Below are 57,671 nucleotides of genomic sequence, written 5' to 3'. Positions count from 1 at the left end.
GTGTTCGTGTTCGCGGTAGACCCAGTCGAACTGGTCGCGCCACATTTCTTCAAGGTGCCGTGGGTTGACGAAACCGTGGCTGTTGGGCGCCTTCTTGATAAACATCATGGGCGGCAGGTCGTCGAGGTACCAGTTGGCGGGGATCTCCACCAGGTCGGTTTCTTCGCCGCGCACCAGGGGTTTCATCCAGGTGTCGGGGTGCTGGCTGTAGTCGATCTTGGTCCAGCTGTCGCCCTTGCGTACGTAATAGGGGTGGAAGTCGTTGTGCATCAGGCTGTGGTCATACTTGATGCCCTTTTTCAGCAGCAGCTCGTTGGTCACCTTGCTAAATTCCCACCAGGGCGCGACGTAGCCGGTGGGGCGTTTGCCTGTGACCTGGGTGATCAGTTCGATGGACTTGTCGAGGACGATTTCTTCCTGCTCGGCCGTCATCGCGATGGGGTTTTCATGGCTGTAGCCATGCACGCCGATTTCGTGGCCGGCATCGGCCACGGCCTTCATCTGCTCGGGGAAGGTTTCCATCGAATGCCCGGGGATAAACCAGGTGGTGCGCAGGCCGTAGCGCTCGAACAACTTGAGCAGGCGTGGCGCGCCGATTTCACCGGCGAACAGGCCACGGGAAATGTCATCGGGTGAGTCTTCACCACCGTAGGAACCGAGCCAGCCGGCGACGGCGTCAACGTCGACGCCAAATGCACAGAGAATGTCTTTAGCCATGGTGTGTCTCCTTGAAGCGTGAGTGCTCGTCGCGGCCGCTGGCAAAATCCCCGGCCATTGCAGGGGCCTTTGACATCCAGCCCACCTAAAACGTACATATTAATAAAATGTACATTTTATAAAGGCAGGTTTCGTGCCAGCCGTTCAGCACACGGCAGCCTGGTCTCTGGCGATATCGCCAAGACCTACGGGCTAGGGGGGTGTCGAGTCCGAGAAAAAATCGTGCAAGGCTTCAGGGATGAGCCCTCAATGAAATAATGTATCTTTTATAAATAAATACATTTTAGTGCAGAAAAGTAACAGCCCTAGATTCCAGGCCCCAAAAAAGCGCCGCCGATGTGGCGCAGAGTGACAGGCGCATCTATGAGAGAATCCCCGGCCACCGTCCTACATGCCCCAGAGAAAGCAATGAAAGCAGTGTCCGCCTCGGCCTCCCGTTACGCGATGATTCACCAGTTGTTGCGGGATGCGATCGTCAGCGGCACCGCGCGCCACGGGTTGGTCCTGCTGGAGGCGCCGCTGGCCGAACTGTTCGGCACCAGCCGCGTGCCGGTGCGCAAGGCCCTGGACCTGCTGCATACAGAAGGCCTGATCTGCCGTTTCGATGGCCGGGGCTACCTGATCAACCCCGAAGGCCTGGCGCTGGAGCCGCTGCGCCTGCCCCTGAGCCCTGCACACCTGGGCCTGAACGGCGATGATGAGCTGGTAGACACCCGGCCCCTGGGCGAGCGGATCGTCGAGGAAATCGGCGCGGCGCTGTCCACTTGTGTCGCCTTCGGCCACTACCGCCTCGATGAGCAGGCCGCCGCCGATCACTATGGCGTCAGCCGCGCGGTGGTGCGTGAAGCCTTGATGCGCCTGCGCGACCGCGGCCTGGTGGAAAAGGAGCCGTACTCGCAATGGCTGGCCGGGCCGCTGACCGCCCGGGAAGTCACCGAAGACTACGAACTGCGCGCCTGCCTGGAGCCCGAAGCCCTGCGCCAGAGCGCCCCAGGCCTGGCGCGCGAGGTGCTCGAAGCCATGTTGCAACGGGTGATCGACGCTCAAGACCGCGCCCATTGCAGCCTGGAAGATATCGAACAGCTGGAAGCCGACCTGCACCAGCACTGCCTGGCAGGCCTGCAGAACCGCAAGATCGCCGCCCTGATCCGCCAAGGCCAGAGCCCGATGATCATCAGCCGGATTTTCTATCGCCTGCTGGGCATCGGCGCCGATCCTGCGATGCTCGCCGAACACCGGTTGATCCTGGAATTGCTGCTGCATGGGGCATTCGATGCGGCGGCGCTGAACCTGCGCGAGCATTTGCAGCGGGCACGGCAACGGATGTTGCAGCGCTTGAAGGTGTTGTCGGTATTACCGGAGCAGCCGTTGCCGGGCTACCTCAAGAAGCTCAGCTGACCTGCTCGTTCCCACGCTCCGCGTGGGAATGCCGCCTTGGACGCTCTGCGTCCGCTCTTGGGACGCGGAGCGTCCTGGGGATGCATTCCCACGCAGAGCGTGGGAACGAGCAGGCGAGCCGTTGGGGTTAATATCATGCAATTTGTTGCTAAGCACCCCGCGCCATTGAAACCACCGCCGACCCGCCCCATCTAACCTCCATACTTCCCTATGCAGGTGCCCCATGAGCGACCAGCAAGAATTCCCCGATATCGACCTCAACGACTACGCCGACCCCGAAAACGCCCAAACCCCGTCGTCCAACACCGGCCTGGCCCTGCCTGGGCAGAACCTGCCGGACAAGGTCTATATCATCCCGATCCACAACCGCCCGTTCTTCCCGGCGCAAGTGTTGCCGGTGATCGTCAATGAAGAGCCCTGGGCCGAGACCCTGGAGCTGGTGAGCAAATCCGACCATCACTCCCTGGCGCTGTTCTTCATGGACACCCCACCCGAAGACCCACGGCATTTCGATACCTCCGCCCTGCCGCTGTACGGCACCCTGGTCAAGGTGCATCACGCCAGCCGCGAAAACGGCAAGCTGCAATTCGTCGCCCAGGGCCTGACCCGCGTGCGCATCAAGACCTGGCTCAAGCACCATCGCCCACCGTACCTGGTGGAAGTCGAATACCCGCACCAGCCCAGCGAGCCGACCGATGAGGTCAAGGCCTACGGCATGGCGCTGATCAATGCGATCAAGGAGCTGCTGCCGCTCAACCCGCTGTACAGCGAAGAGTTGAAGAACTACCTCAACCGCTTCAGCCCCAACGACCCGTCGCCCCTGACCGACTTCGCCGCCGCGCTGACCTCGGCCACCGGTAACGAGTTGCAGGAAGTGCTGGACTGCGTGCCGATGCTCAAGCGCATGGAAAAAGTGTTGCCGATGCTGCGCAAAGAGGTGGAAGTTGCGCGCCTGCAAAAGGAAATCTCCGCCGAGGTGAACCGCAAGATCGGTGAGCACCAACGCGAATTCTTCCTCAAGGAACAGCTCAAGGTGATCCAGCAGGAGCTGGGGCTGACCAAGGACGACCGCAGCGCCGACGTCGAGCAGTTCGAGCAACGCCTGGAAGGCAAGGTGCTGCCGGCCCAGGCGCGCAAGCGCATCGATGAAGAACTCAACAAGCTGTCGATCCTGGAAACCGGCTCGCCGGAATACGCGGTGACACGCAACTACCTGGACTGGGCCACCTCGGTGCCGTGGGGCGTGTATGGCGAGGACAAGCTCGACCTCAAGCACGCGCGCAAAGTCCTGGATAAACACCATGCGGGGCTGGACGACATCAAGAGTCGCATCCTCGAGTTCCTGGCCGTGGGCGCCTATAAAGGCGAGGTCGCCGGTTCCATCGTGCTGCTGGTGGGCCCGCCGGGCGTGGGCAAGACCAGTGTCGGCAAATCGATTGCCGAGTCCCTGGGCCGGCCGTTCTACCGCTTCAGCGTCGGCGGCATGCGCGACGAGGCCGAGATCAAGGGCCATCGCCGTACCTACATCGGCGCCCTACCGGGCAAGCTGGTGCAGGCGCTCAAAGATGTGGAAGTGATGAACCCGGTGATCATGCTCGACGAGATCGACAAGATGGGCCAGAGCTTCCAGGGCGACCCGGCGTCGGCCCTGCTGGAAACCCTCGACCCGGAACAGAACGTCGAATTCCTCGACCACTACCTGGACCTGCGCCTGGACCTGTCCAAAGTGCTGTTCGTGTGCACCGCCAACACCCTGGACTCGATCCCCGGCCCGTTGCTGGACCGCATGGAAGTGATTCGCCTGTCGGGCTATATCACCGAAGAAAAAGTCGCCATCGCCAAGCGCCACCTGTGGCCCAAGCAGTTGGAAAAAGCCGGCGTGGCAAAAACCAGCCTGAGCATCACCGACGGCGCCCTGCGCGCCCTGATCGACGGCTATGCCCGCGAAGCCGGGGTGCGCCAGCTGGAGAAGCAACTGGGCAAGCTGGTGCGCAAGGCGGTGGTCAAGTTGCTGGACGAGCCGGACTCGGTGATCAAGATCGGCAACAAGGACCTGGAAAGCTCCCTGGGCATGCCGGTGTTCCGCAACGAGCAAGTGCTGTCGGGCACCGGGGTGATTACCGGCCTGGCCTGGACCAGCATGGGCGGCGCGACCTTGCCGATCGAGGCGACGCGCATCCACACGCTCAATCGCGGCTTCAAGCTCACCGGGCAGTTGGGTGACGTGATGAAGGAATCCGCCGAAATCGCCTACAGCTACATCAGCTCCAACCTGAAGTCGTTTGGCGGTGACCCGAAGTTCTTCGATGAAGCCTTCGTGCACCTGCATGTGCCGGAAGGCGCTACGCCCAAAGACGGCCCGAGTGCCGGGGTGACCATGGCCAGTGCGTTGCTGTCGCTGGCGCGCAACCAGCCGCCGAAAAAAGGCGTGGCCATGACCGGCGAACTGACCCTGACCGGGCATGTGCTGCCGATTGGCGGCGTGCGCGAGAAGGTGATTGCGGCGCGGCGCCAGAAGATCCATGAACTGATCCTGCCCGAGCCCAACCGGGGCAGCTTTGAAGAGTTGCCGGAATACCTCAAGGACGGCATGACAGTGCACTTTGCCAAGCGGTTTGCGGATGTGGCCAAGGTGTTGTTCTGATAGATCTGTAGCGTCGGCACTGGCCTCATCGCGGGCAAGCCCGCTCCCACATTTTGATGTGTGAACACATTCAAGTGTGGGAGCGGGCTTGCCCGCGATGAGGCCGGCACAGCCAACATAAATACCACCCTGTAACACCTTGTCTCATCTTCGGTTATGCTCGCCCTTCGTCGCCAATAAACGGAGCCTTCATGACCGCTGCCCGCCTGCTTCTTGCCCTAAGCCTCGCCCTGCTCGCGGCTTGCGCCAGTGCACCGAAGCAAAACGTCACCGTGGAAAAACAAAGCGCCTGCCCGCTCAAGCTCAAGGCCGGGCAAAACCTGACCCTGACCTTGCCGAGCAACCCCACCACCGGTTATCGCTGGGCGATCCAGGATTCGGCCGGCGGCGTGCTGCGCAGCCTCGGCCCCGAGGTCTACAGCAACCCCGAGGACGCCGGCGTGGTCGGTGCCGCCGGGCAATCCACCTGGCGCTTCCAGGCCTTTACCGCCGGTAGCGGCCGCCTGCGCCTGACCTCCCAACAACCCTGGGCCCCGGAAGTGAATCCGGTGGACACCTTTGACTGCGCCATTACGGTGAACTGATATGCCATGGATGATTCTTGCGTTGATGGGTGCGGCTACCTTTATCTACGGCCTGAGCACGCACGCCACCTTGCTTTGCCTGTTGGTCAAGCCGCTGCCGGTCTTGGCGCTGTTGGGTTGGCTGCATGATGCGCCGCCCAGCGACTATCGACGCTGGATCAGCCTGGGGCTGATTTTCTCCCTGGTGGGCGATGTGTTGCTGGCCTGGCCCGGCGACCTGTTTATCTTTGGCCTGGGCGCGTTCCTGATCGCGCACCTGGCGTACCTCAAGGCCTACTTCAGCGACTGCCGCCGTGCAGCGCTGCCTGCCTTGATACTGGCGCTGGTGGTTGGCGCAATCTTGCTGAGCATCCTGATTTCCCACGGTCTGGGCGACTTGCTGATTCCGGTGGTGGTGTATGCGCTGGTGATCAGCGCCATGCTCTGGCGTGCGTTGGCCCGGTTGGGCAGCGATGTGCCCAAGCGCTCGGCACAATTGGCGGCGGCCGGGGCGGCGTCGTTTGTGTTTTCCGACACGCTGATCGGCATCAACCGCTTTGTGGTGACCTTCGATGCCGCGCCGTATCTGTTGATCATTACCTATTGGTTGGGGCAATGGGGCATCACCGCATCGGCTTTCCATCAGACAACCCGCGCATCGCCTCGCCAACCTGGCTAAAATGCCGGCCTTTTCCACTTCGTCGCCGGAACAGCCGTGAGCAAAGAACCCGATCGCCTATTCGCCCAGCCCTTGCCCCAGGTGCCGGACTTCGCCTTTAACGAGGACGTGGTGCGGGTGTTCCCGGACATGATCAAGCGTTCGGTGCCCGGTTACCCGACCATTGTCGAGAACCTCGGCGTGCTGGCGGCGCAGTTCGCCCAGCCGGGCAGCGTGCTGTATGACCTGGGTTCGTCCCTGGGCGCGGTGACCCAGGCCCTGCGGCGCCATGTGCGCACCGACGGCTGCCGGGTGATCGCGGTGGATAACTCGGCGGCGATGGTCGAGCGCTGCCGCGAATACCTCAACGGCCAGGACTCGATGTTCCAGGAGCTGTTGCCGGTGCAGGTGATCGAAGGCGATATCCTCGCCCTGCAGTTTCAGCCGGCCTCGGTGGTGGCGCTGAACTTCACCCTGCAATTCATTGCCCCCGAGGAGCGCCTGGCGCTGCTTGGGCGGATTCGCCAGGCGCTGCTGCCCGGTGGCGCGCTGATTCTCTCGGAAAAACTGCGCTTCAATGATGCCGAGGAACACGCGCTGCTCACCGACCTGCATGTGGCGTTCAAGCGCGCCAACGGCTACAGCGAACTGGAAATCGCCCAGAAGCGCAGCGCCATCGAAAACGTCATGAAGCCCGACAGCCTCGAAGAACACCGCGAACGCCTGCTGGCGGCCGGGTTCTCGAAAGTCGTGCCGTGGTTCCAGTGTCTTAACTTTGCCTCGTTGATTGCCTTGCCATGATTGATCTGTCTCCCCTCGCCCGCCATCTGGTCGGCACTCCCCTGGCCGTATGGGCCCAGGGCCTGCAAGCACAACTCGATGCAAAAATGGAAAAGGGCCATGGCGACCTGGCGCGCTGGCAAAGTGCGCTGGACGCATTGCCCAAGATTCTGCCTAGCGAAGTCGACCTGCTGAACGGCCTGACCCTCGACACCGCTTGCGATGACGCCACCCGTGAGCAGATGCATGCCGCGCTGATGGGCCTGAGCCCGTGGCGCAAAGGCCCGTTCAACCTGTTCGGGGTGCATGTAGACACCGAATGGCGCTCGGACTGGAAATGGTCGCGGGTCGCACCGCACCTGAACCTTGCGGGCAAGCGCATCCTCGATGTGGGCTGTGGCAACGGCTATTACATGTGGCGCATGCTCGGCGCCGGCGCCGACAGCGTGATTGGCGTCGACCCCAACTGGCTGTTCTTTTGCCAGTTCCAGGCGGTGCAGCGCTACCTGTCGGCCCCTAACGCCTGGCACCTGCCGTTCCCGTTCGAGGACCTGCCGCCGAACATGGAAGGTTTCGACACGGTGTTCTCCATGGGCGTGTTCTACCACCGCCGCTCGCCCATCGAGCATTTGCTGGCGCTCAAGGACTGCCTGGTCAAGGGCGGCGAACTGGTGCTGGAGACCTTGGTGATCGAGGGTGATCAGCAGCAGGTGCTGGTGCCGGAAGACCGCTACGCGCAGATGCGTAATGTGTGGTTCCTGCCCTCGGTGCCGGCGCTGATGCTGTGGCTGCGGCGTGCCGGGTTCAGTGAGGTGCGTTGCGTGGATGTGAGCGTGACCACGCTCGAGGAACAGCGTGGCACCGAGTGGATGAAGTATCAGTCGCTGAGTGACTTCCTCGATCCTGAGGACCACAGCAAGACGATTGAAGGGCTGCCGGCGCCGATGCGGGCGGTGATTATCGCCAAGAAGTAACCCCCAATCTCCCTGAGAAAATGCAGATCAAAAATGTGGGAGCAGGCAAGCCAGCTCCCACATTGATTGGGTTTTCACCTTGAGATCAGGTGCTGGGCTTGGCCCTTCTGGCCTTGAAGAACTCACTCAACACCGCCCCGCACTCTTCAGCCAACACCCCACCTTCAAACAACACCCGGTGATTGAGAAAGCCCTGGGTAAAGAACTGCCCCTGGCTCTGCACAATCCCGGCCTTGGGCTCCAGCGCGCCGTATACCACACGGGCGATGCGCGAGTGGACGATCAGCCCGGCGCACATGCTGCACGGTTCCAGGGTCACATACAGGGTGCTGCCCGGCAGGCGGTAGTTGCTGACGGCCTGGGCCGCCGCGCGGATGGCGACCATCTCGGCGTGGGCGCTCGGGTCGCTGCCGCTGATCGGGCAATTGAAGCCGCGGCCGATAACTTCGCCGTCCTGCACCAGCACCGCGCCCACCGGTACTTCGCCGAGGGCCGCGCCCTGGGCGGCGAGGGCCAGGGCTTGGCGCATAAAGTCCTGGTCGCGGCTGCGGTCGATGATGGCCGTGGGGCGAACCTGGCGCATCACGCCACCTCGATGGCGGCCATCAGGCCGGTTTCCATATGGTCGATCACATGGCAATGGAACATCCACACCCCGGGGTTATCCGCCACCAACGCCACGCGGGCGCGCTCGTTCTTGCCCAGCAGGTAGGTGTCGGTGAAGTACGGCGTGACCTTGTGGCGGTTTGACGCGATGACCTTGAAGCTCATGCCATGCAAGTGGATCGGGTGCTGGTACTGGGTCATGTTCTTCAATTCAAAAATATAGCTCTTGCCCAATTGCAGCTTGGCAATCGGGCGGTCGGCGCAGGTCTTGTCGGTGATGTCCCAGGCCTGGCCGTTGATCTGCCACAGGCTCGGCGGTTTACCGTTCTCGACATTGACCGAAACCGAGCCGACCCATTCAAAATTGAAGTTGAGTTTCTCGGCATTGGCCAGGTCCGGCTCGGCAATCGGGTTGGCCGGCAACGCAGGTGGCCACTCGCCGGGCGCCTCGGTGTTGGCCACCGAGCGGAAGGTGCCCAGGCGTACCGGGCCATTGCGGATCGACAGTTCTTCGCCGGCCGGCGGGGCCTTGATCGCCAGGCAGATGCGCATGCCCGGGCCCAGCCAGTATTCCTTGCCCAGGGGCCGGGGCTCGATGGGGTTGCCGTCCAGGGCGTAGATCTGCGCCTCGGCGTTGGGGATATTCAGGCGATAGGTCAGGGTGTTGTCGAGGTTGAGCAGGCGCACCCGGGTGATTTGCCCGGCCGGCAGGTCGATGACCGCCTGCGGCACGCCATTGATGGTCGACAGGCGCCCGGCCGTACCGCCACGGGCGGCTTCGCGGGGGATGCTGAATTCGACAAATTCGCCCTGTTCGTCGATATGCCAGTTTTTCAGGCTCAGGGTGCGCTCATGCTGGAAGCCGGTGGGCTCGCGCTCTTCGACAATCAACGGCCCGACCAGGCCACGGCCCAGCTCTTCGCTGCTGCTGACATGGGGGTGATACCAATAGCTGCCGGCATCCGGCACGCGGAACTGGTAGTCGAAATACTCGCCGGGCAATACCGGCAGTTGCGAGACATAGGGCACGCCGTCCATTTCCAGGGGCAGGCGGATGCCGTGCCAGTGGATGGTGGTGGCGACCGGCAGGTGGTTGATAAAGCGCACCCGCAGCCATTCGCCCTGGCGTACGCGCAACTCGGTGCCCGGCGCCGAGGGGCCAAAGGCCCAGGCCTGGGTGGTGTGCCCCGGCACCAGTTCCACGTCCAGGGGCGCGGCGATCAGCTCGTAATCACGCCCGGCGCTGGCGTCCGCGACTTTCCCCAGCCAGTAGCGGTAGGCGCCACCGGCACCGACGCCCACCACTGCCAGGCCGGCGAGGCCACCAAGGATTTGTCGACGGGAAAAAGATCGGGACACAACAACCTCACGGATCTGCGCGGGCGCAAGGCCTGCAAAGGGCAAATACGATACACCCCTGCCGGCTAAACAGTAAGGCTTCGCATTGCCGCATGTGGGAGCAAGCGGGCTTGTGTGGGAGCCGGCTTACCCGCGATAGCGCTGGGTCAGTCAATAGAGGTATCGACTGAAACGGCCTCATCGCGGGCAAGCCCGCTCCCACACAAGCGCGCCCCACCCTGGATTTTCAGCGTTGGTCAGTGTTTGGCGGCAGCCAGGATCAGCGCTTTCATCTCGGCGACCGCGCCCTTGAAACCGACGAACAGCGCGTGCGCCACCAGCGCATGGCCGATGTTCAGTTCGTTGATGCCCTTGATCGCCGCCACGGCTTCGACGTTGTGGTAATGCAGGCCATGGCCGGCGTTGACGATCAGGCCCTCGCGCAGGCCGCAGGCCACGCCGTCGATGATGCGCTGCAGTTCGTCAGCGACTTCGCTCGGGGTGGTGGCATCGGCGTAGCGGCCGGTGTGCAACTCGATGGCCGGTGCGCCCACGCGGTGCGAGGCTTCGATCTGCCGTTCGTCGGCGTCGATAAACAGCGAGACCTCACTGCCGATCTGCGACAGGCGCTCGACTGCGGCCTTGATCCGCGCTTCCTGGCCGGCCACATCCAGGCCGCCTTCGGTGGTCAGTTCCTGGCGGGTTTCCGGGACCAGGCAGATATGCGCCGGGCGGATGCGCTCGGCGAAGGCCATCATTTCTTCGGTGATACCCATCTCGAAATTCATGCGGGTTTGCAGCACGTCCTTGAGCACCAGCACGTCGCGCTCCTGGATGTGCCGGCGGTCTTCGCGCAGGTGCACGGTGATCCCGTCGGCGCCTGCTTCTTCAGCATCCAGCGCGGCCTTGACCGGATCAGGGTAGCGGGTGCCCCGGGCCTGGCGCAGGGTGGCAACGTGGTCGATATTGACGCCAAGAAGAATGCGATTGCTGGTGGTCACGGAAGCGCTCCTGAAAAGGGAAAGAATCGGCGTACAGCATACACGGGGATGTCAGGGCTTCCGAAACAACTCGCGACTGACCAGGGGCCGACCGCCCAGATGCACGGCCAGGGCCTGGCGCATCAGGCGCTTGGCCGCAGACAAGGCACCGGGCGCGCTCCAGTCGGCCTCGGCCATGGCCAGCAACTCGGTGCCCTGGAACAGGCCGGGTTGCAGCAGGTAGACACGCTCCAGCCCGGCGTCCACTTGCAGGCGGTACATGCCGTCGCTGGCGATGGGCTCGCCGTGCAGGTCGTTGTGCAGGTCAAAGCCGTAGCCCAGGTCGTCGAGCAGGCGCCACTCGAAAGCGCGCAGCAGCGGCTCCAGGGGACGGCCTTCAGCCAGGGCCAGCAGGGTCGCGGCATAGTGATCGAACACTGCGGGGTGCGGGTCTTCGGCGGGCAGCAGGCGGATCAGCAGCTCATTGAGGTACAGGCCGCTGAACAGCGCCTCGCCATTGAGCCAGGCCGAGGTGCCGATGCTTTCCAGGCGGCCGACGTTTTTCAGCTCGCCCTTGCCGCGAAACTCCACGTCCAGGGCCACAAATGGCCGCGCCAGCGTCCCCGCCTTGCCCCGCGCGCTGCGCAATACCGCACGCAGCCGCCCCTGAGGCGTGAGGAAGTCCACCAGAGCGCTGGTCTCGCGGTAGGCGCGGCTGTGCAGGACGTAGGCGGGTTGGCTGGGGGGTGGGGATTGGGACATGAAAGTCTCTTCGCAGAACTATAAGAACAGCGATAAACCAATGTGGGAGCTGGCTTGTGTGGGAGCTGGCTTGCCTGCGATGCAGACGCCTCGATGTATCAAGTAGACCGAGGCGATGCTATCGCAGGCAAGCCCGCTCCCACACAAGCCCGCTCCCACATTTTGTCCTGCGGTGTTACTGGTGACTGATTACAGGTCGCCGTAGCCCAGGGAGCGCAACGCGCGCTCGTCATCGGACCAGCCACCCTTAACCTTCACCCACAGGTTAAGCATGATCTTGGAATCGAACAGCACTTCCATGTCCTTGCGCGCTTCGGTGCCGATGCGCTTGATGCGTTCGCCCTTGTCGCCAATGATGATTTTCTTCTGGCCGTCACGTTCGACGAGGATCAGCGCATGGATATGCAGGGTCTTGCCCTGCTGCTTGAACTCTTCGATTTCCACGGTGATCTGGTACGGCAGCTCAGCACCCATCTGGCGCATGATTTTCTCGCGTACCAGCTCGGCGGCGAGGAAACGGCTGCTGCGGTCGGTGATCTGGTCTTCCGGGAAGAAGTGCTCGTTCTCCGGCAGGTAGCCGGCGATCACCCGCTCCAGGGCTTCGAGGTTGTGCCCGTGCTGGGCCGAGATCGGCATGATCTGGGCGTTCGGCAGTTGTTCCTGCAACCAGCTCAGGTGCGGCATCAGCTCGGCTTTGTCTTCGATGCGGTCGGTCTTGTTCAGCGCGACGATCAATGGGCCGGTAACGTACTGCACACGCTCCAGGACCATCTGGTCTTCATCGGTCCACTTGGTGCGGTCGACCACGAAGATCACCACGTCGACGTCTTTCAACGCCGCCGAAGCGGTCTTGTTCATGTAGCGGTTCAGGGCTTTCTCGCCGCCTTTGTGCATGCCCGGGGTATCGACATAGACCGCTTGCACGTTGCCTTCGGTCTTGATGCCCAGCATGTTGTGGCGGGTGGTCTGCGGCTTGCGCGAGGTGATCGCCAGCTTCTGCCCCAGGATATGGTTGAGCAGCGTGGACTTGCCCACGTTGGGACGGCCGACGATGGCAACATAGCCACAGCGTGTTGCGGTTGAATCAGTCATGGCCATTCTCCACGCCCAGGGCAATCAGTGCTGCAGCGGCCGCTACCTGTTCGGCAATACGACGGCTCACACCCTGACCTCGGCTTTTTTCGTTCAATAAGGTGACTTCGCATTCGACGAAGAACACACGGCAGTGCGGCTCACCCTGGATATCCACCACTTCGTAGCGTGGCAGTTCGCAGCCACGCGACTGCAAGAATTCCTGCAGGCGGGTCTTGGGATCCTTGTTGGTATCCACCAGGGTCAGGCTGTCGATTTCCGACGCCAGCCAGGCCATGACCCGCTCCTTGGCCACTTCCATCCCGGCATCGAGATAGATCGCACCGATCAGGGCTTCCAGGGCATCGGCCAGGATCGACTCGCGACGGAAACCGCCGCTCTTCAACTCGCCGGACCCCAGGCGCAGGTACTCGCCCAGGTCAAAACCACGGGCCAGCACGGCCAGGGTCTCGCCTTTCACCAGGCGTGCGCGCAAGCGCGACAGCTGGCCTTCACGGGCCAGGGGGAAGCGGTTGAACAGGGCTTCGCCCGCGGCGAAGTTAAGGATGGCATCACCGAGGAACTCCAGGCGTTCATTGTTGCGCCCGGCAAAACTGCGGTGTGTAAGGGCAAGGACCATCAATTCCTGGTCCTTGAAGGTGTAGCCGAGCTGACGCTCAAGACGACTCAAAGAAACGCTCACGGTTTACCTACTGTCAGTACGTGGCGGCAAAGGCCATCGACGATTAACGCTGTGTTCAAATTCAAATCCTGGCAATGCTGCGTATTGCTCGAAGCCGGACCAATGTCCAAGCCCCAGAAAAGCATTCGGCGCTGTGTTCACAGCGCCGCATGGATTACTTGATCAGCCCCACCCGCGAGAAGTTCGGCAGGTGACTGAGCTTGGGTTCGGGCCAGCTCATCCAGACCGCAAAGGCCTTGCCGACGATATTCTGATCGGGAACCATGCCCAACAGCGCCTTGGGAATGCTTGGGTCATCCCAGTAGCGGCTGTCGTTGGAGTTGTCGCGGTTGTCGCCCATCATGAAATAGTGCCCGGCAGGCACGGTCCACTGGTTGTCGGGCGGCGAACGGTAGCGGCTCATTTCCTTGCGGATCTGGTGCTCTACCGCTCCAAGTTTTTCCTCGTACAGCTCGGCGCTGCCCAGGGTGTTCGGCTCGGAACCGATGAGTTTCTCGGCCACCGACTCGCCATTGACGAACAGGCGCTTGTCGCTGGTGTAGCGGATCACGTCACCCGGCAGGCCGACCACACGCTTGATGTAGTTGACGTTCGGGTCGCTTGGGTAGCGGAACACCATCACATCGCCGCGCTGCGGATCACCCACCTCGATGATTTTCTTGTCGATCACCGGCAAGCGGATCCCGTACGAAAATTTGTTCACCAGGATGAAGTCGCCCACATCCAGGGTCGGTTTCATCGAGCCCGAAGGAATCTGGAACGGCTCTACCAGAAACGAGCGCAGCACCAGCACGATGAACAACACCGGGAAGAACGACTTGCCGTATTCAACCAGCAAGGGCTCTTTGTTGAGCTTCTCGATCACTACGCCATCGGGCTGGCTGACGCTGCCCTGATAGGACGCGATGGCCGCCCGACGACGCGGGGCGAAGAACAGCAGATCGAGCAGCGCCAGGAGACCACAGACGGCAACGGCGATGACCAGCAACAGCGGGAAATTTAGTGACATAGGACCTAACTATCCAACCTGAGCACCGCAAGGAAGGCTTCTTGTGGAATTTCCACGTTGCCCACTTGCTTCATGCGTTTTTTACCGGCCTTTTGCTTCTCAAGCAGCTTGCGCTTACGGCTGACGTCGCCGCCATAGCATTTGGCCAGTACGTTCTTTCTGAGAGCCTTGACGGAGGTCCGCGCAATGATCTGCCCGCCAATGGCGGCCTGGATCGCGACGTCGAACATCTGGCGCGGAATCAGTTCCTTCATCTTCTCGGTCAACTGACGACCTTTGTAGTGCGCATTATCCTTGTGCACGATCAGCGCCAGGGCATCGACCTTGTCGCCGTTGATCAGCACATCGAGCTTCACCAGATTGGCCGATTGGTAACGGTCGAAATGGTAATCCAGCGAAGCATAGCCGCGACTGGTGGATTTGAGGCGGTCAAAGAAGTCCAGGACCACTTCGTTCATCGGCAAATCATAGGTCACTTGGACCTGGGTGCCGAGGAACAGCATGTCGTGCTGCACGCCACGTTTTTCGATACACAGGGTAATGACGTTACCCAGGTGCTCCTGCGGCACAAGAATATTGGCCCGCACGATCGGTTCGCGCATGTCTTCGATGGACGACAGGTCCGGCAGCTTGGACGGGTTGTCGACGTAAATCGTTTCACCGGTTTTCAGCGCCAGCTCAAAAATAACGGTTGGCGCGGTGGTGATCAGGTCCAGGTCGTACTCGCGCTCCAGGCGCTCCTGGATGATCTCCATGTGCAGCATGCCCAGGAACCCGCAGCGGAAACCGAAGCCCAGGGCGTCGGAGCTTTCCGGGGTGTACTGCAACGACGAGTCGTTGAGGGTCAGCTTCTGCAGGGCTTCGCGGAAATCCTCGAAGTCGTCGGAGCTGACCGGGAACAGGCCGGCATAGACCTGCGGCTGGATGCGCTTGAAGCCTGGCAGCACGTCGACATCAGGCGTCGAGCTCAAGGTCAGGGTGTCACCGACCGGTGCACCGTGGATGTCCTTGATACCGGCGATGATGAAGCCTACTTCACCGGCTTTCAGGTCAACGGTGGCGGTGTGTTTCGGGTTGAAGACACCGACGCTGTCCACCAGGTGGATCTTGCCGGTGGACTTGACCAGGATCTTGTCGCCCTTTTTCACCCGGCCATGGCGCACACGGACCAGGGACACAACGCCCAGGTAGTTGTCGAACCAGGAGTCGATGATCAACGCTTGCAGCGGATCTTCGATATTGCCGGTAGGGGCGGGAATGGTCTTGACCAGGCGTTCAAGCACTTCGTCGACACCCAGGCCGGTCTTGGCGCTGCACTCGACGGCGTCGGTGGCGTCAATGCCGATGATTTTTTCGATTTCTTCCTTCACGCGGTCCGGGTCGGCCTGCGGCAGGTCGATCTTGTTCAGCACCGGCATGACTTCCAGGCCCTGCTCGATGGCGGTGTAGCAGTTGGCCACGGACTGGGCTTCAACGCCCTGCCCTGCGTCCACCACCAGCAGCGCGCCTTCGCAGGCGGCCAGGGAACGGCTGACTTCGTAGGTGAAGTCGACGTGGCCCGGGGTGTCAATGAAGTTCAACTGGTACTTGATACCGTCTTTGGCCGTGTAGTACAGGGTAACGCTGTGGGCCTTGATGGTGATCCCGCGCTCGCGTTCGAGGTCCATGGAGTCCAGAACCTGGGCTTCCATTTCACGCTCGGCAAGGCCGCCGCACATCTGGATGAATCGATCGGCCAGCGTCGACTTACCATGGTCAATGTGGGCGATGATGGAGAAATTGCGGATATGACTCAAATCACTCACGGATCAACACTCAAAAAGGCTGCAGGCAGATTGCCCGCTGAAAAATAGCCGGGAATTGTACCTGATGCTCAGGCCAGGCGTCATCTTTGACGACCAATAACAAAAATGCCCCGTTCTTGCGAATGGGGCATTTTTTGTTCAACACGCGCGGATCAAGCGGCCCGGCGCAACAGCCAGAAGCCGGCCAGGGCACAGATAGTGGTCGGCACCAGCACCGCAAACAGCGGCGAGAAACCGAATACCAGGCTCGACGGCCCCAGCAAGTCCTGGGCAATACGGAAGGTGAACCCCACCAAGACCCCGGTAAACACACGCTGGCCCAGGGTTACCGAGCGCAACGGGCCGAAAATAAACGAGATCGCCATCAATACCAAAGCAGCGGTCACCAGCGGCTGCAACACCTTGACCCAAAATGCCAGCCAGTAGCGGCCGTTGTTCAGGCCCTGCTCCTTGAGGTAGTGGATATAGCTCCACAAACCGGAGATCGGCAGGCTTTCCGGGATCATCACCACGGTATTGAGCAGTTCTGGCTTGAGCGCAATGTCCCAGGCCTGTGTCGGCTCATTGATCACCTCGGTGCTGGCCTCGGTGCCTTTGCCGGGATTGCGGAAATGGGTGGTGGTGACATCGCTCAACACCCACTGGTTGTCACTGAACTGGGCGCGCTTGGCAAAGCTCGACGACAGCATGTGGCGCTCATCGTCAAAGCGATAACGGGTCACACCCACCAGCAGGCCGCCGGGTTGCACCGCGTTGATGTGGATGAATTCATCACCCTGGCGGTGCCACAGGCCGCGCTTGGAACTCTGGGCATCGCCCGAGCCCAGGGCCAGCGCACGGTTGGCCTGGGCGGTGGTTTCCGCCGGTGGCGCCACGTATTCGCCGATCAGCACGCTGGCGGCCATCAGCAGCAGCATGGGTTTCATCACCGCCCAGACGATACGGGAAACAGACACCCCCGCCGCGCGCATGATGGTCAGTTCGCTGTTGCTGGCCAGGCTGCCCAGGCCGATCAGGCAGCCGATCAGCGCGGCCATCGGCATCATGTCGTAGAGGCGGCGCGGCGCGGTCAGTGCCACGTAGCTCAGGACGTCCGTGACCGTATAGGTCTCGGTGACGTTGCCCACTTCATCAATAAAGGCAAACAACGACGCCAGGCCGAGGATGATGCCCAATACCGCCAGGATGGCGACCAGTACGCTGCTACCGATGTAGCGATCCAGCTTACCCACGAGCCATCTCCTTCATGCCGCGACGGCTCTGCATTTTCAAGCGAATCGGTTCCCAATAGAGCAGGCCCAGGCCAATCATCAGGAAGATACCGTGGACCCACCACAACCCCAGGAGCGGCGACAGCTTGCCCTTCTCCAGGGCCCCGCGGGCGGAAATCAGGATGGTCAGGTAAGCCATGTACAGCAGAATCGCCGGCAGCAGCTTGAGGAAGCGGCCCTGGCGCGGGTTGACCCGGGACAGTGGCACCGCCATCAGGGTGACGATAAACACCAGCAGCGGCAGGGAGAGGCGCCATTGAAGCTCGGCGATCGCCCGCAACTCCTTGCTACCGATCAGGGCACTTGTCGGGAGGGCATCGCGGTCGGTGACCTCGTTGCTGACTTCCGGCCGGGCCAGCATGACGCCGTAGGTGTCGTACTTGATGGCGCGGTAGTCGGCCTGGCCGGGGCTGCCGTCGTAGCGATAGCCGTTTTCCAGGATCAGGTAGCGGCTGCCGTCCGGGCGTACTTCCTGGCGCCCGCTATCGGCCACCAGTACGGAAATGCCACGGTCTTTCTTGTCCTGGCCCAGGCGTTTCTCGGAAATGAACACACCGCCGAGGTTGGTCCGATCATCGGTCATGCGCTCGGTGTAGGTCACGCGGGTGCCATCGTTGAGTGCCTGGAAGCGGCCCGGCTCAAGGGTGTCGAACTCGGTCATCGCGTCCTGTTTGTTGAGCACCAGCTGGAACTGCATAAGGCCCTGAGGCGCCAGGCTCAAGCTCAGCCAGGCCACCACCAGCGCCACGCCGGTGGCCGGGACCATGGTCATGGCCAGCAAGCGCTGCTGGCTCATGCCGGTGGCCGAGAGCACGGTCATTTCGCTTTCGAGGTAGAGCCGGCCATAGGCCAGCAGGATCCCGAGAAACAGGCCCAGGGGCAGGATCAGTTGCAGGAACCCTGGCATGCGAAAGCCCATGATCAGGAACAATGAACCGGGATCCAGGGCCCCCGAGGCAGCCTGGGCCAGGTATTTGACGAAACGACCACTCATGATGATGACCAGCAACACCGCACTCACGGCACTCAGGGTCAGCAGAACTTCGCGGGACAGATAACGGAAGACAATCAAACCAGACACTCCAGGGTTGTCAGGCTAAGGCGGCCAAACAAGCAAGCATATCAAGTCGCCCCGTTGACACGGGCCGGCGAAAAAGATGGCGCATTATCCTGTGATTGTCGGCGCCTGTCACGGAGCTTGCTCACACCCGTGCACAAAGCTGGCCTCAAGGGTTGTCAGGCTGAGGCGGCGCGGTACAAACTGCTGGCTTTGTCGCGCTCGCTCAGGCGAGCCCAGCCTACAGGCCGGAGTACAGACTCCAGGCTCTTTGACCTTTATATAAGGGACCCGAACATGGAATTGGTTGTAAAAAGCGTTAGCCCCGAAACGTTGAAGACCGCCACCCTCGTGGTCGCCATCGGCGAAGGCCGCAAGCTCGGCGCGGCCGCCAGGCAAGTCGACGAACTGAGCGGTGGCGCCATCAGCGCCGTGCTCAAGCGTGGCGACCTGGCCGGCAAGGTCGGCCAAAGCCTGCTGCTGCAAAGCCTGCCCAACCTCAAGGCCGACCGCGTATTGCTGGTAGGCGTGGGCAAGGACGCCGAACTGGGCGACCGCCCGTTCCGCAAAATCATCAGCGCCATCTTCGGCACCCTCAAGGGCCTGGGCGGCAGCGATGCGGCACTGGCGCTGGACGAAATCGTGGTCAAGGGCCGCGACAGCTATGGCAAGACCCGCCTGCTGGCCGAAACCCTGCTGGACGGTGGTTACACATTCGATCAGTTCAAGAGCCAGAAAGCCGAACCCCGTGCCCTGAAGAAAATCACCCTGCTGACCATCAAGGCCGCCCAGGCTGAAGTGCAGCGCGCCACCACCCACGCCCAGGCTATCGCGACCGGCATGGCGTTCACCCGCGATCTGGGCAATATGCCACCTAACATCTGCCACCCGACCTACCTCGGCGAGCAGGCCAAGGCCTTGGGCAAAGCGTTCAAGGGCCTGAAAGTCGAAGTCCTGGACGAGAAAAAGATCAAGGAACTGGGCATGGGCTCGTTCTATGCCGTGGGCCAGGGCAGCGACCAGCCGCCACGCCTGATCGTCATGCAATACAACGGTGGCAAGAAAGCCGACAAGCCGTTCGCCCTGGTCGGTAAAGGCATCACCTTCGACACCGGCGGCATCAGCCTCAAGCCGGGCGCCGGCATGGACGAGATGAAGTACGACATGGGCGGCGCCGCCAGTGTCTTTGGCACCCTGCGCGCCGTGCTGGAGCTCAAGCTGCCGATCAACCTGGTGTGCATCCTGGCCTGCGCCGAGAACATGCCGAGCGGCGGTGCTTCCCGCCCTGGCGATATCGTGACGACCCTGAGCGGCCAGACCGTGGAAATCCTCAACACCGACGCCGAAGGCCGCCTGGTGCTGTGCGATGCCCTGACCTACGCCGAGCGCTTCAAGCCGCAGGCGGTGATCGATATCGCCACCCTGACCGGGGCCTGCATCGTCGCCCTGGGCTCCCACACCTCAGGCCTTTTGGGCAACAACGACGAGCTGGTCGAGCAACTGCTCAGCGCCGGCAAGGCCGCCGACGACCGCGCCTGGCAACTGCCGCTGTTCGACGAGTACCAGGAGCAACTGGACAGCCCGTTCGCCGACATCGCCAACATTGGCGGGCCAAAGGCCGGCACCATCACCGCCGCGTGCTTCCTGTCGCGGTTTGCCAAGAACTTCAACTGGGCCCACCTGGACATCGCCGGCACCGCCTGGACCAGCGGTGGCAAGGACAAGGGCGCTACCGGCCGTCCGGTGCCGCTGCTGACCCAGTACCTGCTGGATCGCGCCAAAGCCTAAACGCAACCCTGTAGGAGCCGATTTACAGGCTCCTACAGGGTTTTGCGTGCCTGCCTGGAAATGTAATGACCCAAGTCGACTTCTATATATTACCCAGCGCCGATCCTTCGGCTCGCCTGGACTTTGCCTGCAAACTCACGGAAAAGGCCTGGCGCATGGGCCACCGCATCTACCTGCATTGCAGCGATGCCGCCCAGCGTGAAGACCTCGATGCCCGCCTGTGGCGCTTCAAGGGCGAGAGCTTCGTGCCCCACGGCCCCGCAGAATCGGAGCCAGGGGGCCTGGTGGTGCTGGGTGTGGGCGACAGTTGTGGCGATCACCATGACCTGTTGGTCAACCTGGACCTGAAAGTGCCAGCCTTTGCCAAGGGGTTCGCCCGGGTGGCGGAAGTGGTGGTGGAAGACCCGGCTATTCGTCAGGCCGCGCGGGAGAGTTTCCGTTTCTACCGCGAACAGGGCTATTCTCTGCAAGATCACCGATTACAGCGACTCTGAGCACATGATGGACACTTCAAACCCGCTAAAACCCTCCGACCACCTGCTGGACGACCTTGAGTCGATCCGCCAGTTGCTGGGTGATGACAACCTGCAACCGCCGCTGCTGACCGAGACCGTCGCCACCGGCGAAGTACAGATCCCCCTGCTGTTCGATCTGGTCGGCGCCAAGCCTGCCGCCGCCGAGCCGGTCGAACCGCCCCTCGTGCAAGCAGAACCGGCCGCCGAAAAAGCCCCCGACGCCCTGCTGCTGCACCTGGACAACGAACTGCGCGCCGCGGCGCAATTGATCATGCAGGACGTGATCGACGACTTCGCCCCGCATATCGAAACCGAGATCAAGCGCCGGATGGATGCGCGGATGGAGCGGTTGCTCAGCCAGTACCAGTCCTGACCCACACAAATCCCCCCTGTGGGAGCGGGCTTGCCCGCGATAGCTGTAGGTCAGTTGAAAGATACTTGGCTGATACACCACTATCGCGAGCAAGCCCGCTCCCACACAAGCCCACTGCCACATTTGATCCGCGTAAGCCTTAGCCCCTCTCTTCGTCTCGCCCTCTCCCCTATCCCCCGTTATACTTGTCGGCTTTCCTGAATAAATGCCAACTAGGGTCCCGCCGCGCATGGATAAGACCTACCAGCCGCACGCTATTGAAACTTCCTGGTACAACACCTGGGAGTCCGAGAACTATTTCGCCCCGCAAGGCGCGGGTGATTCCTACACGATCATGATCCCGCCGCCGAACGTCACCGGCAGCCTGCACATGGGTCACGGCTTCAACAACGCGATCATGGACGCCCTGATCCGTTTCCGCCGTATGCAGGGGCGCAATACCCTGTGGCAGCCGGGCACCGACCATGCCGGTATCGCCACCCAGATGCTGGTGGAACGCCAACTGGAAGCCAGCGGCCAGAACCGTCACGACCTGGGCCGCGAGAAATTCCTGGAAAAGATCTGGGAATGGAAGGACCAGTCCGGCGGCAATATCAGCCGTCAGATCCGTCGCCTGGGCTCGTCCGTAGACTGGAGCCGCGAGCGTTTCACCATGGACGACGGCCTGTCGGAAGCAGTCAAGGAAGCCTTCGTGCGCCTGCATGAAGATGGCCTGATCTACCGCGGCAAGCGCCTGGTCAACTGGGACACCAAGCTGCACACGGCGATTTCCGACCTTGAAGTGGAAAACCACGACGAGAAAGGTTTCCTGTGGAACCTCAAGTACCCGCTGGCCGACGGCGCCAAGACTGCCGAAGGCCACGACTACCTGATCGTCGCCACCACCCGCCCGGAAACCATGCTCGGCGACTCCGCCGTGGCCGTTAACCCGAACGATGAGCGCTACCAGGCCCTGATCGGCCAATTCGTCGAGCTGCCATTGGTCGGCCGGCGTATCCCGATCATCGCCGATGATTACTGCGACCCCGAATTCGGCACCGGCTGCGTGAAAATCACCCCGGCCCACGATTTCAACGACTATGAAGTCGGCAAGCGCCACAACCTGCCGCTGCTGAATATCTTCGACAAGAACGCCGCCGTCCTGCCGGCCTGTCAGGTGTTCAACCTCGACGGCACGCTGAACGACAGCATCGACGGCAAGATCCCGGCCGAATACGCCGGTCTCGACCGTTTTGAAGCGCGTAAGCAGATTGTGGCTGCGTTCGATGCCGCCGGCCTGCTGGTCAGCGTGGACGACCACGCCCTGAAAGTGCCCAAAGGCGACCGCTCCGGCACCGTGATCGAGCCGTGGCTGACCGACCAGTGGTACGTCTCCACCAAGCCATTGGCAGAACCGGCGATTGCTGCTGTGGAAGATGGCCGCATCCAGTTCGTGCCCAAACAATACGAAAACATGTACTTCTCGTGGATGCGCGATATCCAGGATTGGTGCATCAGCCGTCAGTTGTGGTGGGGCCACCGCATTCCGGCCTGGTACGACGAGTCGGGCAAAGTCTATGTCGGCCGCGATGAAGCCGAAGTGCGCGCCAAGCACAACCTCGGCCCGGACGTGGCGCTGCAGCAGGACAACGACGTACTGGACACCTGGTTCAGTTCGGGCCTGTGGACCTTCTCGACCCTGGGCTGGCCACAGCAGACCGAGTTCCTGAAGAAATTCCACTCCACCGACGTGCTGGTCACCGGCTTCGATATCATTTTCTTCTGGGTTGCCCGGATGATCATGCTCACCATGCATTTGGTGAAGAACGAGGACGGCACTCCCCAGGTGCCGTTCAAGACTGTGTACGTCCACGGCCTGGTGCGTGATGGCCAGGGCCAGAAGATGTCCAAGTCCAAGGGCAACGTGCTGGACCCGCTGGACATCATCGACGGCATCGACCTGGAAACCCTGGTGCAAAAACGCACCTCGGGCCTGATGCAGCCGAAACTGGCGAAGAAGATCGAGAAGCAGACCCGCGACGAGTTCGCCGACGGCATCGCCAGCTACGGCACCGACGCCCTGCGCTTTACCTTCTGCTCGCTGGCGTCCACCGGTCGCGACATCAAGTTCGACATGGGCCGCGTCGAAGGCTATCGCAACTTCTGTAACAAGATCTGGAACGCCGCGCGCTATGTGCTGGACAAGGGCGAAGACTGCGGCCAGAACGGCGAAGCCTATGAACTGTCCCTGGCTGATCGCTGGATCATCTCCCAGTTGCAGCGCACCGAAGCCGAAGTGACTCGCCAACTCGACCAGTTCCGTTTCGACCTGGCCGCCCAGGCCTTGTACGAGTTCATCTGGAACCAGTATTGCGACTGGTACCTGGAACTGTCCAAGCCGGTGCTGTGGGACGAGAACGCACCGATCGAGCGCCAGCGCGGCACCCGTCGCACCCTGGTGCGCGTGCTGGAAGTGGCGTTGCGCCTGGCGCATCCGTTCATGCCGTTCATCACCGAAGAAATCTGGCAGCGCCTGGCGCCGCTGGCCGGTATCGAAGGCAAGACCATCATGCTGCAACCTTGGCCGGTGGCCAATGAAGCCCGCATCGACGAGGCTGCCGAAAGCGATATCGAATGGCTCAAGGCCCTGATGCTCGGCACGCGCAATATCCGCGCCGAGATGAACATCGGCCCGGGCAAGCCATTGGCGGTGTTTGTGAAGAACGCCAGTGCCGAAGACCAGCGCCGCCTCACCGAGAACGACGCCCTGCTCAAGAAGCTGGCCAAGCTGGAGTCGATCACTGTATTGGCTGATGGCGCCGAAGCACCGCTGTCTGCCACCGCACTGGTTGGCGAGATGGAAGTGCTGGTGCCGATGGCCGGGCTGATCGACAAAGGCGCCGAACTGGCGCGCCTGGACAAGGAAATCCTGCGTTTGCAAGGCGAAGTGCAGCGCGTGGGCGGCAAGCTGTCCAATGCCGCCTTCGTGGACAAGGCCCCGGCCGAAGTCATCGACAAGGAACGCGCCAAGCTGGCCGAAGCCGAACAGGCCTTGGGCAAGCTGGCGGAGCAACATGCGCGGATTTCCAGCCTGTAAGGGCCGGCCTGCGTAAAAAAGAGACCTTCGGGTCTCTTTTTTTTGGCTCTGAAAAACACCCCACTGCCCATTGAAAACCCGATCAATGTGGGAGCTGGCTTGCCTGCGATAGCCTCACCTCGGTCTACCTGATAGACCGAGTCGCTTGCATCGCAGGCAAGCCAGCTCCCACATTTGCCCGGGTCGGGCTCAGGATGTGTGACAATGGCCGCCACTTTGAGCCAACACCAGAATCATCATGACCGCCCCCAGCACACCCAAACCGCCCCGCAAGAAGCCGAAAACCGCCGCCCCGGCCAAGCCCGTCGCGCCACGTAAAGAGGCCACTCTGCACCCGCGCAACCGCCACCAGGGCCGCTACGACTTCCCGGCGCTGATCAAGACCACGCCGGAACTGGCCCAGTTCGTGATCCTCAACCCCTACGGCAAGGAAAGCATCGACTTCGCCAACCCCGACGCAGTGCGGGTGTTCAACCGGGCGTTGCTCAAGGCGTTCTATGGTGTGCAGCACTGGGATATCCCGGCTGACTACCTGTGCCCACCGGTGCCGGGGCGTGCCGATTACGTGCACTTTCTCGCCGACCTGCTGGCCAGCGTCAACGACGGCAAGATTCCCCGTGGCTCAATCGTCAAGGTGCTGGACATCGGCATGGGCGCCAACTGCGTCTACCCGCTGATCGGCTACATGGACTACCGCTGGAATTTCCTCGGCTCCGAGATCGATCCGACCGCCGTGGCGGCCGCCAAGGCCATCGTGCAGTCCAATGACCTGAGCAAGGTCATCCAACTGCGCCTGCAAAACAATCCCAAGCATATTCTGCTGGGGCTGCTGGAGCCGGGTGAGCGTTTTGACCTGACCATGTGCAACCCGCCGTTCCATGCCTCCATGGACGAAGCGACCAAAGGCAGCGAGCGTAAATGGCGCGCCCTGGGCAAGGCCGACCCCAAGCGCAAGTTGCCGGTACTGAACTTCGGCGGCCAATCGGCAGAGCTGTGGTGTGAGGGCGGTGAAGCGCGGTTTGTCACGCAATTGATCGCCGAAAGCGCGCACTTTGCCCATAAAGTGCTGTGGTTCAGCACCCTGGTGTCAAAAGCGTCCAACCTGCCCGCCATCCAGACCGCGCTGAAAAAGGCCGGCGCCCTGGAAAGCCAGGTGGTGGAGATGTCCCAGGGCCAGAAACAGAGCCGTTTTGTGGCCTGGACCTTCCAGACCAAGAACGAGCAGCAGATCTGGCGCCAGCGCTGGGTGCGCTAGGGGCAAATCGCAGGCAACAAAAAACCGTGCCCGGATCGCTCCGGTGCACGGTTTTTTTTACTGCGTCTTACTTGTTGATCGAGTCGGTCAGGCCTTTGGCCACAACCAGCTTGATCACTTTCTTCGCAGCGATTTCGATGGCAGCGCCAGTCGAAGGGTTACGGCCGGTACGGGCTGGACGCTCGGTCACTTTCAGTTTGCCAACACCTGGCAGAGTGATTTCGCCACCGTTGTCCAGCTGGTCACCAACGATCTGAGCCAGCTGCTCCAGTACGGCACGTACTTGAACCTTGGTGGTGTCAGTGGATTCGGCGATATCAGCGATCAGTTGGTCTTTAGTCAAAGCCATTATGGTGTTCCTTCCCTATCAAATTCATTTGGATTGCAGAGTGCAGTGTCAGCCATCGAGCCCGACCGTCATGGCCTGGCACCCCTGGCCATAACCGCGAGAGATCGGGGTTATAGATGCCTGAAACGGGGTTTGGTTCGACCTGACAAATGCTGAATGCACGCTTAACGCCGATACATCGCGTAAGACCGGGCAAAACTAGCACAGAGACGGGGAAATATCCGCTTCTACCGACCCATTTGGTCAGCTTTATCGCTCTAAACCGTGAAAAAAAGGCATATGAGCTGTCAGAGGGCTGCCAAAACCGCTGCAAACGACGCTGCGACCAACGGGTGCGGTACACTGGCGACTTTTTCCGGGAGGCCAACCGCTCCCGCCCAACCAGCCGAGAAGCCCATGCCGATCCGTCACTGCATCGTCCACCTGATCGACAAAAAACCCGACGGCACGCCCGCAGTTCTCCACGCCCGTGACTCCGAATTGGCCGAGTCCGCCGCCATCGAGAACATGCTCGCCGACCTCAACGAGAGCTATAACGCCAAACAAGGCAAGGCCTGGGGTTTGTTCCATGCCGAGTCCGGCGCGCACCCGTTCAGCGGCTGGTTGAAGGAATATTTCGAGGGTGGCAAGGATTTCACTGCCTTCAGCCGGATTGCTGTGGAGCATCTGCAAAAGCTGATGGAGGAATCCAACCTCTCCGTCGGCGGCCACGTGCTGTTTGCCCACTATCAACAAGGCATGACCGACTACCTGGCCATCGCCCTGCTGCACCACAGTGAAGGCGTGGCGGTGACCGACGAGCTGGACGTGACGCCCTCGCGCCACCTGGACCTGGGCCAGTTGCACCTGGCGGCACGCATCAACGTGTCCGAGTGGCAGAACAACAAGCAGTCCAAGCAGTACATCTCGTTTATCAAGGGCAAGAACGGCAAGAAGGTCTCGGAGTACTTCCGCGACTTTATCGGCTGCCAGGAAGGCGTCGACGGCCCGGGCGAGACCCGCACCCTGCTCAAAGCCTTCAGTGACTTCGTCGAAAGCGAAGACCTACCGGACGAATCCGCCCGCGAAAAAACCAAGACCCTGGTGGACTACGCCAGCAGCCAGGCCAAGCTCGGCGAGCCCATGGGCCTGGAAGAGCTGTCGGGCCTGATCGATGAAGATCGGCCAAAGGCCTTCTACGACCATATCCGCAACAAGGATTACGGCCTGTCGCCGGAAATTCCCGCCGATAAGCGCACCCTCAACCAGTTCCGCCGCTTCACCGGGCGCGCCGAAGGTTTGTCCATCAGCTTTGAAGCGCACCTGTTGGGCGACAAGATCGAGTATGACGAGGCCGCCGGCACCCTGATCATCAAGGGGCTGCCGACCCAACTGACCGACCAGCTCAAGCGCCGCAACTGATGCTCGGCGGGGTCCTGAAGAAAGTCCTGCTGGTGTTGCTGGTGGTGGTAGCGATCCAGAACTGGGGTAAGGTCGAGCGGCTGTTCAATCCGTCGCAGGTCGTCCCGGAGCAGGTACGCGCCACTGCCCGGGTGACGTTGTACACCACCGACTGGTGCGGGTACTGCAAGCAGACCCAGCGCTTCCTCGATCAGAAGGGCATTCCCTACACCCGCGTGGATATCGAGAAGGATGCCCAGGGGCGCAAGGCCTATGAGGCCCTGGGCGGCGGCGGGATTCCGTTTGTAGACGTCAATGGCACGCAGATCCGCGACTACAACCCGAAGGCCATCCTGTCTGCCCTGAACCTGTAGGCGCAAGCAAACCCTAATGCCGATCAGTTAAGCGCAGATCCCCTGTGGGAGCGGGCTTGCCCGCGATAGCGGTGTGTCAGTCAGAGTTGCATTAACTGACCCACCGCTATCGCGGGCAAGCCCGCTCCCACAGTTAAGAGCAAGCCAGCGCCTACAGCTGTTTGATTAACGGATCAAGAAGCCCAGGCGCGGGAAGTGCACATGCACGGTGCCGCCGCGCTCATCCTCGCGGCGCAGGATCAACTCCTCGCGACCGGCAAACAGCAACTCGCCCACCACCGGGTCCACACCATAGTCAGTCGCGGCGATGCTCACTTGCTGGCCCACCTTGAACCCGTTGGGCTCTGCAAACACTTCATCCGGCAACGCCGCAGGCGTGCTATTGCGGGCGATTTCCAGGGCCTGCCCGGCACTCATCTCGCTGGAAGTGCCATGCCCGAAGCCCAGCACCCGCCCAAGCCAGGCGCTGACGGCAGGATAATCATCCACCAGCGGCGAGGTCACCGACGAGCCTTTGATAAACCACAACGTATGGGCCATGGCGAAGTCGGCAATCGACGGTTCGCCAAACAGGAAGTCCCCCGATTGACGCTGCAACTGTTGCTCAAGCCGCGCAATGATTGCCGGCCACTGGTGCCGCGCCACATCCAGTGGCAGCCGGGTGGCGCTACCGTCGCCGAACATCTTGCTGCGGTCGGCAACCAGCACCTGCAGCATCTGCGGCGGCACCTTGGCAAATTTCACCGCCAGGGATTCGGGCTGGAATACCAGGGCCACGGCATGGGAAAACACCACCGAATCGGCCCAGGCGGCAAAGCTTTGGCTGACCAGTTCCTGGCCTTCGGGAAACAGCGGCGGCGCGGCCTTTTCCTGTTCCAGGCGGCGGGCGATCAGCGCGGTATCACAATAAATATCCGCGCCCACCTGCAGCACCGGGGTTTTTCGGTAGCCGCCGGTCAGGGCCGTCAGATCGGGCTTGGGCATCACCGGGGGAATGGTCACCGAATGCCAGGACAGCCCCTTGAAACCCAGGAGCAGGCGAACCTTTTCGGCGAACGGGGATTGCGGGTAGTGATGCAGGATTAACTCAGACATTCCAGACTCCGCTAAAAGAAGGAGCCGCCAGCTTATCGTGCAAAATCACTGCGGCCTACCCATTGGCCTGACGGGAACTGATCAGTCAGGTTGATAAGCCCGGGCCAGACACTCCTTGGCGCTTTTCTTGAGTTTTTTTATCAGGCGTTCCTGGCGCAGCGCCTCGCTCTTGCTGGCGCAGGCCTCGGTATACACCAGCGCCACCGCCGGACTGGACAGGAAAAACCGCGCGCCCTTGCCGCTCTGGTGCATCGCAAAGCGGCGCTGCGGGTCGTTGCTGATCCCGCAATAGAGCGCGCCATTGGCCGCCCGCACCAGGTAGACAAACCAGGGCTTGGGCGCGATGGGTTCAGGTGGATTGTTCACAAAAGGTTCTGGCAAACGAAAAGAGCGCCAATCTTATCAACGACTGGCCTGGAACGCCTGCAACCCTTTCAAGGCCTGGGCACGCACCGCGTTGCGCACCAGCGGCGTCCAGCCCAGCAGCAGGCCCTGGGTGCCCAGGGCCTGGCGCGACCAACGCCACAGGTCGAAGTGGTCGTGGTGCTCGCAGATCTTGCCGTCGCGAAACACAAAGCGCGCCTGGATATGGTTGACCACGGTGCGGCCGGTCTGGCTGAACAGGTAGGTGGCCACCCAATGGGCGCTGCCAGTGCTTTCGTCACTGTGTACCTGGTCGAAGGTCAGGGAAAAGTCCCTGGCCCGGGTGGTGAGCATGCGCCACATGTCGCCGGCATCGCGCCCGCGCAGTTCGCCGAACGCCGGGTCGCTGAACAGCACATCCTCGGTATAGCAGGCGCTCATGGCCTCGGCATCCAGGCGCTGGAAGGCGCTGTAGAACTCGGTGATCAGGGCGTTGTGCATCGGCAGCATCCGGCAACAAGGGGAAGTCCGTCACGATAGTGCGCAAGGGCCTGGAACGCCATCGGCATCGATGCCGGGAATGCCAGGGGTGAGCCCCTAAGGCACCATGCCGCAGCTGCGAGCATAGGCGAACAGATCCACGTCGGTGGAAATACACAACCGGCTCATGGCCGTGCTTTTCTGCTTGCTGATGGTGGAGATGCTGCGATTGACCCGGGCGGCGATCTGGCTGACCGTCATGCCGCTGGCGAGCATGCGCACCACCTCCCGCTCCTTGCCGGACAACTGCGGCTGTTGCGACTGATCGCCCGTGCCCGCCTCCACCAGTTGCACCCGCAGGCATTCGCTGACAAAGGTCTGGCCGGCGCTCACCGCCCTGATCGCCAGCGGCAACTCCTTGGCCGAGGCGCTTTTGGCGACGATAGCCCGGGCACCATGGGCAAAGGAGGCGCGCAAGGTGGCGACGTTGGCAAACATGGTCACCAGAATCACGGGCAATTCCGGGTACTGACGATGCAGCAGACTGAGCAGGCCATAGCCGTCAGCCTGCTGGCCACCCGGCATGGCGAAGTCAGTCACCAGCACATCGCAGGAAGTGATTTCCAGCAACCGCAACAGGTCATCGGGGCCTTCGGCCTCGCCGACCACTTTGCACTTGCCATTCGCCTCGATCACCACTCTCTGCCCGATTCGTACGATGGGGTGATCGTCAGCAATAATTACGCGAAGCATAAATACCCACAGATGATGGCGACTGAGCCCGCAAAATACCCTCGCCGACGGACCGCAACAACCGTCCAGGACGTGGGCTTTGCGTCACGTTCAATGTTTTGTAGTGATTTTTTTATGACCTACAAAATTAAAAGAAACCACCTACATCCATAACCTGCAACACAGACCGATATCGCCCTACATACAACCCATTTCACAACGCGCCCAAGTATTTGAGGTAGGCCCGCAAGTCCGCCTGGAAGGCTTCCAGATGGGATTTGTTCAGCAACATGCCCTGGGCGCGGACGCGTTCGATCAGGCTCATGCCACGCAGTTCCAACTCCGCGCCGCCGAGGAATGCCAGGCTGCCCACCAGGCGATGCAGGCGTTCAGCGGTCAACGGCCCATCCAGGGCCAGGCGCGCGCGCTCCAGGGCGGCGCTGTCTTCCCGGGCTTCGCAGAGCAGGCTGGTGAGCATCTGGTCCACCACGTGGGCGTCGCCAAAGGTCTCGACCAGGCTGGCACGGGTCGGCCAGGGTGCCGAAACCAGGGTGTTCGATACGGCACTGGCCGGGCCGGGCAGCCACAGCGCCAGCACCCCTTGCAGTTGATCGAGGGTCAGCGGCTTGAGCAGCCAGGCATCCATGCCAGCATCGCGGCAACGTTGGGGGTCGTCGTGCACCAGGTTGCCGGTCAAGGCAATGATCGGCACCCGGCGTTGCGCGTTGGCCTGTTCGCGCAGGCGGATTGCCCGGCTCATGGTGTAGCCATCCATCAGAGGCATCTGGCAATCGCTGATCACCAGGTCGAATGGGCGTTCGGCCAGGGCCGCCAGCCCATGTTGGCCGTCGCCGACCAATTGATGGCCCAGCCCGAGCTTCTCCAGAAACCAGCCCATCAATACGCGATAGGCGGAGTGGTCCTCCACCACCAACACGGTCAGGTGCTGCCAATGCAGCGGGGGAGTGATCGAGGGGGCCAATTCACGGGAAAGCACTGCGCTCAACGATACGCCAGTCTCCATGTTCACCTCATTGCGGCGATCCGTCCTGCAGCGCCCGGCGGCGCTGACGCAACAGCCAAACGCAAATGGCTGCCATCGCCGCCTGAAAATATCCTTATGAGTGACAGCATGACGATGCAACAACTACGAAAAAACCAACTTTCCTACATGAGCGACAACCTATTCCGACACAAGCAAAACTGATTTCCCCCCTCCCCCTCATTGTCGTAATAGTTGTATTTCCCCAGCCCCCTCCCGTCGATAAATTGCGCCCACCCCAATCAGAGGGAACGGGCACGCCGCACTGCGGCGCCCGAAACAGACACGCCAGTCGCCTTGCAACCCGCCCGCCCCTTACAAGGGCCTGGCATTGCCGGCTGCACGCGTGAATCGCCGACCTTGCACTGGAACAACCTGAAATGAACAAGTCGTTAAACCTGGTGGGCGTTGCCCTGTTGCTCGCCAGCGCCACTTCCGCCTTTGCCGCCAGCAGTGTGGACCTGACCGTTAAAGGTCTGATCACACCGAGCGCCTGCACGCCGGGCCTGTCCGGAAATGGCGTTGTCGATTTCGGCAAAATCTCGGCCAAAGACCTGAAGCCGGACAGCGCGACCAGGCTCGCAGATAAGACGGTACAACTGACCGTAAGCTGTGAGGCATCCACCCTGTTTGCGATCAAGCCCACCGATAACCGCGCAGGTTCCTCAAGCTCCGGCAACATCGCCTACGGCCTGGGACTCATCAACGGGAACGAAAAACTGGGCCGGTACTATCTGACGTTTATCAATCCCGTATCCGACATCCCATTGACTGCCCTGTACTCCTCCGACAACGGTGCCACGTGGCGTGAGCACTTAGACGATGAAGCGGCAATACCCAGCCAGCTCTATGCCTTTGGCAACAGAGGGGAAGACTTCGTCTGGGCCCCACAACCCCTACAAAATGTGATGGTGGGTATAGCACTCAATACTGCTATTGCACCCACCAATACCCTGACGCTGACCAGCGAAGTACCGATGGACGGCTCAACGACGCTTGAAGTGATCTACCTGTAAACCCAAACCAGAACACTAGGAGGCCTCAACCGATGCACTTTCTCCACGCAGTTACCTTGGGGGCCTGTCTTTTCGGCACATCCTCAATTGCACTGGCCGCCAGCAGCACCGACCTCACGGTCAGAGGCCACATCACGCCCAATGCCTGTGCACCGGTGATGTCCGGCGGCGGCACGATCGACTTCGGAAAGTTGGCGGCCAAGGATCTCGAAGCCGAGCAGTACACCGCGCTGCCCAACCAAACCATACAGCTGAGTGTGCACTGTGAAGCACCGACATTCTTCACCCTGACCACCGTCGACAACCGCGCCGGCTCGTCTGCCAACCATGCCTTCTGGCATGGCCTGGGCTTGACGGCAGAAGGGGAAAAACTCGGCGGCGCCGCTTTCCACCTCTATGCCCCCATGGCCGATGGCGTCGCGGTCCGCACCATTACCTCAGCGGACGGCGGCGTCACCTGGCTGCCCACCAGCCTGCTCACCCACACCATGCTGACCGCCATCGCCAGGGGTACCCAACTGGTGCCCATCGCCGTACAGGATTTCGCCGCCGAAATCCGCTTGTTTGCCCACATCGCTCCTGCCAATGACCTGACGCTGACCGACGAAATCCCAGTCGATGGGCACGCCACGGTCCAGGTCAACTACCTGTAACGCCACACAGACTCACTTGAAAGGAACTCATCCCCATGAAACCCCTGTTCACCACCCTCGCTACCGGCCTGTTGTTGCTCGGCTCTGCCGCTACTTACGCGGCCTCCACCGTCGACCTGACCGTCAAGGGGTTGATCGTGCCCAGCGCCTGTACGCCCAGCCTGAGCAGCGGCGGCGTCATCGATCACGGCAAGATTTCCGCCAAAGACTTGCGCCCGGACAATCCCACCTTGATCGGTACCCATGTCATGACCCTGGCCGTGCTGTGCGATGCGCCTATTCAGTTTGCCCTGAACTCCATCGATAACCGTGCGGGGTCATCCATCATGACTTCCGACTTCGGCCTGGGCTTGATCAATGGCACGCAGAAACTGGGGTGGTATCAACTGACGCTGCGCAACGCCGTCGCCGACGGTTCAGCCATGCAACTGATTGCCTCCGGGGACGGCGGCAACACTTGGTACAAGGAAAGTTTCTGGGACGCAGGCCTGTATATGGCGGTAGCCACCCAGGATGACGCCACCCAGCCGGCCTCGGTCAAGGAACTGGTAACGGAGTTGGTGGTGAGCACCAGCATCGCCCGCACCGATGGCCTGGACCTGAGCAACGAGGTCACCCTCGACGGTTCCGCCACCCTTGAAGTCAAGTACCTGTAACCCTTGGACGCCCATGCCTGGCTGACGCTTGCAGGCATGGGTATTTTTCCCGTATCGGCCGTTTTTACCCCGGCCAGTGGCGCCCCTCGATGAACACCTACCCTCGCCTTCTAGCGCTCCTGCTGTTGCTGACGAACATTGGCCCGGCCATTGCTGCTTCTTTTGTCGATATCACGGTGACGGGGCGAGTGACGCCCGATGCCTGCCATGTGACGTTATCTGACGAGGGCACGGTCGATCACGGAAAAATCCCCTCACATACCCTCAGCGCCACTGAGTTCACGGTGCTGCCCAGTCGGCTGCTGGAACTGAACGTGCAATGCAACCGCCCCATGTTATTCGCCCTGGTAGGGCTTGATAACCGAACGGAGTCCTCGCTGGCTCCCGGATTTTTCTACGGCCTGGGCAGAAATATCCATGTTCCGGCAGAGCGCCTGGGCTCAGTGGCGCTGTCCTATCGCAACCCGATGGGCGACGCACAAACCCTGCAGGTGTTGGCGTCCACCGACAGTGGCGAAACCTGGTCCCCCGAGCCCAACGCCTATCCAAAATCCTACATCGGCTTTGCCCCACCGGGTGATCGCCAGCCCGACTTCATCGGTCAGTTGACGACCCAACTGCGCATCGACACGTCCATCAACTTCACCCAATACCTGACCTTGAACCAGGAGGTGCCGCTGGATGGCTCGATTGTTCTGGATTTGCGCTACCTCTGACCTTTTCACGTGGCCCCAATGGAAAACCCCGGCATGACGACGACATTATTGAAAAGCACGACCTGCATTCTTGCCCTGACGTTGCTGCTGGGCCCCCAGGCCCAGGCCGATGGCATGGTCCCGGACACCTCCGTGGTCATCGTCTACGAAGCCGAAGGTGAAGCGTCCGTTTCGGTCACCAACACCGACAGCCAACTGGCCCTGCTGCATGTCACCCTGGAAGACATTGCCGAAGACACCGAGCCCTTGCTGGTGGTTACACCGCCGCTGTCGCGGGTGGAGCCGGGCAAATCGCAACTGGTGCGTTTTATCCTGCAACGCCAGCAGCCACTGCTTACCCAGCGCCTCAAGCGGGCGATCTTTGAAGGCATGCCCCAGGGCCGCCCCGCCACCGAAGCCGGGCACGCACGGGTCGGCGTGACAGTGCGCCAGAACCTGCCGGTGATCATTCACCCCGGGGGCCTGGCCCCCAATCGCACGCCCTGGACCGGCCTGACCTGGTCGCAACACGGCAACACCTTGCAGGTGCGCAACGACAGCCCCTATGTGGTGCGCCTGGCCCAGGAACTGCGCCTGCTGCCCGGTGACGGCAAGGCCATGCTGCCACGCACCTACGTGTTGCCGGGAGAAACCCTGAATATGCCGGCCACCGGCGGCCCCGCCAGCAAGGTCCGGCTGCAACCGGCGACGGTGTATGGCTTTGCCGTGGCCGCCTATGAAGCGCCTATCACCTAACAAACCACACGAAGTCCCCGGCCAGACACTGACCTGTGGTGAGGGGACGAGCCCCCTCGCCACAGATGCCCATCATTCGAGTGCCTTGCGTGAAAACAGTATTGAATGACCGTGACGGCGAAGCCGTGCCCGACACACCCACCCGCTGCGCCTTGCCCGCAATGCTGCTGGCGTGCGCCCTGCTGCCGGCCATGACCTTGGCCGAAGAACGGCCCGGCTTCGACGCCACCACCCTGCAGCAGCGTGGCATCGACCCGCAGTTGGCCAGCTTGCTGCTGGACGCACCGCGCTATGCCGCCGGCCGGCACGCCGTGAGCCTGCGAGTCAATGGCCAACGCCGGGGGCGGCTGGAGGTGGGGTTCGACCCCCAAGGCCGCCTGTGTTTTGACCAGGCATTACTGGACGCCGCCAACCTGGTGAGGCCCGATGACAGCGGCCCCTGCCATGACTTTCTCGCGCAATACCCGCAAAGCCTGGTGGAGCCGGACCCGGCCAGCCTCACCGTGTCACTGGTGGTGCCAACCGAGGCATTACGCCCGTTGCCACAGGACATCTCGGGCTACGAGACCGGTGGGGTTGCCGGCCTGCTCAATTACGACCTCACCGGGTTCTACAACCGCTTCGGCGACGATAACAGCCGGTTCGGTTCGGCCAACACCGAGGTGGGTTTCAACGCCGGTGACTGGATCGTGCGCAGCCGCCAGGTACAGACCTGGCAGGATGGCCTGTCGCGCAGCACCCATCTGGAAGCCTACGCCCAACGCACCTTTGCCCGGCATCAGGCGGTGCTGCAGGCCGGGCAGATCAACCTCTATAACCCGGTGTTGTCCGGCGCGCAGATCACCGGGGTACAGGTCCTGACCGAACAGGCCCTTCAAGAACAAGGCCAGGGCGCGACCATCGACGGTATCGCCAACAGCCCGGCCCAGGTCGAGGTGCGGCAGAACGGTGCGTTGATTCATTCCACCGTGGTGCCGGCCGGGCCGTTCTCCCTGACGGATGTGCGGCGCCTGAACTCACGCTCGGACGTCGAAGTCACGGTCAAGGAAAGCAGCGGCGGCGAGCGCCGTTTCACCGTTCCCGCCGCCATGCTTGGCCTGGGGCTGGCGGCGCCGGGGTACTCGGTGGCGGCGGGCCGCGTGCGCAATATCGGCGATGCCCAGGGCGACGATCCGTGGGTGGTCAGCGCCGGCTGGACCGGCGCCGTGCACCCACAACTGTCCCTGGGCAGCGGTGTGCTGGCGTCCAGTGAATACCGGGCGGCAGGGGTGAGCCTGGGTTGGCTGCCGTGGCTCGATAGCCAGGTGCAACTGGCCACCCAGGTCGCCGACACCCAGGCACGGGACAAGGTGCGTGGGGTGCAGACCGACCTGTCATGGTCCCAGCGCCTGAATGAGCAATGGTCGTTCAGCGTGGCCAACTCCTGGCGCACCCCGGGCTATCGGGAGCTGGAAGAAGCCACCTACGAACCCGAGACCACCCAGCAACGGCGCTCCCGCTATCGCGAGCAACAAAGCGCTACGGTAGGCTGGTCCCACCCATGGCTGGGGGCGTTCAGCGCCGGGGTGTCGCGCTCCAGCAGCTTTGATGGCGACAGCAGCAGCCGCGGCCTGGCGTCCTGGGGCACCAGCGTCGCAGGCGTGTCGTTGTCGGCCAGCGCCGAGTGGCAAATGGGCGGGCGCCAGCAACAGGACAACGCGGTGTACCTGAATGTCAGCCTGCCCCTGGGTGAGAGCCGGCGCATGCGCGCCTGGGTACGCAACTCGGGCGGAGAACATCGCACGGGGCTGGGGCTCAACGAACAGCTCGACGATCAACTGAGCTATCGCGTGAGTGCCGAACATGACACCCGCGACCAACAAGTAGAGACCACCCTCGGCCTATCGGCCCTGCCACGCTACAGCCAACTCGATGTCAGCTATAGCCGCTCCGATGCCGAGCGCTCGAGCTATCAGGGCAGCGCCCGGGGTGGGGTGGTGGTGCATGGCGACGGTGTCACCTTCTCGCCCTACCCGGTGCGCGACACTTTTGCCCTGGTCTCGGTGGGCGATATGGGCGGCATCAAGCTGAGCACCCCCAGCGGCCCGGTGTGGACCGACTGGCAAGGCCAGGCCGTGGTGCCCCAGGTGAGTGCCTATGGCCGCAGCCCGGTGGAAGTGCAGACCCGTTCACTGCCGCGCAATGCCGATATCAACAACGGCCTGGCGATGATCTCGGCCGGACGCGGGGCGGTGGACCGGGTGGACTTCGGGGTGACGTTGACGCGCCGGGTCTTGCTCACCGCACGTACCGAACAAGGCGCACTGCTACCCCGTGGCGCCTCCGTCAGCACCGCCGACGGCGAGTTCGTGACCCTGGTGCAGGACGGCGGCCAGGTGTTTCTGCCCAATGTGCTGGAGCAGTCCGGGTTGTGGGTCAGCGCGCCAGGCCTGAGCCGCTGCCGGCTGCAGTTCGAGCTGCCGGCCAAGGGCGATCCCCAGGTGTATTTCGAAACCACGCCCGCGCGCTGCAACCCCTTATGAGGAAAATCACCATGCCCCTTCTGCGCGCCCTGCGGTGCCTGATCGCTGGATTGCTTAGCCTCGGCCTTGCCGGCAACGCCCTGGCCAATGACGAGTGCCAGTTGAATATCAGTGAGTCGTTGCTGGACTTCGGCCTGATGAGCCGCCTTGCACAAAACGACAGCGCCCCCCAGCGCCTGCTTGGCGAGCGCCGCTTGAGCCTGAACCTCAATTGCCCGCACCCGGCGGACATGAGCGTGTTCTACAGTGCCCTGGCGGCGAACGCGCATCGCCTGCAATTTACCGAGCACGGCAGCTATGCCCTGCACGTCAGCGATGGCGTGCTGGATGGCCAGGCCGTGGAGCTGGGGTTGTTGCCCGGCGCCGGCCAGCCACCCGCCAGCATCGGTACGACATTGAGTTGGCGTCCAGGCCATGGCGTCGCGCCGGTGCAAGGTGGCAGCGTGGTACAGGGCCGCCAGCTTTCCCTGCAACTGAGCCTCAGTGCCTGGGCCGACGTGGCCGCCACCCATGTGCGCGAGGCAACCACCTGGGAAGTATCCGGGTTATTCGACGCACGCCAGAGCGGCCGCTACCGGGAACTGACCCTGCGCGCGCACTTCGCCCCCGCCGCCTGCACGCCGCAGTTGTCCAACGGCGGCCTGGTGGACTACGGCACCTTGCTGGCCAAGGACCTGAGCGCCACCCACGAAACGCCACTGCCCACCCGCACCTTGCAGTTCTCCGTGAGCTGCGATGCACCCGCGCACTTTGCCTTGCTGATGCATGACAACCGTTTCGGCTCGGCCACCGGCGGCACCGATGAAACCGCCTACGGCCTGGACCTGGACGCCAGCCGCAACAAGATCGGGCGCTACTACCTGAACCTCGACCCGGCGGACTTCAGCGCCGATAGTTTCGGCACGCTTTATCGCACCGACTCCACCAGCAACGGCCGGGCGTGGAGCAGCTCCAGTGCCCGGCAGATCCCCATCGCCGCCAACAGCCTGATGGGCTTCACCAACAGCCTCGGCAACACCCAGGGCCCGATTGCCATCCAGCACCTGGCCGGCACCGTGCGCATCAAGGCCTACCTGGCCCCCACCCAGTCCCTGGACCTGCGCAATGTAGTGCAGATCAATGGTTCCGGCACCCTCGAAATCATCTACCTCTGACCTCAGGAACCCGTCTTATGAATAAGTACTGCCTGGCTTTTTCTGCCCTGCTGCTGTGCTCGGCCCTGCCGGCACTGGCGGCCTCGACCGTGGACCTGAGCGTCAGGGGCAAGATCACCCCCACGGCCTGCACCCCGCTGCTGTCCAGTGGCGGGCTGATCGACTACGGCAAGATTTCCCAACAGGACCTCAACCTTGACCGTGGCACGCGCCTGCCGGTCAAGCAGCTGCAAGTCAGTATCGACTGCAATGCCCCCAGCCGCTTCGCCCTGCGCATGCGCGACAATCGCGATGGCACGGCCACGGTCAACAGTGAGATCTACTACGGGCTGGGGCTGGACAACAGCGGCAATCGCCTGGGCCTCTACTCCATGACTTTCGACCCCCGCCACACCCTGGTGGACAGCACGGCCACGGTCTATGGCACCGAATCCACCACCGGCGGCACGGCCTGGCGCACGGCCAACCTCAACCCCATTGATATAGGCGCCAACAGTTACCTGGGGTTCACCGACACCCAAGGCAGCGTTGCCGGGCCGTCGGCGATCCAGGAGTTGATCAGCACGGTCAAGGTCGAGGCGGTGATCAATGCCCGGCAGAACCTGGACCTGAGCAGCGACACCCTGCTCGACGGCTCGGCGACCCTGGAGGTGCTGTATCTCTAGAGTTTTTCGCTGGTGACCTGCACATACCGCGCACGCCCCGCGCCCAGCCCGGCGACGATTGCCCCGAGGCCAAGCAGCGCGAAAATCCAGCCGATGGCCGTCCAGCCTCCGGTCCAGTCATGCACCAGGCCGACCGCGAGCGGGCCGAGGGACGCCAGGGTGTAGCCGATGCCCTGGGCCATGCCCGACAGGTTGGCGGCCACGTGGGCGTCGCGCGAGCGCAGCACGATCAGGGTCAGCGCCAGGCTGAACGTACCGCCCTGCCCCAGGCCCAGCAGGATCGCCCAGCCCCACAAACCGTCCAGCGGTGCATACAGGCACCCGAACAGGCCGCCGAGGGTCAACAGCATCACCACCACAATGGCCAGGCGCTGGTCCTTGCCACGGGTGGCCAACCAGGGGGCGGCCAGGGAACTGGCCAACTGCACGATGATCGAGCCGGACAGGACCAGCCCGGCTTGCGTGGCACTCAGGCCACGGCCGATAAGGATCGACGGCAACCAGCCGAACACAATGTAGGCCAGGGACGATTGCAGGCCCATGTACAGGGTCACCTGCCAGGCCAGCGGATCACGCAGCAGCCCCTTGACCCGATAAGCGACCTGGTGCGCACCGTGCCGCTGCCCGACTTGCGGCAACCAGCACAGCGCCGCCACCAGCGCCGGCAACATCCAGAAGCCCAGGCCGATGTTCCAGCTGTGGGCAAAGGAGTGACTCAACGGCACAGTGGCGCCCGCCGCCAACGCCGCCCCCAGGCACAGGGCCATGGTGTAGACGCCGGTCATGGTCCCGGCCTGTTTGGCAAAGTCACGCTTGACGATACCCGGCAACAACACCCCGATAATGCCGATACTGGCCCCGGCCAGCAGGCTGCCGGCGAACAGGCCGACCTCACCCAGCAAGCTGCGCAGCATGATCCCGGCCGCCAGGGTCAGCAGGATGCCCAGCACCACCCGTTCAGCGCCAAAACGCCGGGCCAGGATCGGTGCCATGGGCGCAAACAGGCCCAGGCACAGCACCGGCAAGGTGGTCAGCAGGCCGGCCCGGGCCGCCGACAACCCCAGGCTGGCGGACACGTCGCCGAGCAGCGGCGCCATGCTCGCCAGCGCCGGGCGCAGGTTCAACGCCACCAGGACCAGGCCCAGCAGCAACAGCCACGGGCGATGCACCACGGGGGGGCTGTGCTGGACCACCTCGTCATCGGCCTCGGCGTCGATCAGCAATTCTTCAAGGGCGTTTTCAGGGCGGGGCATGGTGTTCTCAGGTTCAAGGTTCATTGATCAACTGCCGGCACAGGGCTTTGGCGCGCTGCGGGTCCTGCTGTTCCACGGCAGCGAGCAGTGCGACATGCAGGTCGAATACCGCTTGGCGGCGTGGCTTGAGATTCAGGGCCAGGCGTAACTGGGCGCCGACGATGCTGGAAAAGTACTGGTACAGCTCGCTCAAGGCCGGATTGTGGGCGGCGTCCACCAGGCGTTTGTGGAACACCAGGTCGCACTGGATGTAGTGCTCCAGGTCGCCATGGTAGTGCTCGCCGCTGGCCTGCAACGCTTGGTGCAGGCGCTGCAGATCCTCAGGGGTGCGGCGCAAGGCCGCCAGGCCAATGGCCTCGACTTCGAGAATCTGCCGCGTCTCCTGCGCCTGCTCCAGGGTGCACTGGGACATGGCGTTCATCACCCCCAACGGATCGGTCATCGAACGCAGGTAGCTGCCGTCGCCCTGGCGGATCTCGATCAACCCGGAAAACGCCAGCACCCGCATGGCCTCGCGCACGGTATTGCGGCTGATGCCCAGCTCGGCAGACAACTCCGGCTCGGTGGGCAGGCGTTCGCCAATCGCCCATTTGCCCTGGGCGATGCGTTGGCGCAGTTGGTCCAGGGCCTGGTCAACCAGGGAGCGTTTGATCAGCGGGGCGATGTCTGGCATGGGCTTGGTACTTTCGTCCAATCATAGGATGAATTTTCGTACAGCCTATTCGGAGTTGCCTACAGAAGCAACGCACGAGGGTATTCCAGCGGCTATCCCACAGGTAGTGCTCACTGATAGTGTTACCGCCCAGATAGTTCTGACATCGACCGACATAGCAAGACAGTCCGCCTTGCGACATCTTGTCAACTGAGCCACCTTGCACACACCGCCCCCGAAGCCTTCCCTCGGCGTGCACGCACATTTATGGAGCAAACATGAGCGAACCCTTGATTCTTCAGCCCGCCAAGCCCGCAGATGCCTGCGTAATCTGGTTGCATGGCCTGGGTGCCGATCGCTATGACTTCTTGCCCGTGGCCGAAGCCCTGCAGGAAACCTTGCTGTCCACCCGCTTTGTATTACCCCAGGCGCCGACCCGTGCGGTGAGCATCAATGGCGGCTACGAGATGCCAAGCTGGTACGACATATTGGCCATGACCCCGGCACGGGCCATCAGCCGCGAACAGCTGGATGAATCAGCAAAACGGGTCACTGATTTGATCGAGCAACAAAAAGCCAACGGAATAGACGCCTCGCGCATTTTCCTCGCCGGCTTTTCCCAGGGGGGCGCCGTGGTCCTGCACGCCGCGTTTGTGAAATGGCAGGGCGCCCTGGGTGGCGTGCTTGCCCTCTCCACCTATGCGCCAACGTTCAGCGATGAACTGGAACTGTCCGCCAGCCAGCAGCGCATTCCGGCCCTGTGCCTGCATGGCCAGTACGATGAAGTGGTGCAGAACGCCATGGGCCGTAGCGCCTATGAGCATTTAAAGCAGTGCGGTGTCACCGTGGCATGGCAGGAATACCCAATGGGTCACGAAGTGTTGCCCGAAGAGATCCGCGACATCGGCGCCTGGTTGAACGACCGCCTGGGCGGAAAACCAGCCATTGTGTAGCCGCATGTCCAACGCACTACGCCGCGCCCGATTCTTGCATTACACTGGCCGGCGTACATTCCTTAACCAATTGATGAGATGACCGTGCTCAAAGCACTCAAGAAGATGTTCGGTAAAAGCGAGGCTGAACCACTCGCCCCTGTTCCCAGCGCCCCTGTCCACGCTTCCGGCAGCCGCAATGACGGTAAACAGCCTGGCCGAACCACGCCTGTTGCCTCGCCAAAACCGTCGCCCGCAACGCCTGCCGCCCCGGCTCCAGCCGCCCAGCCCGCAGAAGAACCACCGCGTGTGGAAAAACCGCGCCGCGAACGTGCGCCAAAACCTGTGGTAAAGCCGTGGAAGCTGGAAGACTTCGTGGTCGAGCCCCAAGAGGGCAAGACCCGCTTTCACGACTTCAAGCTGGCCCCGGAACTGATGCACGCCATCCAGGACCTGGGCTTTCCGTACTGCACGCCGATCCAGGCCCAGGTCCTGGGCTTTACCCTGGCCGGCAAAGACGCCATCGGCCGCGCCCAGACCGGCACCGGCAAGACCGCTGCGTTCCTGATCTCGATCATTACCCAACTGTTGCAGACCCCGCCGCCCAAAGAGCGCTACATGGGCGAGCCACGGGCCCTGATCATCGCCCCAACCCGGGAACTGGTGGTGCAGATCGCCAAGGACGCTGCCGACCTGACCAAGTACACCGGCCTCAACGTCATGACGTTTGTGGGCGGCATGGACTTCGACAAACAACTCAAGCACCTGGAAGCGCGGCACTGCGACATCCTGGTCGCCACCCCGGGCCGTTTGCTGGACTTCAACCAGCGCGGCGACGTGCACCTGGACATGGTTGAAGTGATGGTGCTGGACGAAGCCGACCGGATGCTCGACATGGGTTTTATCCCACAAGTGCGCCAGATCATTCGCCAAACCCCACCGAAAAACGAACGCCAGACCCTGCTGTTCTCCGCGACCTTTACCGAAGACGTGATGAACCTTGCCAAACAGTGGACCACCGACCCGTCCATCGTCGAGATCGAGGCGCTGAACGTCGCCAGCGAAAACGTCGAACAGCATATCTATGCGGTGGCCGGTGCCGACAAATACAAGCTGCTCTACAACCTGGTCAACGACAATGGCTGGGAGCGGGTCATGGTGTTTGCCAACCGCAAGGACGAAGTGCGGCGCATTGAAGAACGCCTGGTACGCGATGGCGTCAACGCCGCGCAACTGTCGGGCGATGTGCCGCAGCACAAGCGCATCAAGACCCTGGAAGGCTTTCGCGAAGGCAAGATCCGCGTGCTGGTGGCCACCGATGTGGCAGGCCGCGGGATTCATATCGACGGCATCAGCCACGTGATCAACTTCACCCTGCCGGAAGTGCCGGACGACTACGTACACCGGATCGGCCGTACCGGCCGGGCGGGCGCTGCCGGTGTGTCGATCAGCTTTGCCGGGGAAGACGACTCGTACCAGTTGCCGTCGATCGAAACCCTGCTGGGCCGCAAGATCAGCTGTGAAACGCCGCCGACGCACTTGCTGCGCCCCGTAGAGCGTAAACGCCCTTAAGCTGGAATGCGGTAAAACCTGTGGGTGCCCGCTTGTGTGGGGCTTGTGTGGGAGCGAGCTTGCTCGCGAAAGCAGTGGGTCAGTCAACATCAATGTTTGCTGGGCCGACGTCATCGCGAGCAAGCCCGCTCCCACATTTGATCTTCGCTGCTTTGAGCATTGCGTTCGCTTAACTGAACGGCATTAGGGCAAGCCCACACAAGCCAACATTGGCTTTCAGCGCTTGCACATTCAAGGAGGAGCCCATGAACCAGGCCGACTATCTCATCATCGGCGGCGGTATTGCCGGTGCCTCCACCGGTTACTGGCTGTCCCGACACGCCCGCGTTATCGTGCTGGAGCGTGAGGCCATGCCGGGTTATCACTCCACCGGCCGCTCCGCCGCCCTGTATATCGCCGCCTATGGCACACCACAAGTGCGCGCCCTGACCCTGGGCAGCCGCGACTTCTTCGATCACCCGCCCGCAGGCTTTACCGAACACCCCTTGCTCACGCCCCGTGGCGAATTGCTGGTGGACCTGGTGGGCGACCCTGACGAGTTGCAGCGCCAATACCTGAGTGCCAAGGCGCTGGTGCCCGAGACGCGGCTGCTGAGTGCCGAGGAGGTGCTGCACAGGTTGCCGATCCTGCGCGCGGAAAAAGTCCACGGGGCGATCTACGATCCGACCGTCTGCGATATCGATACCGACGCGCTGTACCAGGGCTACTTGCGCGGCATTCGGCGCAATGGCGGGGTAATCCACACCGACCATGAGGTGCAGAAACTGACCCGTGACGATCAGGGCCAATGGCAGGTTCGCACCGCGCAACAACGCTTCAGCGCCCCGGTGCTTATCAACGCCGCCGGAGCTTGGGCCGATGCCGTCGCGCAACTGGCCGGCGCAGAAAAAATCGGCCTGCAACCCAAGCGCCGCAGTGCCTTTATCTTCGCCCCGCCCGCCGATATGAACATCCACGCCTGGCCGGAACTGGCCGCCCTCGACGGCACGTTCTACATGAAGCCCGACGCCGGTATGTTCCTCGGCTCACCGGCCAATGCCGACCCGGTGGAGCCCCACGATGTTCAGCCCGAAGAGCTGGATATCGCCACGGGCATCTATCACATCGAACAGGCCACCACCCTGACCATCCGCCGCCCCACCCGCACCTGGGCCGGGCTGCGCAGCTTTGTCAGCGATGGCGACCTGGTGTGTGGGTTCGATCCCCAGGTAGAGGGCTTGTTCTGGGTTGCGGCCCAGGGTGGCTACGGCATCCAGACCTCACCCGCCATGGGCCAGGCCAGCGCGGCGCTGGTGCGCGGGCTGGCGTTACCCGAGGCGTTGGTAGATGCGGGCTTGACCGAGGCGATGTTGTCGCCCCGGCGCCTGGGTTAAGGCGGCGTATGCCAAGGCTACCCTCGATACAATTCCCCCTGGATGGGTTGGCGAATGCGCGAGGCTTCGTCTCTGAATGACTGGTAGTAGCCGACGCTGCTGCTGGGCATATCAACCACTCGGCTGACAGTGGGTTGCAATTGGGGTTGGGCTGGAGCAGAGCGGCCACCGCCTCCTTCAGGTTGGGGTGTGGCTGATGATTTGCTTCTGGCTTCGATTGACCGACCAAAGTTGGTAAACCTCAATATAGTCCGCGTCCCCCCAAAAATTATGCTGAGTGGTGTAACACCCGCTTTGTCGCTGAACTTATAGCTCAAGCCCAACATGCGCTGGCGCGCAGAGAATAGAGCACTACCAAGGGGCGTGTCAGTCAGTTTGCCGATACCGGTAAACTTTGAGGCGGCAGTGTTGTAGGCCATATGCGCCGAGGTATAAGCCCCCCCAATACTCACTACCAACGAGGCAATTGAAAACCCGAGGGATGCCCACCCCAGACGATTGATGATGTGCGAACGGTCCCAGCCCATTGCTTTATCAACCTCGGCAATAGCCAGCCCCGCGACACTCAACGTCCCGCCGACAACACCGAGCCCCGCTCCGACGGTGAGCGCAGTCTTGGAGGCGATGCCCCACGCTGCGCCGGCAGCGGCAGTTACAGCCGCAGTCGCAGCCACAGAGACTGCCGTAGCCGTCAAAGCTCCCGCAGCGGCTGGTGCCGCCACCGCTGTCGCCGTCGCTACTGTCGCGGCTAGCCCCGCAGCAATTGACTTTGTCGTATATGCCCCTACTGCTGCTGAAAGAGCGACGCCCCCAAACCCAACGGCTACCACCGCCAGCACCAATGCTGCCCCGGTCAACACCCACTTCAACCAGTTCGCCCACATCCCACTGGGGTCCGTCAGGTTGACCGGATTACCGGCACAGTAGGCATAGCTGTTGATCCCCCCCTCATCAAATGGGCTCAACGGATCAGCCTGCAAGAACATCCTCAGGTAAGGACTGTAGGCCCGCAGACCGTTACCAAGAAAGTACAGATTGCTCGCCACATCCAAGTGCTGCCCCTTGAACGCCGGCAGTTGCAGGTCGGCCATACTGCGGACCTTGCCATCATCCAGGGGGATATGGGCATCGCCATAGGGTGTGTAGTGCCGGCGGACATGGGGCTGCCCGGGCGCCGATACGCCACGCACACTGCCGCTGGCATCGTTCATATGCAGTTGCGGGCCGTCCACCCCCCCACTGCGGGCCATCACCTCATCCCCGCCGTCGGCGAAGCGGATCTTTTTATTGCCTTCAACCAGTAGCTCAAGACGCTCGCCAGTGTACGCCAGCATCACCGGCGGCTCATTGCCCCGGGCTGCCAGGGCCTGGCGCGCCTCGGCGTCGTACTGGTAGCTGTACTTGAAGGGGCCGGCCTGCACCGCCGTCAGTTGCTCAAAGCCATTGTATGTATAGGCGTGGCCTTCCGGGCTCGCCTGCAGATTGCCCGCCGCATCATAGGTAAGGGTGAAATCCTGCGCCGGGCGGGTGTGGGTCAGGCGAGTCAACCGGGTCGGGTCGGTGCCGGTAAAATAGCGCTTGCAGGTATCCTGGGAGTTATCGGCAAAGGTGGTGATGACCTGGGTAATATTATTGAGGCTGTCAAAGGTGAAATCCTCCCCGACAATGCCCCGGCCCAGATGATCCTTGGGATGTTCAAGCCCGGTACAGCGGTAGGTCTTGAGCCGCAGGTAGGCGTCGTAGGTGAAGGTCTCGCTGATCACCACCCGTGAGCTCGCATCTGTAAGCACCCGTGTCGCCAGCATACTGTTGGCCAGATAGGTACTGGTCATCACCTGCAGCAGTGCCCCGTTTTGCTCAAAGCGACGCTCGGCTTCCCGCCCCAGGGAGTCGTAGGACACCTTGGTAATGACCCGCGTATTGTCATAGGCAGTGGTCAAGTTCTGCGGCCGGCCCAAGGTGTCGTAAGTCTGCTCGATAACCATGGCGCCGGTGGTCATCCTGGAAAACCGCCCGTGGGTGTCGTAGGCAAGCTCACTGCGCAGGCCATCGGCTGAGGTCTGATGCAGCAGGCGCCCTGCTGGGGAGTAGCCATACTGCGTGGTCAACGAAGTACCGCTGGCAGTTTGAACGTCCTTTATGGGGTGGCCGTTGGCATCCCGGAAAAACTCATGAACCAGGCCATTGGTCTCCGAGCGCGTCAATGCGCCGCCCAACGGGTCATGCCGATAGGTGCTCACCGGGAGCCCTGTCATCTCAATTCGGGTCGGTACATCGAGTTGTTTGTCATAGGTCATGACCTGGCGACCACCACTTGGGGAAACCATGGCAACCGGTTCCGCCCATCCTGCCTCGTACTCCCAGGTCGTGGCCGGCCCCGTCCCGCGCGCCTGGCTGGTCATCCGGCCCAGGCTGTCGTAAGTACGTGCCCCCAACAGCTTACTGTCGACCGTGATAGCACGGACCGACTCACTAGCGGTGCCAGGGGCATAGTCCGTTTTACTCAGCCGTTGTGGGGTACCGTCAACCGGTTTTTGAAGGGTCGTCAGCAGCCGGTCAAACGCGTCGTAGGTAAACTCGGTGACGGTCTTATTGATATCCACTGCCGTCAGGCATCGGCCCAGACCATCGTACGTACGTGATTCCAGCTCAACCTTATTGTTGTTGGCGTCCAGGCGCTCTATCTTGATCGGCTGGTTATGCGCATTGAAATAGGTGATCAGCCGCTCCCCACCTACAACGCCTTCCTCCGTCAGATTGAGCAGCGGGTCGTATTCATTGATCTCGACGCGACCATCGCCGTAGGTGACACGGCTGGGATTGCCCCAGCGGCTGTAGGTATGGGTGCTTTTCAATAAGCGTTGCCCGTCGCTCACGTAGTCCATATTGACCACTTCCACGGTTTGCCCAAGCGCGTCATAACGCCAGGTACAGGTGGCTCGCTCCTGATCGGGGCCCAGACACTGTGCTTCGGACACCTGGCGTCCAGCGCCATCGTAGTAGGTAATGGCCTGGTTACCTTGCGCATCGGTAGTGATCAGATGGGCGCGCTTGCCCTGCTCCGCAAAATGGTAGGCATATTGCCGCGTGGCTTTCTGCGGCGTGCCGGGGGCAGCCGTTTCCATGATCAACCGGCCACTGACGTCAAATGCCAGGTCCAGAGTGCTGCCACCATCTCGCGTCATCGACAACAGGCGCCGATTGACCAGCGAAAGCGTGCGCTTGGCCTCAAGCCATTGCTTTCCTTGCTCTTCGCGCCCTTTCAACCGCCGGGTTTCGATAAGGTTATCGCCCTGAATGACATAGCTGAAATCACTGGTCAACGCCTGCCCACCAACCGTACTGGTGGTGCTCTTCAACCGTCCAGCCAGTTCGATAGGGGTTTCGTAGTAGGTCTGCTGCATGGCCAGCACACCAGCCTGGCTGCTCGATTGCTGTAGCACAAAATAACTGCTGCCCGTTTGCGGCACGCGGGTATGGGTATATTCCGTGAGTCGCGCGGCAGGCGTGCCTCCTGTGGGCACCAGTCGCTCTTGTTTGAGGTAGCGCGGGAACAACCCATGGGGGTCGGCCGGGCATTTGCCGCTTTCGCCGGCAATCGGGTAATAGCTGTATTCGGTACGGATACCGGAAGGCTGGGTGCGGCTGAGTTCGTTGCCGTAGTCGTCAGTTTCTATCTGCTGGATCTCTTCCCTCGGGGTACCACCAGCCACTAGCTCATAGCGTTTGGTGATGGTTTTGGCAAGGTGGAGATTGGCTGGCTGGACGGGAAACAGGCCGGGGACCGTGTTGTACGTGATGTTCATTTGGGTCCGCGTCCCCTCGCGCGTAACCCGTTCTTCGATCAACAGGTGAAACTTGTTATAGGTGGTGCGGCTGACGCTCAGCACCGTATTATTAGCACTGCGGCTGGTCTCTTCGGTCCAGTAGTCATAAGCGCTGCCTACCAAGTACAGGTTGTCTTCGCCTTCGCGAAAACCGCCGGAGAACGGGTAACCGGTAAAATTTTTGCCCTGACTGTAGGCATAGGTCCGGATCATGTCCGGCTGACTGGCCCCTGGTGTCTGCACCCAACGGACGACCCGTGGAATGTATTGGTTGTTGGCATATTGGTGCCCGTTCTCCTCATAACTAATCAGTTCCTCCCCACCCATCGGCGAATAAATTCGCTTAAGAGGGACCAGGCCGTTGCGAAACTCCGGCCAGTATTCAAACGCATAAGCCGCAGCGCCGGGCGGTTCACTACGATCATAGGGGGCCGTCACTCTCGTCAAAAGATTATTGATCTGTGTAAATTGAATGCGGGCATAACGCCCCCCTTCGACCCGAGCATCTACGTACGACAAACGCCCGGTGGAGTAGGTCAGAATAAGTAGATCTTCTTGCTTATGGTTGAGGATCCGCTCCAAAAAACCTGTAGTGCCGTACCGGAAAGTCAAGCGCTCACCATTCTCGAACAATATAGCGTCTATCCGGTACGGCACAGTACTGCTTGTGCGACGTAAAACTTCTACAGATCCATCTTTGTAAATTACATGCAGCGTATTGGTATCCGGCCGTTTGACGACTAGATCTTTTAACTTGTAATCCTTGAATATCATCGTGCCGCCAACCGAAGGCAAACCACTGGTTTGATATCTTCCGCCCTTGAGCAAGGTAAAATTCAGGCTGACCAAATCAAATGAAGTATTACTGAGCTGCCATCCGATACCGTAAGGGCTATTAATGGAATTAAGCATAGAAAACGACAGAATAATATCCCGACTCACCTCTTGTGGGCCTTCAGGATACAAAGTGGCCAAGCGAATTTGCCCACCATACTGCCCCGTGCGCGGATCAACTGAACCGTTGAGATACGAACTAAAATTAAAAGCATTAGAATAGACATTCATTTCTAACTCCTTAACTGTACAGACAACCAGCAAAAATAGTTAAATTCAAACGTACACTCATGCATCTTTCAGTTCTAAACTACGCCCACTGTCCGCCTTCTCTATAAAAAATCTATGCTCACATCCAAAATTATCCCAGACACGCAATGTACTTTTTGTATCACCTTGAACAATTGGATTTTTTGTCCAAATTTTCACTACACGAAAAATAGTAGACACAACATTGTATTCAATATAAGGATTACGAAAGTTTGCATTTCTCTGAACATCATGAGTCCGCAGCTTCAAGCCTGGCACATCTTTTTGCAAGACAACACCGGCCTTACAATACCGATATCCATCTCTGTTGATTTTTTGCGAAAATGACGTTTGAAAGTAATCACCCTCATCATTGACTTGCAAAGGGTTGTCAAGCCCCATCGTGGAGACAATCCTCAGTCCTGCCGGTGGATTATAATAAAAAACATCTGCATCACTAACCGCATCATGCTGCGCATCAAAATCATGATAAACCGTCAAATCGCGCACGCTTAGACGATATGGTCTAATCGGAAGAACATCAATTGAACTACCACCTGGAGTAGATATCGGATTAGTTGTATAAACAACCCCATCTATTATAATTCTGGCCATGAATTTTTGAGTTTCGATCGGAGTGGTCGAGTCGAAACGCATATACCGATCAATTACTTCTGAAAAAGGTACCGAACCATTATCATCCGGGCCTATGTTGCGTTGCTCATCTTCCATGATGCCATCTCTCACCCAGCGTCCCGTGTCAAACATGTTTTTTTCAACATCACAAGACCATCCAGGCGGCAATACTTCGTGTACATTTGTTGAGTAACGTGTAATCGTCACACTAGCACGCTGCTCTGCAGTCAGTGGAACAGGACCTGCACCCTCGCGCTCCAATAGCACCTCGACCTGGACCTTGCACTGATGACGACCATTGCTATAAAGAGCATCCGTCCAAGTTTGATTATTAGGAAGCTTTATCTTGAAATAGGTCAAATTTAGGTTTGGCCCCTTATCTTTTATACGCAAGCCTTCATAGTTAGAACCGGCCGACTCCAATACAAACTGATGTAAGTTTCCAAAATTATCTATTAAACTCCACGTTCTACTCGAGTCGTGCGTAACATCAACTTTCAAAGCAAGAGATCGTGCCGTTATTGCCCTCATGATTGTCGGCCGCATATCAGTCCGCACATAATGATTGTAAACCGGAACACCGTAAGGCTTGAATATATCCGACCGCATAACGGGAGAGTTCCCCTTATTAACAACTACACCCCCCTTATGGGGAGTGTTATTGCCCTGTTTTGCATAAGCGTAACCAGTCTGAAAATGGTCACCCTCGTAGTCCATATCCAACGGCCGATCAAGACCTTCTTGCGCAACGAACACCACCCCAGCAGGAGGAGTCCAATAATATACCGTCGCATAGAACGCTGTATCCGAAACTGCTGCATGTTTATACTCAACCAAATCTTTCACAGAGAGTCTAAATGGAACCACTGGCTGGAGGGTAACCGACGAATCAAAACCGCTATCTTCCGCCAACGACTTGGTTTTATAAACCTGACCATTCAAAACCATACATGCTACAAGTCTGACTGACTCCATAGAGCCTTGCGAACTGAAACGCAAGTAACGAGAAACCCTCTGAACCAAGGGACCCGGATTATAATCAGTTGGTTTCAGTTCTACTTTTTTATCACCTTCCCAAAGCCCTTCACTGTAAATATTTTTTCTCTCATCACAACTCCAACCACTAGGTAAAAATCCTCCATCTTCTGAAAAAAACGAAACAACTCTGATACTTTCAACTTCTTCATCAGTTAATTCAGTACGCTCCCATACCCCAATTCTATTTGGGCACTCTTTTATCACTTCAACAACAACCTCACATTGATGGCGCCCGTTGGCATAAAGATTATCCGTAAAGTTCGAGCCATCCGGGCATGTAACCCTGAAATGGGAAAGCCTGGACAGTTTATTTTCCTCAGTCATTTTTTTCTCCCTGAAACTTTCATCTTCGATGAAGTACAATTGGAGGCATAACTACTTAATACAGCCTGGTTATCTCTAAAGGAAAACCCAATGCCCATGAGTGTAATTAAGTATTAAAGTAGAATGACGAACAACTGTCAGAATTGACAGTTACGCAGAACCTTTTGGCCTAAACCAAAGGTTTTATAGGTCAAATAGAGCTAGTAGTGTGTGCTGCTCGCCACTACCAGCGACCCGCCGCCGCATGATCACTGTCCCGCCCCTCCACCCACCGCGCCCCTTCACTGGTATTTTCCTTCTTCCAGAACGGCGCCCGGGTCTTGAGGTAGTCCATCACAAACGCACACGCCTCAAACGCCGCCTGACGATGGGCGCTGGCGGCGGCGACGAACACGATGGGTTCGCCGGGCTCCAGGGCGCCGATGCGGTGCAGCACTTCGAGCTTGAGCAGCGGCCAGCGCTGTTCGGCTTCGGTGGCGATCTTGGCCAGGGCCTTTTCGGTCATGCCGGGGTAGTGTTCGAGGAACATTCCCGCCACATCGAGGCCGTCGTTGAAATCGCGTACATAGCCGACAAAGCTCACCACCGCGCCCACGCCCACGTTGGCGGCGTGCATGGCGTTGACTTCGGCGCCGGGGTCAAAGGGTTGGGCTTGCACACGAATGGCCATGGTCAGCCTCCGGTCACGGGCGGGAAGAAGGCCACTTCATCACCGGCTTGCAACGGCTCGTCGAGGGCACACAGTTCCTGGTTGCGCGCGCACATCAGGCTGGCTTCGTTGAGCACCTCGAAGCCTGGATCTGCGGCCAGTGCCTGGCGCACGGCATCGACCGTGGAGAAGTCACCTTCGACCTCCAGGGAATCCAGGCCCACGGCCTCGCTGTAGCGTGCAAAAAACAGTACGTGGATGCTCATGCCTGGTCCGCCTTGAAATGCCCGCTTTTGCCGCCGAGTTTTTCCAACAGGCGGATGTGTTCGATGGTCATGCCGCGGTCCACTGCCTTGCACATGTCGTAGATCGTCAACGCGGCAACACTGGCGGCCGTCAGCGCTTCCATTTCCACGCCGGTTTGCCCGGACAGTTTGCAACGGGCGATGATGTGTACGGTATTTTCCCCTTCGGCGGCCAGTTCAACCTTGACACCCGTCAACATCAGCGGATGGCACAGGGGAATCAGGTCGCTGGTCTTCTTGGCCGCCTGGATCCCGGCGATGCGCGCCACGGCGAACACATCGCCCTTGGGGTGGGCGCCGTCGACGATCATTTGCAGGGTCTGGGGCAGCATGCGCACCCGTGCTTCGGCCACGGCTTCGCGGAACGTCACGGTTTTGTCGGTGACGTCGACCATATGGGCACGGCCCTGGGAATCGAGATGGGTCAGCACGGGGATACTCCTGATCAGAAGCCCCGATTGTAAACCCAACGCAGATCAAAAGGTGGGAGCGGGCTTGCCCGCGATAGCGGCGCGTCAGTCAACTTATCATCGACTGACCCACCGCTATCGCGGCGATGCGGCGACCCGACAAGCCCGCTCCCACACTGGGCGGTTACAGGTGGGATTCGGCGTATTCGGCCAGAATCGAGCGAGGGACGCCCTGCAAGGCGATATGCACGCCGTTCGGGAAGTCCTTGAAGCGTTCTGTCAGGTAGGTCAGCCCGGAGCTGGTCGCGGACAGGTAAGGGGTGTCGATCTGTGCCAGGTTGCCCAGGCACACCACTTTGGAACCGGCGCCGGCACGGGTGATGATGGTTTTCATCTGGTGCGGCGTAAGGTTCTGGCATTCATCGATCAGAATCAGGCTCTGCTGGAAGCTGCGACCCCGGATGTAGTTGAGGGATTTGAACTGCAACGGCACTTTGCTGAGGATGTAGTCGACGCTGCCATGGGTGTTTTCGTCATCCATGTGCAAGGCTTCGAGGTTGTCGGTGATCGCCCCCAGCCATGGCTCCATTTTTTCCGCTTCGGTGCCGGGTAAAAAGCCGATTTCCTGGTCCAGGCCCTGCACGCTACGGGTGGCGATGATGCGGCGATAACGCTTGGTGACCATGGTCTGCTCGATGGCCGCCGCCAGGGCGAGGATGGTCTTGCCCGAACCCGCCGCGCCGGTCAGGTTGACCAGGTGGATGTCCGGGTCGAGCAGCGCGTACAGCGCCAGGCTCTGGTAGATATCACGCGGTTTCAGGCCCCAGGCTTCCTGGTGCAACAGGGGCTCCTGATGCAGGTCGAGGATCAGCAGCTTGTCGACCTGGATCTCTTTGATCCAGCCCACAAAGCCCTGCTCGTCGACGATGAATTCATTGATATGCACGGCCGGCAGGTTGTCGATCAGTTGCACCTGGTGCCAGGTGCGGCCATGGTCCTGGCGGGTCTCGACCTTGCTCACGCGGTCCCAGAACGAGCCGGTCATCATGTGATAACCACGGGACAGCATCGACACGTCGTCGACCAGTTGGTCGGTGCTGTAGTCCTCGGCAGCGATCCCACACGCTCGTGCCTTGAGGCGCATATTGATGTCTTTGGTCACCAGCACCAGGCGCAGGTCCTTGTCGCGCGCGTGCAGGTCGATCAGTTGATTGATGATCTTGTTGTCGTTGAGGTTTTCCGGCAGCAGGCTGTTGGGTTCGCTGCGCTTGCTCATCAGGATCGACAGCAAGCCCTTGGGCCCGCTCTTGCCACGCTGGATCGGTACGCCGACTTCCACATCCTCGGGCGAGGCTTCGCCCAGGGTCTTGTCGATCAGGCGGATCGCCTGGCGGCATTCGGCGGCCACGCTGTGGTGCCCGCTTTTGAGTTTGTCGAGCTCCTCAAGCACGATCATCGGGATGGCGACGTGGTGTTCTTCAAAATTGAGCAACGCGTTTGGATCGTGGATCAATACATTGGTATCAAGCACATAAAGGATTGGCTGGTCGGAAGAAGGGTTACGTCCATGATCATCCATACTCGGTCACCTTTGTGGGAGCCAGTCGACGCAATACCACAACAGTGCTGCGCCTCGATTCGACCACCGAATACACCACAAAGGGAGTCTGGGAAGACGCCACCTGTGTTGCAGGTTTCGGCGATCTGCCTTCGTAATACCGCAAAACCCATGACAGGAAAAAGCACTTTGACGCTTTTTTGAAGTTTATTTTTCAGGATGACGAATAGCACTGGCGGGCCGCCACGCACACCGCTAAAGTCGGAAGTCCGCCTGCATCGAAATGTCGCAACAAATCACCCCGAAACACCATCATCCCCAACAGGGCCGGGCCTTTGCGCTTTTCAGCGAAACGCCTCCCGACAGTCCTGCCAACCCAGCCCACTTTGTGCCGTTGCCTGGAGCAATAAGGGCAATGCGACCCGCGCCTTATCCTGGGTGTCGTGGAACACAATCACCCCTTTGCGCCACAACAACATCAGCGTCAGCACGCGCTGGGCCGATTCGTCGGCCTTGAGCAGGCCGGGCTCATCCTGGGAGTCGATATCCCACAGCGCCACCTGCAGGCCCTGGCCCTGGAAGAAGCCCTGGCTGTCCGCCCGGCGCTGGCCATAGGGCGGGCGGAACAGCGGCACGTAGTTTTCCGGCAGCAGGTTCTGGGTCAGCGAGGCACTGCGGGTGATGGAGCTTTGCCAGTCGACCCAATGGCTGTGGGAGCGGTATTGCCAGCCCTGGATGCCCACGCACTGGCCCTGGTACAACGCCTGCACATCGGCGGCCGAGGTCTTTTCCAGGCGGGTTTGCAGGCTGTTGCCCAAGGCAAAGAAGATTGCCGTCATTTTTTGCTTACGCAGGTAGTCGGCCAGCCAGTCGGTGTTGCCGTTGAGCGGTGCCGGGCCGCCATCGAAGGTCAGTAAAAACAGGCGGTCGTTGAGCTCATCGCCATTGCGCTCGAAATCGCCATAACGCGCCACCTCGCTGCCGATCTGCGGGAACAGCGCGGCCTTGCGCAACAGCTCGTCCAGATAGCGCTGGTGAAACGCGCGGCTAGGGCCGGCCCAGCCTATATAGAAGGACTGCTCGCTCACCTCGAACTTGCCGGCCTGCTCGCGCAGGTCGTCCATGTTGTCCACCAGGTAGCAGAACGAGGCGTCCTGTTCGCAGCTTTGCTGGGCGAATGTGTAGTTTTCCAGCAGCCGTTGCCAGAGGTGGCGGCGCAGGTCGTCAATGGCGCCCTGGTTGATGATCTTCAGCCCCAGGCGCTGCTTCAGCGCAGGTTCATCCAGGGCCTCGCTGGCCAGCAGGGTATTGGCGAACATAAGGATTTCGGCGCGTGATGCCACATCGAACAGCGCCGGGCTGCTGAGTTGTTCCGGCCAGGTGCCGCGGTCCAGGGTCGCGACATCCACACTGGCCGCCTGGGCGCCCAGGCACACCAGCCAGGCGCATAAAAAAAGCGCAATTCGCACAACGGGTCCCCTCTGTAGGAGCGAGCTTGCTCGCGAAGAACGTCAACGATAACACTGGCATCCTGCAGCACGCGCTGCCCTGGCGTTTTTCGCGAGCAAGCTCGCGCCTACACAAAAGCGTGGCTATTGGCGTGATAGGTGGAGTCAAACCGCCCTACCCCCTAGAATCCCCCGACGATTACAGGAGACGACTTCATGCTGACGGTGATTTCCCCGGCCAAAACCCTCGATTTCGAGACCCCGCCTGCGACCCAGCGCATAACCCAGCCGCAATACCTCGACCACTCCCAGGTGTTGATCGAGCAACTGCGCGAGCTGAGCCCGGCGCAGATCAGCGAGCTGATGCATGTTTCCGACAAGATCGGCGGCCTCAACGCCGCACGTTTCGGCAGCTGGACCCCGGCCTTCACCCCGGCCAATGCCAAGCAGGCGCTGCTGGCCTTCAAGGGCGATGTCTACACCGGCCTCAATGCCCAGACCTTCAGCGACGCCGACTTTACCTACGCCCAAAACCATCTGCGCATGCTCTCGGGCCTGTACGGCCTGCTGCGCCCGCTGGACCTGATGATGCCGTACCGCCTGGAGATGGGCACCAAGCTGGCCAATGCCCGTGGCAAGGACCTGTACGCCTTCTGGGGCACGCGCATCAGCGAATGGCTCAACGAGGCCCTGGCCGAGCAAGGCGATGATGTGCTGCTGAACTTGGCGTCCAACGAGTACTTCTCGGCGGTCAAGCGCCCGGCCCTGAACGCACGGATCATCAACACCGAGTTCAAGGACCTGAAGAACGGCCAGTACAAGATCATCAGTTTCTACGCCAAGAAGGCCCGCGGCATGATGAGCCGCTTTGTCATCCAAGAGCGCATCAACGACCCGGCCAGGCTCAAGCAGTTCGATGTGCAGGGTTATCGCTTCAGTGCCGAGCAGTCCAAGCCGGATAAGCTGGTGTTTTTGCGCGATCACGCACCGGAATAGGTCGACAGCACAGCGCGAGTCCAATGTGGGAGCTGGCTTGCCTGCGATAGCGGTGGGTCAGCTACACATTTGGCAACTGGCAGACCGCTATCGCAGGCAAGCCAGCTCCCACACTTCATCTGCATTTCCCCAATGAAATCGTCATTACTTTGACGCCAATAATATTTCTTCAGAATTACTAACGTTTCTTTCACTCGACATTCGTCAGTTTTTTGGCTCTTCGCATTTAAGGGTGTAGAAAAAATCTGACCGGCTGGAAAAGGAGTCGAGGATCTTAGAAAATGTAAGCTCTCACACCAACAAAAACTAAGCCCCCGACGTGAACAATCTTACCTTTTCT

At 60.8% G+C, this 57,671-nt stretch carries 51 protein-coding genes (1 of these 51 running past the window's edge); 25 read left to right on the top strand and 26 right to left on the bottom strand.

Annotation, left to right across the window (positions count from 1 at the left end; all coding sequences use genetic code 11):
* A protein-coding gene (locus tag BLL38_RS09755; RefSeq protein WP_076962375.1) for a polysaccharide deacetylase family protein crosses the window boundary here: on the bottom strand, nt 1–717 show its 5' portion. 162 nt of this gene lie to the left of the window's left edge; 717 of the gene's 879 nt are visible here — the first part of the coding sequence; the start codon lies at nt 715–717; the stop codon falls past the left edge of the window.
* A gap of 408 nt (nt 718–1,125) precedes the next feature.
* Between BLL38_RS09755 and BLL38_RS09750 the strand changes: the two genes are divergently transcribed.
* The 6 genes from BLL38_RS09750 to cmoB all read left to right on the top strand — a co-directional run bounded on the left by BLL38_RS09750 (nt 1,126) and on the right by cmoB (nt 7,734).
* Entirely contained in the window at nt 1,126–2,115 is a 990-nt protein-coding gene (locus tag BLL38_RS09750) for a GntR family transcriptional regulator (protein WP_076962374.1), read from the top strand.
* A gap of 223 nt (nt 2,116–2,338) precedes the next feature.
* Entirely contained in the window at nt 2,339–4,759 is a 2,421-nt protein-coding gene (gene lon, locus BLL38_RS09745) for an endopeptidase La (protein WP_076962373.1), read from the top strand.
* A 191-nt stretch (nt 4,760–4,950) separates the two neighbouring features.
* Entirely contained in the window at nt 4,951–5,343 is a 393-nt protein-coding gene (locus tag BLL38_RS09740; RefSeq protein WP_076962372.1) for a protease inhibitor I42 family protein, read from the top strand.
* Nucleotide 5,344: 1 nt separating this feature from the next.
* Nucleotides 5,345–6,001, top strand: a complete 657-nt coding sequence (locus BLL38_RS09735) for a lysoplasmalogenase (RefSeq protein WP_076962371.1) — start codon at nt 5,345–5,347, stop codon at nt 5,999–6,001.
* A 36-nt stretch (nt 6,002–6,037) separates the two neighbouring features.
* Nucleotides 6,038–6,781, top strand: coding sequence for a carboxy-S-adenosyl-L-methionine synthase CmoA (gene cmoA, locus BLL38_RS09730; RefSeq protein ID WP_076962370.1), 744 nt, complete (start codon nt 6,038–6,040; stop codon nt 6,779–6,781).
* The gene (gene cmoB, locus BLL38_RS09725; protein WP_076962369.1) at nt 6,778–7,734 is read left to right on the top strand and encodes a tRNA 5-methoxyuridine(34)/uridine 5-oxyacetic acid(34) synthase CmoB; all 957 of its coding nucleotides are present in this window, start codon (nt 6,778–6,780) and stop codon (nt 7,732–7,734) included. Before cmoA ends, cmoB begins: the two co-directional genes overlap by 4 nt.
* Nucleotides 7,735–7,819: 85 nt before the next feature.
* On the opposite strand, the gene tadA is transcribed toward cmoB, so the two are convergent.
* The 10 genes from tadA to lptF form a co-directional block, all read right to left on the bottom strand.
* Complete coding sequence (gene tadA, locus BLL38_RS09720) at nt 7,820–8,317, bottom strand: tRNA adenosine(34) deaminase TadA (RefSeq protein ID WP_076962368.1); 498 nt, start codon at nt 8,315–8,317, stop codon at nt 7,820–7,822.
* Nucleotides 8,317–9,699: a multicopper oxidase family protein gene (locus tag BLL38_RS09715; RefSeq protein WP_076962434.1), complete on the bottom strand. Its 1,383-nt coding sequence runs from the start codon at nt 9,697–9,699 to the stop codon at nt 8,317–8,319. Before BLL38_RS09715 ends, tadA begins: the two co-directional genes overlap by 1 nt.
* Before the next feature lie 236 nt (nt 9,700–9,935).
* Nucleotides 9,936–10,679, bottom strand: coding sequence for a pyridoxine 5'-phosphate synthase (gene pdxJ / locus BLL38_RS09710; protein WP_076962367.1), 744 nt, complete (start codon nt 10,677–10,679; stop codon nt 9,936–9,938).
* Between the two features lie 51 nt (nt 10,680–10,730).
* A complete protein-coding gene (recO, locus tag BLL38_RS09705; protein WP_076962366.1) occupies nt 10,731–11,420 on the bottom strand; it encodes a DNA repair protein RecO in 690 nt (229 codons plus the stop codon).
* Nucleotides 11,421–11,609: 189 nt separating this feature from the next.
* Entirely contained in the window at nt 11,610–12,512 is a 903-nt protein-coding gene (gene era / locus BLL38_RS09700) for a GTPase Era (protein ID WP_076962365.1), read from the bottom strand.
* Nucleotides 12,505–13,194 (bottom strand): ribonuclease III, encoded by a 690-nt coding sequence (gene rnc, locus BLL38_RS09695; RefSeq protein ID WP_029297476.1) that lies wholly within the window; start codon nt 13,192–13,194, stop codon nt 12,505–12,507. The genes era and rnc overlap by 8 nt, the downstream gene beginning before the upstream one ends.
* Nucleotides 13,195–13,348: 154 nt before the next feature.
* Entirely contained in the window at nt 13,349–14,203 is an 855-nt protein-coding gene (lepB, locus tag BLL38_RS09690) for a signal peptidase I (protein ID WP_076962364.1), read from the bottom strand.
* 5 nt (nt 14,204–14,208) lie between these two features.
* Nucleotides 14,209–16,008 (bottom strand): translation elongation factor 4, encoded by a 1,800-nt coding sequence (gene lepA / locus BLL38_RS09685; RefSeq protein ID WP_029297480.1) that lies wholly within the window; start codon nt 16,006–16,008, stop codon nt 14,209–14,211.
* Between the two features lie 152 nt (nt 16,009–16,160).
* Nucleotides 16,161–17,240 (bottom strand): LPS export ABC transporter permease LptG, encoded by a 1,080-nt coding sequence (gene lptG / locus BLL38_RS09680; RefSeq protein WP_076962363.1) that lies wholly within the window; start codon nt 17,238–17,240, stop codon nt 16,161–16,163.
* Nucleotides 17,233–18,351 (bottom strand): LPS export ABC transporter permease LptF, encoded by a 1,119-nt coding sequence (gene lptF, locus BLL38_RS09675; RefSeq protein WP_076962362.1) that lies wholly within the window; start codon nt 18,349–18,351, stop codon nt 17,233–17,235. The genes lptG and lptF overlap by 8 nt, the downstream gene beginning before the upstream one ends.
* Before the next feature lie 282 nt (nt 18,352–18,633).
* Here lptF and BLL38_RS09670 point away from each other — a divergent pair, with 282 nt between their 5' ends.
* The 5 genes from BLL38_RS09670 to rlmF all read left to right on the top strand — a co-directional run bounded on the left by BLL38_RS09670 (nt 18,634) and on the right by rlmF (nt 25,343).
* Nucleotides 18,634–20,124 (top strand): leucyl aminopeptidase, encoded by a 1,491-nt coding sequence (locus BLL38_RS09670; RefSeq protein WP_076962361.1) that lies wholly within the window; start codon nt 18,634–18,636, stop codon nt 20,122–20,124.
* A 65-nt stretch (nt 20,125–20,189) separates the two neighbouring features.
* The gene (locus BLL38_RS09665) at nt 20,190–20,618 is read left to right on the top strand and encodes a DNA polymerase III subunit chi (RefSeq protein WP_076962360.1); all 429 of its coding nucleotides are present in this window, start codon (nt 20,190–20,192) and stop codon (nt 20,616–20,618) included.
* A 7-nt stretch (nt 20,619–20,625) separates the two neighbouring features.
* The gene (locus tag BLL38_RS09660; protein WP_076962433.1) at nt 20,626–21,012 is read left to right on the top strand and encodes a DNA polymerase III subunit chi; all 387 of its coding nucleotides are present in this window, start codon (nt 20,626–20,628) and stop codon (nt 21,010–21,012) included.
* Nucleotides 21,013–21,241: 229 nt separating this feature from the next.
* Nucleotides 21,242–24,088, top strand: a complete 2,847-nt coding sequence (locus BLL38_RS09655; RefSeq protein WP_076962359.1) for a valine--tRNA ligase — start codon at nt 21,242–21,244, stop codon at nt 24,086–24,088.
* 238 nt (nt 24,089–24,326) lie between these two features.
* Nucleotides 24,327–25,343 carry a 23S rRNA (adenine(1618)-N(6))-methyltransferase RlmF gene (rlmF, locus tag BLL38_RS09650; RefSeq protein WP_076962358.1) on the top strand — a complete coding sequence of 339 codons (1,017 nt, stop codon included), beginning with the start codon at nt 24,327–24,329 and terminating at the stop codon, nt 25,341–25,343.
* Between the two features lie 67 nt (nt 25,344–25,410).
* Here the strand turns inward: rlmF and BLL38_RS09645 are convergent, their stop codons facing one another.
* Nucleotides 25,411–25,692: an HU family DNA-binding protein gene (locus tag BLL38_RS09645; RefSeq protein ID WP_038443110.1), complete on the bottom strand. Its 282-nt coding sequence runs from the start codon at nt 25,690–25,692 to the stop codon at nt 25,411–25,413.
* Nucleotides 25,693–26,088: 396 nt separating this feature from the next.
* On the opposite strand from BLL38_RS09645, the gene yejK reads away from it, so the two are divergent.
* Together yejK and BLL38_RS09635 are read left to right on the top strand one after the other, a co-directional pair.
* Nucleotides 26,089–27,093: a nucleoid-associated protein YejK gene (gene yejK, locus BLL38_RS09640; protein WP_076962357.1), complete on the top strand. Its 1,005-nt coding sequence runs from the start codon at nt 26,089–26,091 to the stop codon at nt 27,091–27,093.
* Nucleotides 27,093–27,446 (top strand): glutaredoxin family protein, encoded by a 354-nt coding sequence (locus tag BLL38_RS09635; protein WP_076962356.1) that lies wholly within the window; start codon nt 27,093–27,095, stop codon nt 27,444–27,446. The genes yejK and BLL38_RS09635 overlap by 1 nt, the downstream gene beginning before the upstream one ends.
* Before the next feature lie 165 nt (nt 27,447–27,611).
* On the opposite strand, the gene BLL38_RS09630 is transcribed toward BLL38_RS09635, so the two are convergent.
* The 5 genes from BLL38_RS09630 to BLL38_RS09610 all read right to left on the bottom strand — a co-directional run bounded on the left by BLL38_RS09630 (nt 27,612) and on the right by BLL38_RS09610 (nt 31,140).
* Nucleotides 27,612–28,541 carry a glutathione S-transferase family protein gene (locus BLL38_RS09630; protein ID WP_076962355.1) on the bottom strand — a complete coding sequence of 310 codons (930 nt, stop codon included), beginning with the start codon at nt 28,539–28,541 and terminating at the stop codon, nt 27,612–27,614.
* An 81-nt stretch (nt 28,542–28,622) separates the two neighbouring features.
* Nucleotides 28,623–28,907: a GIY-YIG nuclease family protein gene (locus tag BLL38_RS09625; RefSeq protein ID WP_076962354.1), complete on the bottom strand. Its 285-nt coding sequence runs from the start codon at nt 28,905–28,907 to the stop codon at nt 28,623–28,625.
* Between the two features lie 36 nt (nt 28,908–28,943).
* Nucleotides 28,944–29,414: a nuclear transport factor 2 family protein gene (locus BLL38_RS09620; protein WP_076962353.1), complete on the bottom strand. Its 471-nt coding sequence runs from the start codon at nt 29,412–29,414 to the stop codon at nt 28,944–28,946.
* Nucleotides 29,415–29,501: 87 nt separating this feature from the next.
* Nucleotides 29,502–30,137: a response regulator gene (locus tag BLL38_RS09615; protein ID WP_076962352.1), complete on the bottom strand. Its 636-nt coding sequence runs from the start codon at nt 30,135–30,137 to the stop codon at nt 29,502–29,504.
* 193 nt (nt 30,138–30,330) lie between these two features.
* Nucleotides 30,331–31,140 (bottom strand): response regulator, encoded by an 810-nt coding sequence (locus BLL38_RS09610; protein ID WP_076962351.1) that lies wholly within the window; start codon nt 31,138–31,140, stop codon nt 30,331–30,333.
* Between the two features lie 398 nt (nt 31,141–31,538).
* Here BLL38_RS09610 and BLL38_RS09605 point away from each other — a divergent pair, with 398 nt between their 5' ends.
* From BLL38_RS09605 to BLL38_RS09570, 8 genes are all read left to right on the top strand, one after another.
* Nucleotides 31,539–32,174 (top strand): DUF1120 domain-containing protein, encoded by a 636-nt coding sequence (locus tag BLL38_RS09605; RefSeq protein ID WP_076962350.1) that lies wholly within the window; start codon nt 31,539–31,541, stop codon nt 32,172–32,174.
* Nucleotides 32,175–32,206: 32 nt separating this feature from the next.
* Entirely contained in the window at nt 32,207–32,827 is a 621-nt protein-coding gene (locus BLL38_RS09600) for a DUF1120 domain-containing protein (protein ID WP_076962349.1), read from the top strand.
* A 35-nt stretch (nt 32,828–32,862) separates the two neighbouring features.
* Nucleotides 32,863–33,483 carry a DUF1120 domain-containing protein gene (locus BLL38_RS09595; protein WP_076962348.1) on the top strand — a complete coding sequence of 207 codons (621 nt, stop codon included), beginning with the start codon at nt 32,863–32,865 and terminating at the stop codon, nt 33,481–33,483.
* Nucleotides 33,484–33,572: 89 nt separating this feature from the next.
* Nucleotides 33,573–34,199 carry a DUF1120 domain-containing protein gene (locus BLL38_RS09590; RefSeq protein WP_076962347.1) on the top strand — a complete coding sequence of 209 codons (627 nt, stop codon included), beginning with the start codon at nt 33,573–33,575 and terminating at the stop codon, nt 34,197–34,199.
* Nucleotides 34,200–34,232: 33 nt separating this feature from the next.
* Nucleotides 34,233–34,934: a fimbria/pilus chaperone family protein gene (locus BLL38_RS09585; protein WP_076962432.1), complete on the top strand. Its 702-nt coding sequence runs from the start codon at nt 34,233–34,235 to the stop codon at nt 34,932–34,934.
* Nucleotides 34,935–35,035: 101 nt separating this feature from the next.
* Nucleotides 35,036–37,456: a fimbria/pilus outer membrane usher protein gene (locus BLL38_RS09580; RefSeq protein ID WP_076962346.1), complete on the top strand. Its 2,421-nt coding sequence runs from the start codon at nt 35,036–35,038 to the stop codon at nt 37,454–37,456.
* Between the two features lie 11 nt (nt 37,457–37,467).
* Nucleotides 37,468–38,610, top strand: a complete 1,143-nt coding sequence (locus BLL38_RS09575; RefSeq protein ID WP_076962345.1) for a DUF1120 domain-containing protein — start codon at nt 37,468–37,470, stop codon at nt 38,608–38,610.
* Between the two features lie 17 nt (nt 38,611–38,627).
* On the top strand, nt 38,628–39,275 hold the full coding sequence (locus BLL38_RS09570; protein ID WP_076962344.1) for a DUF1120 domain-containing protein: 648 nt from the start codon (nt 38,628–38,630) through the stop codon (nt 39,273–39,275).
* Here BLL38_RS09570 and BLL38_RS09565 read toward each other — a convergent pair.
* Both BLL38_RS09565 and BLL38_RS09560 read right to left on the bottom strand, forming a co-directional pair.
* Entirely contained in the window at nt 39,272–40,552 is a 1,281-nt protein-coding gene (locus BLL38_RS09565; protein WP_076962343.1) for a CynX/NimT family MFS transporter, read from the bottom strand. The genes BLL38_RS09570 and BLL38_RS09565 overlap by 4 nt on opposite strands.
* Nucleotides 40,542–41,201: a FadR/GntR family transcriptional regulator gene (locus BLL38_RS09560; protein ID WP_076962342.1), complete on the bottom strand. Its 660-nt coding sequence runs from the start codon at nt 41,199–41,201 to the stop codon at nt 40,542–40,544. The genes BLL38_RS09565 and BLL38_RS09560 overlap by 11 nt, the downstream gene beginning before the upstream one ends.
* Nucleotides 41,202–41,458: 257 nt before the next feature.
* On the opposite strand from BLL38_RS09560, the gene BLL38_RS09555 reads away from it, so the two are divergent.
* The 3 genes from BLL38_RS09555 (at nt 41,459) to BLL38_RS09545 (ending at nt 45,057) form a co-directional block, all read left to right on the top strand.
* Complete coding sequence (locus BLL38_RS09555) at nt 41,459–42,133, top strand: alpha/beta hydrolase (RefSeq protein ID WP_076962341.1); 675 nt, start codon at nt 41,459–41,461, stop codon at nt 42,131–42,133.
* A gap of 78 nt (nt 42,134–42,211) precedes the next feature.
* On the top strand, nt 42,212–43,684 hold the full coding sequence (gene rhlB, locus BLL38_RS09550) for an ATP-dependent RNA helicase RhlB (protein WP_076962340.1): 1,473 nt from the start codon (nt 42,212–42,214) through the stop codon (nt 43,682–43,684).
* Between the two features lie 245 nt (nt 43,685–43,929).
* Nucleotides 43,930–45,057, top strand: a complete 1,128-nt coding sequence (locus BLL38_RS09545) for an NAD(P)/FAD-dependent oxidoreductase (RefSeq protein ID WP_076962339.1) — start codon at nt 43,930–43,932, stop codon at nt 45,055–45,057.
* 17 nt (nt 45,058–45,074) lie between these two features.
* On the opposite strand, the gene BLL38_RS09540 is transcribed toward BLL38_RS09545, so the two are convergent.
* The 7 genes from BLL38_RS09540 to BLL38_RS09510 form a co-directional block, all read right to left on the bottom strand.
* Nucleotides 45,075–49,949, bottom strand: a complete 4,875-nt coding sequence (locus BLL38_RS09540; RefSeq protein ID WP_083743050.1) for an RHS repeat domain-containing protein — start codon at nt 49,947–49,949, stop codon at nt 45,075–45,077.
* A gap of 57 nt (nt 49,950–50,006) precedes the next feature.
* On the bottom strand, nt 50,007–51,965 hold the full coding sequence (locus tag BLL38_RS30465; RefSeq protein ID WP_130898209.1) for a hypothetical protein: 1,959 nt from the start codon (nt 51,963–51,965) through the stop codon (nt 50,007–50,009).
* Nucleotides 51,966–52,188: 223 nt separating this feature from the next.
* Nucleotides 52,189–52,635, bottom strand: a complete 447-nt coding sequence (moaE, locus tag BLL38_RS09530) for a molybdopterin synthase catalytic subunit MoaE (RefSeq protein WP_076962336.1) — start codon at nt 52,633–52,635, stop codon at nt 52,189–52,191.
* Between the two features lie 2 nt (nt 52,636–52,637).
* Nucleotides 52,638–52,880, bottom strand: a complete 243-nt coding sequence (gene moaD / locus BLL38_RS09525) for a molybdopterin converting factor subunit 1 (protein WP_076962335.1) — start codon at nt 52,878–52,880, stop codon at nt 52,638–52,640.
* Nucleotides 52,877–53,350, bottom strand: coding sequence for a cyclic pyranopterin monophosphate synthase MoaC (gene moaC / locus BLL38_RS09520; RefSeq protein ID WP_076962334.1), 474 nt, complete (start codon nt 53,348–53,350; stop codon nt 52,877–52,879). Before moaC ends, moaD begins: the two co-directional genes overlap by 4 nt.
* A gap of 163 nt (nt 53,351–53,513) precedes the next feature.
* Nucleotides 53,514–54,908: a PhoH family protein gene (locus BLL38_RS09515; RefSeq protein ID WP_076962333.1), complete on the bottom strand. Its 1,395-nt coding sequence runs from the start codon at nt 54,906–54,908 to the stop codon at nt 53,514–53,516.
* Nucleotides 54,909–55,231: 323 nt separating this feature from the next.
* On the bottom strand, nt 55,232–56,356 hold the full coding sequence (locus BLL38_RS09510; RefSeq protein ID WP_076962332.1) for a polysaccharide deacetylase family protein: 1,125 nt from the start codon (nt 56,354–56,356) through the stop codon (nt 55,232–55,234).
* A gap of 195 nt (nt 56,357–56,551) precedes the next feature.
* Here BLL38_RS09510 and yaaA point away from each other — a divergent pair, with 195 nt between their 5' ends.
* Nucleotides 56,552–57,331, top strand: coding sequence for a peroxide stress protein YaaA (gene yaaA, locus BLL38_RS09505; RefSeq protein ID WP_076962331.1), 780 nt, complete (start codon nt 56,552–56,554; stop codon nt 57,329–57,331).
* Nucleotides 57,332–57,671: the final 340 nt, after the last annotated feature.

This window comes from Pseudomonas gessardii (assembly GCF_001983165.1).
Taxonomy (GTDB): domain Bacteria; phylum Pseudomonadota; class Gammaproteobacteria; order Pseudomonadales; family Pseudomonadaceae; genus Aquipseudomonas; species Aquipseudomonas gessardii.
The sequence above is the reverse complement of the archived record's forward strand: the minus strand, read 5'-3'. Positions and strand labels throughout refer to the sequence as shown.

Excerpts from the sequence above, each read along its gene's own strand:
- BLL38_RS09560 (WP_076962342.1), bottom strand. The coding sequence starts at position 41,201 with ATGCCAGACATCGCCCCGCTGATCAAACGCTCCCTGGTTGACCAGGCC.
- BLL38_RS09540 (WP_083743050.1), bottom strand. The coding sequence starts at position 49,949 with ATGAATGTCTATTCTAATGCTTTTAATTTTAGTTCGTATCTCAACGGT.
- BLL38_RS09620 (WP_076962353.1), bottom strand. The coding sequence starts at position 29,414 with ATGCTGCCGATGCACAACGCCCTGATCACCGAGTTCTACAGCGCCTTC.
- BLL38_RS09590 (WP_076962347.1), top strand. The coding sequence starts at position 33,573 with ATGAACACCTACCCTCGCCTTCTAGCGCTCCTGCTGTTGCTGACGAAC.
- lon (WP_076962373.1), top strand. The coding sequence starts at position 2,339 with ATGAGCGACCAGCAAGAATTCCCCGATATCGACCTCAACGACTACGCC.
- BLL38_RS09635 (WP_076962356.1), top strand. The coding sequence starts at position 27,093 with ATGCTCGGCGGGGTCCTGAAGAAAGTCCTGCTGGTGTTGCTGGTGGTG.
- BLL38_RS09670 (WP_076962361.1), top strand. The coding sequence starts at position 18,634 with ATGGAATTGGTTGTAAAAAGCGTTAGCCCCGAAACGTTGAAGACCGCC.
- BLL38_RS30465 (WP_130898209.1), bottom strand. The coding sequence starts at position 51,965 with ATGACTGAGGAAAATAAACTGTCCAGGCTTTCCCATTTCAGGGTTACA.
- BLL38_RS09750 (WP_076962374.1), top strand. The coding sequence starts at position 1,126 with ATGAAAGCAGTGTCCGCCTCGGCCTCCCGTTACGCGATGATTCACCAG.
- moaE (WP_076962336.1), bottom strand. The coding sequence starts at position 52,635 with ATGGCCATTCGTGTGCAAGCCCAACCCTTTGACCCCGGCGCCGAAGTC.
- rlmF (WP_076962358.1), top strand. The coding sequence starts at position 24,327 with ATGACCGCCCCCAGCACACCCAAACCGCCCCGCAAGAAGCCGAAAACC.
- BLL38_RS09600 (WP_076962349.1), top strand. The coding sequence starts at position 32,207 with ATGCACTTTCTCCACGCAGTTACCTTGGGGGCCTGTCTTTTCGGCACA.
- BLL38_RS09555 (WP_076962341.1), top strand. The coding sequence starts at position 41,459 with ATGAGCGAACCCTTGATTCTTCAGCCCGCCAAGCCCGCAGATGCCTGC.
- lepB (WP_076962364.1), bottom strand. The coding sequence starts at position 14,203 with ATGTCACTAAATTTCCCGCTGTTGCTGGTCATCGCCGTTGCCGTCTGT.
- BLL38_RS09665 (WP_076962360.1), top strand. The coding sequence starts at position 20,190 with ATGACCCAAGTCGACTTCTATATATTACCCAGCGCCGATCCTTCGGCT.
- BLL38_RS09605 (WP_076962350.1), top strand. The coding sequence starts at position 31,539 with ATGAACAAGTCGTTAAACCTGGTGGGCGTTGCCCTGTTGCTCGCCAGC.
- era (WP_076962365.1), bottom strand. The coding sequence starts at position 12,512 with ATGACTGATTCAACCGCAACACGCTGTGGCTATGTTGCCATCGTCGGC.
- moaD (WP_076962335.1), bottom strand. The coding sequence starts at position 52,880 with ATGAGCATCCACGTACTGTTTTTTGCACGCTACAGCGAGGCCGTGGGC.
- BLL38_RS09655 (WP_076962359.1), top strand. The coding sequence starts at position 21,242 with ATGGATAAGACCTACCAGCCGCACGCTATTGAAACTTCCTGGTACAAC.
- cmoB (WP_076962369.1), top strand. The coding sequence starts at position 6,778 with ATGATTGATCTGTCTCCCCTCGCCCGCCATCTGGTCGGCACTCCCCTG.
- BLL38_RS09735 (WP_076962371.1), top strand. The coding sequence starts at position 5,345 with ATGCCATGGATGATTCTTGCGTTGATGGGTGCGGCTACCTTTATCTAC.
- BLL38_RS09570 (WP_076962344.1), top strand. The coding sequence starts at position 38,628 with ATGAATAAGTACTGCCTGGCTTTTTCTGCCCTGCTGCTGTGCTCGGCC.
- BLL38_RS09515 (WP_076962333.1), bottom strand. The coding sequence starts at position 54,908 with ATGGATGATCATGGACGTAACCCTTCTTCCGACCAGCCAATCCTTTAT.
- BLL38_RS09615 (WP_076962352.1), bottom strand. The coding sequence starts at position 30,137 with ATGCTTCGCGTAATTATTGCTGACGATCACCCCATCGTACGAATCGGG.
- recO (WP_076962366.1), bottom strand. The coding sequence starts at position 11,420 with ATGTCCCAATCCCCACCCCCCAGCCAACCCGCCTACGTCCTGCACAGC.
- BLL38_RS09575 (WP_076962345.1), top strand. The coding sequence starts at position 37,468 with ATGCCCCTTCTGCGCGCCCTGCGGTGCCTGATCGCTGGATTGCTTAGC.
- BLL38_RS09610 (WP_076962351.1), bottom strand. The coding sequence starts at position 31,140 with ATGGAGACTGGCGTATCGTTGAGCGCAGTGCTTTCCCGTGAATTGGCC.
- tadA (WP_076962368.1), bottom strand. The coding sequence starts at position 8,317 with ATGCGCCAGGTTCGCCCCACGGCCATCATCGACCGCAGCCGCGACCAG.
- BLL38_RS09545 (WP_076962339.1), top strand. The coding sequence starts at position 43,930 with ATGAACCAGGCCGACTATCTCATCATCGGCGGCGGTATTGCCGGTGCC.
- BLL38_RS09565 (WP_076962343.1), bottom strand. The coding sequence starts at position 40,552 with ATGAACCTTGAACCTGAGAACACCATGCCCCGCCCTGAAAACGCCCTT.
- rhlB (WP_076962340.1), top strand. The coding sequence starts at position 42,212 with ATGACCGTGCTCAAAGCACTCAAGAAGATGTTCGGTAAAAGCGAGGCT.
- BLL38_RS09595 (WP_076962348.1), top strand. The coding sequence starts at position 32,863 with ATGAAACCCCTGTTCACCACCCTCGCTACCGGCCTGTTGTTGCTCGGC.
- BLL38_RS09740 (WP_076962372.1), top strand. The coding sequence starts at position 4,951 with ATGACCGCTGCCCGCCTGCTTCTTGCCCTAAGCCTCGCCCTGCTCGCG.
- yaaA (WP_076962331.1), top strand. The coding sequence starts at position 56,552 with ATGCTGACGGTGATTTCCCCGGCCAAAACCCTCGATTTCGAGACCCCG.
- BLL38_RS09585 (WP_076962432.1), top strand. The coding sequence starts at position 34,233 with ATGACGACGACATTATTGAAAAGCACGACCTGCATTCTTGCCCTGACG.
- BLL38_RS09645 (WP_038443110.1), bottom strand. The coding sequence starts at position 25,692 with ATGGCTTTGACTAAAGACCAACTGATCGCTGATATCGCCGAATCCACT.
- yejK (WP_076962357.1), top strand. The coding sequence starts at position 26,089 with ATGCCGATCCGTCACTGCATCGTCCACCTGATCGACAAAAAACCCGAC.
- BLL38_RS09630 (WP_076962355.1), bottom strand. The coding sequence starts at position 28,541 with ATGTCTGAGTTAATCCTGCATCACTACCCGCAATCCCCGTTCGCCGAA.
- BLL38_RS09660 (WP_076962433.1), top strand. The coding sequence starts at position 20,626 with ATGGACACTTCAAACCCGCTAAAACCCTCCGACCACCTGCTGGACGAC.